At 67.3% G+C, this 52,870-nt stretch carries 50 protein-coding genes, 2 tRNA genes, 1 other RNA gene and 1 pseudogene; 14 read left to right on the plus strand and 40 right to left on the minus strand.

The genetic code is table 11. From position 1 onward, the window contains the following. Nucleotides 1-119: 119 nt before the first annotated feature. From H5T77_RS12515 to nth, 4 genes are all read right to left on the minus strand, one after another. Nucleotides 120-1,298 (minus strand): MarP family serine protease, encoded by a 1,179-nt coding sequence (locus tag H5T77_RS12515; RefSeq protein WP_292649706.1) that lies wholly within the window; start codon nucleotides 1,296-1,298, stop codon nucleotides 120-122. Next, on the minus strand, nucleotides 1,295-1,993 hold the full coding sequence (locus tag H5T77_RS12520; protein WP_292649708.1) for an NUDIX hydrolase: 699 nt from the start codon (nucleotides 1,991-1,993) through the stop codon (nucleotides 1,295-1,297). The genes H5T77_RS12515 and H5T77_RS12520 overlap by 4 nt, the downstream gene beginning before the upstream one ends. A gap of 79 nt (nucleotides 1,994-2,072) precedes the next feature. After that, nucleotides 2,073-2,690, minus strand: a complete 618-nt coding sequence (locus H5T77_RS12525) for a TlpA family protein disulfide reductase (RefSeq protein WP_292649710.1) — start codon at nucleotides 2,688-2,690, stop codon at nucleotides 2,073-2,075. 38 nt (nucleotides 2,691-2,728) lie between these two features. Next, nucleotides 2,729-3,445, minus strand: a complete 717-nt coding sequence (gene nth / locus H5T77_RS12530) for an endonuclease III (RefSeq protein WP_292649712.1) — start codon at nucleotides 3,443-3,445, stop codon at nucleotides 2,729-2,731. A 187-nt stretch (nucleotides 3,446-3,632) separates the two neighbouring features. Here nth and H5T77_RS12535 point away from each other — a divergent pair, with 187 nt between their 5' ends. Continuing rightward, nucleotides 3,633-4,310 (plus strand): Crp/Fnr family transcriptional regulator, encoded by a 678-nt coding sequence (locus tag H5T77_RS12535; RefSeq protein WP_008356269.1) that lies wholly within the window; start codon nucleotides 3,633-3,635, stop codon nucleotides 4,308-4,310. 5 nt (nucleotides 4,311-4,315) lie between these two features. On the opposite strand, the gene H5T77_RS12540 is transcribed toward H5T77_RS12535, so the two are convergent. The 5 genes from H5T77_RS12540 to H5T77_RS12560 all read right to left on the minus strand — a co-directional run bounded on the left by H5T77_RS12540 (nucleotide 4,316) and on the right by H5T77_RS12560 (nucleotide 7,272). Beyond that, nucleotides 4,316-4,915 (minus strand): YdeI/OmpD-associated family protein, encoded by a 600-nt coding sequence (locus H5T77_RS12540; protein WP_292649717.1) that lies wholly within the window; start codon nucleotides 4,913-4,915, stop codon nucleotides 4,316-4,318. Nucleotides 4,916-4,932: 17 nt separating this feature from the next. Further along, complete coding sequence (locus tag H5T77_RS12545) at nucleotides 4,933-5,727, minus strand: MBL fold metallo-hydrolase (protein WP_292649718.1); 795 nt, start codon at nucleotides 5,725-5,727, stop codon at nucleotides 4,933-4,935. Beyond that, nucleotides 5,724-6,599, minus strand: a complete 876-nt coding sequence (locus tag H5T77_RS12550; protein WP_292649719.1) for an NUDIX hydrolase — start codon at nucleotides 6,597-6,599, stop codon at nucleotides 5,724-5,726. Before H5T77_RS12550 ends, H5T77_RS12545 begins: the two co-directional genes overlap by 4 nt. A gap of 62 nt (nucleotides 6,600-6,661) precedes the next feature. Next, nucleotides 6,662-7,120, minus strand: coding sequence for a RidA family protein (locus tag H5T77_RS12555; protein WP_292649721.1), 459 nt, complete (start codon nucleotides 7,118-7,120; stop codon nucleotides 6,662-6,664). Then, on the minus strand, nucleotides 7,117-7,272 hold the full coding sequence (locus tag H5T77_RS12560) for a DUF4177 domain-containing protein (protein WP_292649723.1): 156 nt from the start codon (nucleotides 7,270-7,272) through the stop codon (nucleotides 7,117-7,119). Before H5T77_RS12560 ends, H5T77_RS12555 begins: the two co-directional genes overlap by 4 nt. 91 nt (nucleotides 7,273-7,363) lie before the next feature. Between H5T77_RS12560 and H5T77_RS12565 the strand changes: the two genes are divergently transcribed. From H5T77_RS12565 to bagB, 3 genes are read left to right on the plus strand one after another with little or no spacing between them, the layout of a single operon-like run. Then, nucleotides 7,364-8,179, plus strand: coding sequence for a maleylpyruvate isomerase family mycothiol-dependent enzyme (locus H5T77_RS12565; protein ID WP_292649725.1), 816 nt, complete (start codon nucleotides 7,364-7,366; stop codon nucleotides 8,177-8,179). A 27-nt stretch (nucleotides 8,180-8,206) separates the two neighbouring features. Beyond that, complete coding sequence (gene bagA, locus H5T77_RS12570; RefSeq protein WP_292649726.1) at nucleotides 8,207-9,223, plus strand: ATPase BagA; 1,017 nt, start codon at nucleotides 8,207-8,209, stop codon at nucleotides 9,221-9,223. Further along, a complete protein-coding gene (bagB, locus tag H5T77_RS12575; protein WP_292649727.1) occupies nucleotides 9,220-10,386 on the plus strand; it encodes an ArsA family ATPase in 1,167 nt (388 codons plus the stop codon). Before bagA ends, bagB begins: the two co-directional genes overlap by 4 nt. A gap of 78 nt (nucleotides 10,387-10,464) precedes the next feature. Here bagB and H5T77_RS12580 read toward each other — a convergent pair whose 3' ends face one another. Then, entirely contained in the window at nucleotides 10,465-10,740 is a 276-nt protein-coding gene (locus tag H5T77_RS12580; protein WP_179660765.1) for a WhiB family transcriptional regulator, read from the minus strand. Between the two features lie 226 nt (nucleotides 10,741-10,966). Between H5T77_RS12580 and H5T77_RS12585 the strand changes: the two genes are divergently transcribed. Next, nucleotides 10,967-13,357 (plus strand): transglycosylase domain-containing protein, encoded by a 2,391-nt coding sequence (locus H5T77_RS12585; protein WP_292649730.1) that lies wholly within the window; start codon nucleotides 10,967-10,969, stop codon nucleotides 13,355-13,357. Between the two features lie 67 nt (nucleotides 13,358-13,424). On the opposite strand, the gene H5T77_RS12590 is transcribed toward H5T77_RS12585, so the two are convergent. Further along, nucleotides 13,425-13,883, minus strand: coding sequence for a GatB/YqeY domain-containing protein (locus H5T77_RS12590; protein WP_292649732.1), 459 nt, complete (start codon nucleotides 13,881-13,883; stop codon nucleotides 13,425-13,427). A 25-nt stretch (nucleotides 13,884-13,908) separates the two neighbouring features. Here H5T77_RS12590 and H5T77_RS12595 point away from each other — a divergent pair, with 25 nt between their 5' ends. The 4 genes from H5T77_RS12595 (at nucleotide 13,909) to H5T77_RS12610 (ending at nucleotide 16,281) form a co-directional block, all read left to right on the plus strand. Continuing rightward, entirely contained in the window at nucleotides 13,909-14,841 is a 933-nt protein-coding gene (locus H5T77_RS12595; protein ID WP_292649734.1) for a metallophosphoesterase, read from the plus strand. Between the two features lie 72 nt (nucleotides 14,842-14,913). Further along, nucleotides 14,914-14,987 (plus strand) — tRNA-Pro (locus H5T77_RS12600). A gap of 72 nt (nucleotides 14,988-15,059) precedes the next feature. Next, entirely contained in the window at nucleotides 15,060-15,518 is a 459-nt protein-coding gene (locus H5T77_RS12605; RefSeq protein WP_292649736.1) for a nitroreductase/quinone reductase family protein, read from the plus strand. A gap of 52 nt (nucleotides 15,519-15,570) precedes the next feature. Further along, entirely contained in the window at nucleotides 15,571-16,281 is a 711-nt protein-coding gene (locus H5T77_RS12610; RefSeq protein ID WP_292649737.1) for a hypothetical protein, read from the plus strand. Nucleotides 16,282-16,382: 101 nt separating this feature from the next. Here H5T77_RS12610 and H5T77_RS12615 read toward each other — a convergent pair whose 3' ends face one another. From H5T77_RS12615 to ffs, 8 genes and pseudogenes are all read right to left on the minus strand, one after another. Continuing rightward, nucleotides 16,383-17,426: an aspartate-semialdehyde dehydrogenase gene (locus tag H5T77_RS12615; RefSeq protein WP_292649739.1), complete on the minus strand. Its 1,044-nt coding sequence runs from the start codon at nucleotides 17,424-17,426 to the stop codon at nucleotides 16,383-16,385. Beyond that, nucleotides 17,423-17,980 carry an ACT domain-containing protein gene (locus H5T77_RS25755; RefSeq protein ID WP_472850345.1) on the minus strand — a complete coding sequence of 186 codons (558 nt, stop codon included), beginning with the start codon at nucleotides 17,978-17,980 and terminating at the stop codon, nucleotides 17,423-17,425. The genes H5T77_RS12615 and H5T77_RS25755 overlap by 4 nt, the downstream gene beginning before the upstream one ends. After that, nucleotides 17,957-19,261 (minus strand): annotated as a pseudogene (locus H5T77_RS12620) (aspartate kinase); the annotation flags it as partial. The pseudogene H5T77_RS12620 and the gene H5T77_RS25755, both read right to left, overlap by 24 nt. Nucleotides 19,262-19,272: 11 nt before the next feature. Then, on the minus strand, nucleotides 19,273-19,860 hold the full coding sequence (locus H5T77_RS12625) for a DUF5063 domain-containing protein (protein WP_292649743.1): 588 nt from the start codon (nucleotides 19,858-19,860) through the stop codon (nucleotides 19,273-19,275). 97 nt (nucleotides 19,861-19,957) lie between these two features. Continuing rightward, entirely contained in the window at nucleotides 19,958-20,554 is a 597-nt protein-coding gene (gene recR, locus H5T77_RS12630; protein ID WP_292649744.1) for a recombination mediator RecR, read from the minus strand. A 48-nt stretch (nucleotides 20,555-20,602) separates the two neighbouring features. Beyond that, on the minus strand, nucleotides 20,603-20,983 hold the full coding sequence (locus H5T77_RS12635) for a YbaB/EbfC family nucleoid-associated protein (RefSeq protein WP_292649745.1): 381 nt from the start codon (nucleotides 20,981-20,983) through the stop codon (nucleotides 20,603-20,605). A 10-nt stretch (nucleotides 20,984-20,993) separates the two neighbouring features. Further along, nucleotides 20,994-23,147: a DNA polymerase III subunit gamma and tau gene (locus H5T77_RS12640; protein ID WP_292649747.1), complete on the minus strand. Its 2,154-nt coding sequence runs from the start codon at nucleotides 23,145-23,147 to the stop codon at nucleotides 20,994-20,996. A 170-nt stretch (nucleotides 23,148-23,317) separates the two neighbouring features. After that, an RNA gene (ffs, locus tag H5T77_RS12645) (signal recognition particle sRNA small type) lies at nucleotides 23,318-23,408 on the minus strand. A 124-nt stretch (nucleotides 23,409-23,532) separates the two neighbouring features. Here ffs and H5T77_RS12650 point away from each other — a divergent pair. Beyond that, nucleotides 23,533-23,620: transfer RNA gene (locus tag H5T77_RS12650), tRNA-Ser, on the plus strand. Between the two features lie 80 nt (nucleotides 23,621-23,700). Here the strand turns inward: H5T77_RS12650 and H5T77_RS12655 are convergent. Continuing rightward, nucleotides 23,701-24,111 carry a RidA family protein gene (locus H5T77_RS12655; RefSeq protein WP_292649749.1) on the minus strand — a complete coding sequence of 137 codons (411 nt, stop codon included), beginning with the start codon at nucleotides 24,109-24,111 and terminating at the stop codon, nucleotides 23,701-23,703. A 77-nt stretch (nucleotides 24,112-24,188) separates the two neighbouring features. Here H5T77_RS12655 and H5T77_RS12660 point away from each other — a divergent pair, with 77 nt between their 5' ends. Then, entirely contained in the window at nucleotides 24,189-24,554 is a 366-nt protein-coding gene (locus H5T77_RS12660; RefSeq protein ID WP_292649751.1) for a winged helix-turn-helix transcriptional regulator, read from the plus strand. Between the two features lie 4 nt (nucleotides 24,555-24,558). Here H5T77_RS12660 and H5T77_RS12665 read toward each other — a convergent pair whose 3' ends face one another. From H5T77_RS12665 to H5T77_RS12690, 6 genes are all read right to left on the minus strand, one after another. Further along, nucleotides 24,559-25,704 carry a S8/S53 family peptidase gene (locus H5T77_RS12665; RefSeq protein WP_292649753.1) on the minus strand — a complete coding sequence of 382 codons (1,146 nt, stop codon included), beginning with the start codon at nucleotides 25,702-25,704 and terminating at the stop codon, nucleotides 24,559-24,561. Next, nucleotides 25,689-27,101: a type VII secretion protein EccB gene (locus tag H5T77_RS12670; protein ID WP_292649755.1), complete on the minus strand. Its 1,413-nt coding sequence runs from the start codon at nucleotides 27,099-27,101 to the stop codon at nucleotides 25,689-25,691. Before H5T77_RS12670 ends, H5T77_RS12665 begins: the two co-directional genes overlap by 16 nt. Continuing rightward, on the minus strand, nucleotides 27,101-28,471 hold the full coding sequence (gene eccD, locus H5T77_RS12675) for a type VII secretion integral membrane protein EccD (RefSeq protein ID WP_292649757.1): 1,371 nt from the start codon (nucleotides 28,469-28,471) through the stop codon (nucleotides 27,101-27,103). Before eccD ends, H5T77_RS12670 begins: the two co-directional genes overlap by 1 nt. A gap of 181 nt (nucleotides 28,472-28,652) precedes the next feature. Continuing rightward, a complete protein-coding gene (locus H5T77_RS12680) occupies nucleotides 28,653-28,946 on the minus strand; it encodes a WXG100 family type VII secretion target (protein ID WP_292649759.1) in 294 nt (97 codons plus the stop codon). A gap of 48 nt (nucleotides 28,947-28,994) precedes the next feature. Continuing rightward, nucleotides 28,995-29,330, minus strand: coding sequence for a WXG100 family type VII secretion target (locus H5T77_RS12685; RefSeq protein ID WP_292649761.1), 336 nt, complete (start codon nucleotides 29,328-29,330; stop codon nucleotides 28,995-28,997). A 152-nt stretch (nucleotides 29,331-29,482) separates the two neighbouring features. Then, on the minus strand, nucleotides 29,483-30,856 hold the full coding sequence (locus tag H5T77_RS12690; protein WP_292649762.1) for a ubiquitin family protein: 1,374 nt from the start codon (nucleotides 30,854-30,856) through the stop codon (nucleotides 29,483-29,485). A 174-nt stretch (nucleotides 30,857-31,030) separates the two neighbouring features. Between H5T77_RS12690 and eccCa the strand changes: the two genes are divergently transcribed. Beyond that, nucleotides 31,031-35,065: a type VII secretion protein EccCa gene (gene eccCa, locus H5T77_RS12695; protein ID WP_292649764.1), complete on the plus strand. Its 4,035-nt coding sequence runs from the start codon at nucleotides 31,031-31,033 to the stop codon at nucleotides 35,063-35,065. A gap of 84 nt (nucleotides 35,066-35,149) precedes the next feature. Here eccCa and H5T77_RS12700 read toward each other — a convergent pair whose 3' ends face one another. From H5T77_RS12700 to H5T77_RS12730, 7 genes are all read right to left on the minus strand, one after another. Continuing rightward, a complete protein-coding gene (locus tag H5T77_RS12700) occupies nucleotides 35,150-37,501 on the minus strand; it encodes a protein kinase domain-containing protein (protein WP_292649766.1) in 2,352 nt (783 codons plus the stop codon). Then, nucleotides 37,498-39,741: a protein kinase domain-containing protein gene (locus H5T77_RS12705; RefSeq protein ID WP_292649768.1), complete on the minus strand. Its 2,244-nt coding sequence runs from the start codon at nucleotides 39,739-39,741 to the stop codon at nucleotides 37,498-37,500. Before H5T77_RS12705 ends, H5T77_RS12700 begins: the two co-directional genes overlap by 4 nt. Before the next feature lie 21 nt (nucleotides 39,742-39,762). Then, nucleotides 39,763-42,264 carry an ATP-binding cassette domain-containing protein gene (locus H5T77_RS12710; RefSeq protein ID WP_292649769.1) on the minus strand — a complete coding sequence of 834 codons (2,502 nt, stop codon included), beginning with the start codon at nucleotides 42,262-42,264 and terminating at the stop codon, nucleotides 39,763-39,765. A 5-nt stretch (nucleotides 42,265-42,269) separates the two neighbouring features. Continuing rightward, a complete protein-coding gene (locus H5T77_RS12715) occupies nucleotides 42,270-42,605 on the minus strand; it encodes a DUF4333 domain-containing protein (RefSeq protein WP_292649770.1) in 336 nt (111 codons plus the stop codon). A gap of 32 nt (nucleotides 42,606-42,637) precedes the next feature. Continuing rightward, entirely contained in the window at nucleotides 42,638-44,224 is a 1,587-nt protein-coding gene (locus H5T77_RS12720) for an FG-GAP-like repeat-containing protein (RefSeq protein WP_292649771.1), read from the minus strand. 26 nt (nucleotides 44,225-44,250) lie between these two features. Beyond that, nucleotides 44,251-45,837, minus strand: coding sequence for an ABC transporter substrate-binding protein (locus H5T77_RS12725; RefSeq protein WP_292649772.1), 1,587 nt, complete (start codon nucleotides 45,835-45,837; stop codon nucleotides 44,251-44,253). 238 nt (nucleotides 45,838-46,075) lie between these two features. Beyond that, nucleotides 46,076-46,711 carry a transcriptional regulator gene (locus H5T77_RS12730; protein ID WP_292649774.1) on the minus strand — a complete coding sequence of 212 codons (636 nt, stop codon included), beginning with the start codon at nucleotides 46,709-46,711 and terminating at the stop codon, nucleotides 46,076-46,078. 198 nt (nucleotides 46,712-46,909) lie between these two features. Here H5T77_RS12730 and H5T77_RS12735 point away from each other — a divergent pair, with 198 nt between their 5' ends. Then, entirely contained in the window at nucleotides 46,910-47,104 is a 195-nt protein-coding gene (locus H5T77_RS12735) for a hypothetical protein (protein WP_292649776.1), read from the plus strand. A 53-nt stretch (nucleotides 47,105-47,157) separates the two neighbouring features. Further along, complete coding sequence (locus tag H5T77_RS12740; RefSeq protein ID WP_292649777.1) at nucleotides 47,158-47,577, plus strand: DUF3592 domain-containing protein; 420 nt, start codon at nucleotides 47,158-47,160, stop codon at nucleotides 47,575-47,577. 80 nt (nucleotides 47,578-47,657) lie between these two features. On the opposite strand, the gene H5T77_RS12745 is transcribed toward H5T77_RS12740, so the two are convergent. The 7 genes from H5T77_RS12745 to H5T77_RS12775 all read right to left on the minus strand — a co-directional run. Continuing rightward, complete coding sequence (locus H5T77_RS12745) at nucleotides 47,658-48,773, minus strand: hypothetical protein (RefSeq protein WP_292649779.1); 1,116 nt, start codon at nucleotides 48,771-48,773, stop codon at nucleotides 47,658-47,660. A gap of 260 nt (nucleotides 48,774-49,033) precedes the next feature. Beyond that, nucleotides 49,034-49,663 carry a protein TPRXL gene (locus H5T77_RS12750; RefSeq protein WP_292649781.1) on the minus strand — a complete coding sequence of 210 codons (630 nt, stop codon included), beginning with the start codon at nucleotides 49,661-49,663 and terminating at the stop codon, nucleotides 49,034-49,036. Between the two features lie 24 nt (nucleotides 49,664-49,687). Continuing rightward, entirely contained in the window at nucleotides 49,688-50,386 is a 699-nt protein-coding gene (locus tag H5T77_RS12755) for a hypothetical protein (RefSeq protein WP_292649783.1), read from the minus strand. After that, nucleotides 50,379-51,017 carry a hypothetical protein gene (locus tag H5T77_RS12760; RefSeq protein WP_292649785.1) on the minus strand — a complete coding sequence of 213 codons (639 nt, stop codon included), beginning with the start codon at nucleotides 51,015-51,017 and terminating at the stop codon, nucleotides 50,379-50,381. The genes H5T77_RS12755 and H5T77_RS12760 overlap by 8 nt, the downstream gene beginning before the upstream one ends. A gap of 52 nt (nucleotides 51,018-51,069) precedes the next feature. After that, nucleotides 51,070-52,173 (minus strand): hypothetical protein, encoded by a 1,104-nt coding sequence (locus H5T77_RS12765; protein WP_292649787.1) that lies wholly within the window; start codon nucleotides 52,171-52,173, stop codon nucleotides 51,070-51,072. A gap of 46 nt (nucleotides 52,174-52,219) precedes the next feature. Further along, nucleotides 52,220-52,576 carry a flagellar protein FlgN gene (locus H5T77_RS12770; RefSeq protein ID WP_292649789.1) on the minus strand — a complete coding sequence of 119 codons (357 nt, stop codon included), beginning with the start codon at nucleotides 52,574-52,576 and terminating at the stop codon, nucleotides 52,220-52,222. Nucleotides 52,577-52,672: 96 nt separating this feature from the next. Continuing rightward, nucleotides 52,673-52,870, minus strand: a 198-nt coding sequence (locus H5T77_RS12775) for a WXG100 family type VII secretion target (protein ID WP_292649790.1), incomplete at its 5' end; no start/stop codon positions are given.

Consider the following 52,870-nt stretch of genomic DNA (forward strand, 5'->3'; position numbering starts at 1 on the left):
GCCGAGACGTCACCAGCGCACGTCGAAGCGTCACTCCCGTTGTCCGAGTGGGCAACGTATCGCCCACTCGGACGACGGGAGTGACGTCTCGGGCGACGGGAGTGACGTCTCGGCGGGGGTCAGCCGGCGCAGGCTCCGGTGTCGACAGCGGCGGTCTGAGAGCGAGCCTCGCGGGCGATCTCGATGACCTGGTCGGTGGTGAGGGCGTAGCCGGTCTCGGAGTCGGTGACCGAGGCGGCGAAAACGACGCCCACGACGTCGCCCTCGGAGTCGACGATGGGGCCGCCGGAGTTGCCGGGACGGATGAGGCTGCGTACGGAGTAGACGTCTCGGATGACGGTGCCGACGCCGTAGATGTCGGGCGAGCGGAGGCGCTGCTCGGCGCGGATACGACCGGGCTGTACGTCGAAGGGGCCGTCCTGCGGGTAGCCCAGGACCGCGATCGGATCCTCGGCGGCGGCAGTGTTGTCGAACTCGAGACGCTTGAGGTTGCCGCCGCCCTTGAACTTCAGGACCGCGATGTCGATCTCGGGGTCGTAGTGGACGACCTTGGCGTCGTTTGCGCCGTCACCCACGATGACGTTGGGGTCGTCGACGCCCGCCACGACGTGGGCGTTGGTCATCAGATAGCCGCGACCGATCACGAACCCGGTGCCCTCGACACCCTTGCCGCACTCGTTGGCACCGCGGATCTTGAGGACCGACTCCCCCGCACGCACCACATCGGGGTCGGTGAGCATGCGGCGCGGACCCGGTCCGACCTCGACGATCCGCTCACGGGCGAACGGCTCGAGGTAGCGCGGGAAGAACGAGGTGCCGACGACGTCGTTGAACGCGCTCAGTGCCCGGTCGGCCGGCGACGGCATGATCGAGTCGACCTTGGCCAGGATCGCCGACCCGCGCACCGCGGGGGTCAGCCCGTTGATCTGGGCCCCAGAGACCGCGACACCGAGCGCCCAGGCGACGACGAGCACCGCGGCCGCGCTGAGCAGCGCCCCACCGAGCGCATCGACGATCCGGGCGGGTTGCCAGGTGATCTCGTCCCGCACACGTACGCCGCCGTACTGCAGCACCGCCTGGCCGATCGACGCGCACGCGATCACGACGAACAGGGCGCCGAGCGAGACCCACAACGACGGAGTTGCGCTGCCGAGCACCTTCGGCGCCAGCCAGATGCCGATGAAGCCACCGAGCAGCAGTCCGCCGGTCGCGAAGGCGCCGGTGATGAAGCCCTGCCAGTAGCCCGAGAGCGCGTAGGCCGCGACGAGAATGATCAGGATCCAGTCAAGAAAATTCACGGCCGATTCCGTTCGCGTCCCTGAAACATGTATTCGGGCAACTCCTTGATCGGGGCGTCCGGAATCTCCGTGATCCACCCGAGATAGGTGAAGAAGCGGCTGATGATTCCGCCGGTGAAGCCCCAGAGGATGACATCCTTCTCCGGTCCGATCAAGAACGCGGGCATCAGCCACCCGCTGCGCCCTGGCGCGCCCACCTGGATCTGGTGCGCCGGGTCCATGAGATCCGACAGCGGCACCCGATACACGGCGTGCACCTCCTCGAGCGAACGCGCTGTGACCGGCGAAGGCTCTCGCCACCACGCGACGATCGGCACCACCGCGTGGTTGGAGAACGGGATCCACAGCGCCGGGAGCCTGCCGACCACGTCGACACCGGTCGGGTCGAGCCCGGTCTCCTCCCAGGCCTCCCGGAGCGCGGCCTCCTCGGCGGTCTCGCCGGGGTCGAGCCGGCCACCGGGGAAGGAGACCTGTCCGGGATGGGAACGCATCGTGTGCGACCGCTCGGTCAGCAACAGGTCGGGCCCCTCGGGGCCCTCGCCGAAGAGCATCAGCACCGCCGACTCGCGCGCACTGCCATCCTCCGGCGGCAGGAACTGGGAGATGTCCTCGCCCTGGATCTGCTGCGCCGCCTCGACGATCTCGTCGAACCACTCCGGTCGCGAGTTGTTCAGAAGGTCCGCTCGCTCACTCACGCGACCACCTCCGTAGCGCAAGCGCCAGAATACGGACGCGGTCGCGTGATGCATGGACGGTTCGCTCGCTGACGCTCGCTCACAGCGTGATCCCCAGCTTCTGCTCGACGAGCTCCTTGACCTGGTCCTCGCTGGTCATGCCGCCCATCTGCAGCAGCTTCACCTCACCGGAGGAGGACAAGACGTACGTCGTCGGCACCGCTCGCGCGGTGAGCGACCCGCCCTGCAGCTCGCCGCCGGGATCGGCGTACATCGGGAAGGTCACCCCTCGCGAGATCGCCTCCTCGAGCGCGACCCCGGGCACGGTGTCCATGACGTCGATGCCGATCACCGGCACCTCGTCGCCGTAGGTCTCGTGGAAGCTCTGCAGGGCAGGCATCTCCTCCTTGCAGGGCGCACAGAATCCCTGGAAGAGGTTGATCACCATCGGACCCTCGAAGGAGGCCAGATCGACCGAGTCGCCACCGCCGAGACACGGCAGCTCGATCGACGGCAGGCCGCCGTCGCTCGCCGACCCGGCGCGGCACTCCTCCACCTTCGAGGCCTTCTTGGCCGCGACCATCTTCGCGGTGGCGACGTCGACATCAGAGGAGGACGTCGCGTCGCCGAGCGGCGCGCCCGCCTGCCCACCGCCGGCCGGCGACTCGGCTCCGCAGCCGGTCAGCACGACAACCACGGCCGCGAGCAGAGCGCTCACCGTCGCGGCCCGGCCTCTACCCCCGAGGACACGAACCATCAGTTGCGGCCCTCCGTGCGGACCAGCTTCGCCGCGGCGACCGGGTCGGTCGGGCCCTCCCCGTACGCCGGGCACAGCTGTGCCACCGGGCAGGCGCCGCACGCCGGCTTCTGGGCGTGACAGATCCGCCGCCCGTGCCAGATCACGTGGTGGGAGAGCATCGTCCAGTCCCGCTTCTCGAACAGCTCACCGACCGCGTGCTCGACCTTGACCGGATCCTTCTCGGTCGTCCATCCGAAGCGTCGCGAGAGCCGCCCGAAGTGCGTGTCGACGGTGATCCCCGGCTTGCCGAAGGCATTGCCGAGCACCACGTTGGCGGTCTTGCGCCCGACGCCGGGCAGCTTCACCAGCTGCTCGAGACGTGAGGGCACCTCCCCGTCGTACTCCTCAACCAGGACCGCGCTCAGCTTCAGCAGGGCCTCGGTCTTGGCACGGAAGAAGCCGAGCGGCCCGACGAGCTGCTCCAGGTGCTCCCGGGGCGCGGCGGCCATCTCCTTCGCGGACGGATAGGCCGCGAAGAGGGCCGGCGAGGCCAGGTTGACCCGCTTGTCCGTGGTCTGCGCGCTCAGCACGGTCACGACCAGACACTCGAACGGGTTGGTGAAGTCGAGCTCGGCCTTCGCATCCGGGTAGGTCTCACCGAGAATGCGGTCGATCCGACGGGCACGACGCACCAGACCCAGGCGCGTCTCAGTCGCAAACTTCTGGGCAGGCACGCAGCAAGGCTACGCGGCCACACCGACAATCCCGATCCGGCCCACGAGACGGTTAGCACGGATACCGCCCTATACATGCTCTTTCTGCCCTTATCGGTGGGTGATGTGCACTTGTGAGACGTTCCACAGATAGGATTCCCGATGTAATACCCGCGGATGTGGGGAAAATCCAGGAGGAATGGCCGCAATGGACAACGACGTACTCCGTCAGGCACCGCTCTTCAGCGCACTCGACGACGAGTCGATGACGGCCCTGCACGCCTCGATGGCAGAGTCCAAGCTCCGCCGCGGAGAGGTGCTCTTTCACGAGGGCGACTCCGGCGACAAGCTGTACGTCGTGATCGACGGCAAGGTGAAGCTCGGCCGCACCTCGTCCGACGGCCGCGAGAACCTGCTCGCCATCATGGGCCCGGGCCAGATGTTCGGCGAGCTCTCCCTCTTCGACCCCGGCCCCCGCTCGGCCACCGTCACCGCGGTCACCGACTCCGCCTTCGCGAGCCTGTCCCACGAGGACCTCCTCAAGTGGCTCGAGGGCCGCCCGGTCGTCGCCCGCGGCCTGCTCGCCCAGCTGGCCGGCCGACTCCGCAAGGCCAACGACGTCGTCGCCGACCTCGTCTTCTCCGACGTGCCCGGCCGCGTGGCGAAGGCCCTGCTCGACCTCGCCGACCGCTTCGGCCGCACCGCCGACGACGGCGTCCACGTCCACCACGACCTCACCCAGGAGGAGCTGGCCCAGCTCGTCGGCGCCTCCCGCGAGACCGTCAACAAGGCCCTGGCCGACTTCGCCAGCCGCGGCTGGCTCCGCCTCGAGCCCCGCTCGGTCGTGATCATGGACATCGAGCGCATGGCCCGCCGCGCCCGCTGATCTGGTCAGCGCTCAGGCTGCCGCTTCTGTGGGTGGATCGTCTCGTGACGGGCGAGCATGGCGACGTACTCCTCGATCTTGCGCGTCCGCGCGGCCTCGGTCTTCAGGGAGGTGATGCGGTGATAGAGCGCGAACCGGTTCTGGGAGGTGAGGACGTCGTACATCGCCTGCGCCGCGGGCACCGCGACGATCGCGGCGAGGAGGTCGGGCGGGGTCTCGGCGGTGGCCGGACCGGCGTACGCCGCCTCCCACCGCCCGTCCGCCTTCGCCGCCTCCACGGCGGCCCGCCCGGCGGCGGTCATCCGGCCCTCACGCTCGAGACGGTCGATGTGCTCGACGTTCCTCTGTGACCAACGGCTCTTCGGCCCACGCGGCGTGAACCGCTGGAACGACGACTGCTCGTCGCGCCGCCGGGCCTGACCGTCGATCCAGCCGAAGCAGAGCGCTTCGTCGAGCGCGGTCTGCCAGGTCAACGAGGTCAACGTGCCGCCCTTCTTGGTCAGCACGAGCCAGACCGCGGGAGTGTCGGCATGGTGCTCCTCCAGCCAGGCCCGCCACGCGGGTGGGTCGGGAAGAAGGAGCTCGGCACCGGACAGGATCGCCATGACCCGAACAGTAGGCCTCAGCGCTCAGCGAGGTAAGCCAATTGTGCTCGTACGGAGAGCTCGGCGGCACCCCAGAGGACCTGGTCCACGTCGGCGTACACGACCTCGACGATCGTCCGCGGGTCGGCCGCAGCTGGCGTGGTCTCCAGCCTCGAGAGGGCTTCCTCGACCTGGCCGAGGCGCTCGCGACGGTGGGCGATGTAGTAGTCGAGGGCGCGCAGCGCGTCGCCGATGACCGGGCCGTGACCAGGCCATACGTTGCCGATCCCGTGCTCGGAGGCCAGCGCGTGCAGGCGGTCCAACGAGTCCAGGTAGGCGCCGAGCTCACCGTCGGGATGGGCCACCACGGTCGTGCCTCGCCCGAGGACGGTGTCCCCGGTCAGCACCGCACCGTCGGCCGGCAGCCAGAAGGAGAGCGAGTCCGCGGTGTGCCCGGGGGTCCCGACGACGCGGATCTCCAGGCCGTCGACCTCGATGACGTCACCGTCGCCGAGCCCCTCGCTCCCGAGCCGGTATTCAGGATCAAGAGCGCGTACGCCGGCCCCGACCCGTTCGGCGAAGGCCCGCGCCGCCTCGGAATGGTCGTAGTGATGATGGGTCAGCAGCACGGTGGCCACCTCCCCGGCCGCCTCCGCGACGGCATCGAGATGACCCTCGTCGAGAGGTCCGGGGTCGATCACGACCGACCGGCGCGCACCCGGCTCGCGCAGCACCCAGGTGTTGGTGCCGTCGAGCGACATGATCCCGGGGTTGGGCGCGAGGATGCACTGCCCGCGCTCGCCGAAGACCCCGCCTGACCAGGAGTCGCTCATGAGCGTCCCCGTCCGGACATCAGCTTCTCGTGCATCGGCATCATCGACAGGATGTGGCCGCCGTCGATCGCGGTGACGGCCGGGGTGAACATCGTCAGGGTCCGTCCGGCGGCGTCGGCGAGCACCTCGTCCTCCGATCCGATCGAGGCGACCTCGAGGCAGTTGAGGTAGGTCGGCGGCATCATGGCCAGCTCGCCGGCCTCGACCTGGGCAGCGGCCTCGTCGACCCCCAGCCAGAGCACCGAGGAGGACTCCGTGGACACGTCGCGGGTGACCTGCCCTTCGGGCAGCCGTGCGACGAAGAACCAGGTCGCGAAGCGTTTCGGCTCGAAGATGGGCGTCGTCCAGGCGGCCCACGGCGCCAGCAGATCCGTACGCAGCACCAGCCCGCGCCGGGTCAGCAGCTCGGTCAACGACAACGCGCGTGACTCCAGGGCGGCTCGATCAGCCTCCCACTCGTCACCCGAGACGTCGTCGACGACGGCGTCGCCCGACGCCCCCGCGAGCAGCACCCCGCACTCCTCGAACGTCTCCCGCACCGCCGCGGCGACCAGCTCACGGGCGCGGGACTCCTCGACCCCGAGCCGGCGCGCCCACTCAGCCGCCGAAGGCCCGGCCCAGCAGGAGTCGGGCAGCTCGACGTCGCGTACGTCCACGCCGCCGCCGGGGAAGACCGCCATCCCGGCGGCGAACCCCATCGACAGCTGCCGACGGAGGAGGTAGACCTCGGGAGTGCCTTTCGGACCCGGCCGCAGCAGCATCACCGTCGCCGCGTCGCGCGGCTCGACCGGGGTGCGTACGCCCTCGGCGTACTCCCCGGCCAGCGCCACGACGTCGTCACCAAGCCGGACTGGGGGGATCGGGATGCGCACGCTCGTCACTGTAGCGACGCGGACGTCCGCGTCCCACCCCCGTCTGAGCCTCGGAGCAAGGCTCAGATCTCGACGATGATCTCCACCTCGACGGGAGCGTCGAGCGGCAGGACCGACACACCGACGGCGGAGCGGGTGTGGCGCCCGGCGTCACCGAAGACCTTGCCGAGCAGCTCGGAGGCACCGTTGGCGATGCCCGGCTGAGCGGTGAAGTCAGGGGTCGAGGCGACGAAGCACGTCACCTTGACGACCCGCTTGACCAGCGACAGGTCACCGATCTCGGCCTTCACCGCCGCGAGGGCGTTGAGCGCACACTGCTGCGCAGCGGCGATGCCCTCCTCGGGCGAGACCTCGCCACCGAGCTTGCCGGTCGAAAGCAGGGCGCCGTCCTTCATCGGAAGCTGCCCGGAGGTGAAGACGTGATTGCCGGTGCGGAGAGACGGGATGTAGGCCGCCACCGGCGGTACCACCTCCGGAACACTCAGGCCGAGCTCGGCGAGGACCTCCTCGGGCGCGCTCACGCCGAGCCCTCCCGCTTGAAGAAGCCGACGTAGTTGCCGGTGCCGTTGTCGATGATGGAGACGAGCTCCCAGCCATCGGCACCGAAGTTGTTGAGGATCTGCGCCGCCGCGTGGTTGAGGATCGGCGCTACCTGGTACTCCCACTTGGTCATGTCGGCACCCTACTTCCCGGGCCAGCAGACCGGCTTCCCGGCGACATGGTTTGACCTTCCAACCGACGGCCCGGCCCACTAGGGTCGACCCGTGACTTCGACAGAGCAGCTGAAGACGTACGTCGACACCTGGTGGTCCTCGGTCCAGGATCTCCTCACGCTCCTGGAGGAGCTCGCCGAGCCTGATTGGGACCTGGCCACCGACCTGCCCGGCTGGGACGTACGCGCCGTCGCCTCCCACGTCGCGCACCTCGAGGGCCTCACCGGCGGCGCACCCCGCGAGGATGCCGAGGTCCCCGAGTCCGAGCACATCAGGACGCCGATGGGCCAGTTCACCGAGATCGGCGTGCTCACCCGGCGCGACGCCTCACCGGCGAGCATCATCGACGAGATCCGCCGCTACGCCTCCGTACGCCACGACCAGCTGCTCGCCTCCCCGCCCGAGGACCCCGCAGCGCCGGCGTCCGGCGTCTTCGGCGCGATCGGTTGGACCACCGGAAAGCTGCTCCGCAACCGTCCGCTCGACCTCTGGTTGCACGAGCAGGACATCCGCCGCGCGACCGGCCGGCCGGGCGGCCTGGACACCGTCGGCGCCCTCCACACCACCGACTACCTGCTCGAAGGCGTCGGCTTCGTGCTCGCCAAGAAGGCCGGCGGCGCCCCCGGCTCGTCGGTGGTCGTCGAGGTCGAGGGCCACGCTCCGTACGCCTTCACGGTCACCAAGGACGGCAAGGGCGTCCCGCTGGCCACCCCGGTGGCCGACCCCACGGTCACGCTCTCCACCGACCGCGAGACGTACGTCCTCCTGGCCGGTGGCCGCGCCTCCGCCGACCCCTCGAGGGTGACGATCATCGGCGACACCACTCTCGGCACCAAGATCGTCGAGAACCTCAACATCACCCCCTGATAGCCGGTCCCCGTTAAAGTCGCTCCCATGAGTTCCGACTGGCCACACGTGCAGCTGCATGTGGTGACTGGCAAGGGCGGCACGGGCAAGTCCACGGTGGCTGCAGCCCTGGCGCTCGGGCTGGCCTCCCATGGCAAGAACGTCCTGCTCTGCGAGGTCGAGGGCCGCCAGGGGGTGGCTCGGATGTTCGACGTCGACCCGCTGCCCTATGCGGAGACCCGGATCGCGACCGGGCTGCGGCTGCGGTCGCGATCGGGCGCCGACGCCGAGCCGGGCAACGTCTACGCCCTGCACATCGCCCCTGAAGAGGCTCTCCTCGAGTACCTCAAGATGTACTACAAGCTCGGTCCTGCCGGCCGCGCCCTCGACCGCTTCGGCGTCGTCGAGTTCGCCACCACGATCGCGCCCGGCGTGCGGGACGTCCTGCTCACCGGCAAGCTCTTCGAGGCCGTCCAGCGCAACAGCCGCAACAAGGGCGCGCGGACCTACGACGCCATCGTGCTCGACGCTCCCCCGACCGGCCGGATCACCAGCTTCCTCAACGTCTCCGAGTCCGTCGCGGGCCTGGCCAAGGTCGGTCCGATCAAGAACCAGGCCGACACGATGATGACCCTGTTCCGCTCCCGCCGCACCGCGGTCCATCTGGTCACGCTGCTCGAGGAGATGCCGGTCCAGGAGACCGCCGACGGCATCAGCGAGCTGCGAGCCGCCGGGCTCCCGGTCGGCGGCGTCATCATCAACCAGGTGCGCCCCCGCGACCTCCCCGACGACTCTCTCGCCCCCGCCCTCGCCGGCTCCCTCGACGGCGACGCCATCGCCGAAGACCTCAAGCGCGCCGGCGTCGAACCCGAGCCCGCCCTGATCTCCGCCCTCACCGACGAGGCGAAGGAGTACGCCGAGCGCCGAGCTCTCGAAGACGCCCAGCGTGACCTCGTCGCCGGTCTCGGTGTCCCCACCTACGAGCTCAACCGGCTCGCCGGCGGGATCGACATCGGTGGGCTCTACGAGCTCGCGGCGGAGCTCAAGGATCAGGGGCTGGCATGACGTCACATCCACGCGTCGGCCCGCTGGCCGCCCACGGCGACCACACCCAGGCTCTCGAGGTCGACCGGCTCCTCGACGACCTCGACACCCACATCATCGTCTGCTGCGGCAGCGGTGGCGTGGGCAAGACGACCACGTCGGCCGCCCTCGCCCTCCGAGCGGCCGAGCGCGGTCGCAAGGTGGTGGTGCTGACGATCGATCCTGCTCGGCGCCTCGCCCAGTCGATGGGCATCGCCCAGCTAGACAACACGCCTCGGCCCGTTCCTGGGGTCGGCCCGGGTCGGCTCGACGCGATGATGCTCGACATGAAACGCACCTTCGACGAGGTGGTCGAGTCCCAGGCCAGTCCGGAGAAGGCGCAGCAGATCCTCAACAACCAGTTCTACATCGCGCTGAGCTCGAGCTTCGCCGGCACGCAGGAATACATGGCGATGGAGAAGCTCGGCCAGCTCTACCGCGACTCCTTCGCCCACAACGGCGGCAGCGGCGACTACGACCTGATCGTCGTCGACACGCCCCCGAGCAGGAGCGCTCTCGACTTCCTCGACGCTCCCGAGCGTCTCTCGAGCTTCCTTGACGGCCGCTTCCTACGCCTGATGCTGGCCCCCACGAAGGGCCCGGTCCGGCTCATGTCGGCCGGGATCAACCTCGTCACCAACGCGCTCAAGAAGGTCCTCGGCGGGCAGATGCTCACCGACCTGCAGACCTTCGTGACCGCGCTCGACACGGTCTTCGGTGGCTTCCGGCAGCGGGCCCAGGAGACGTACGCGCTGCTTCAGGCCGACGAGACCGCCTTCCTCGTCATCGCGGCGCCCGAGCCCGATGCGCTCCGGGAGGCCGCCTACTTCGTCGAGCGTCTCTCCGGCGACCGGATGCCCCTTCAGGGACTGGTCGTCAACCGAGCGACCCTGCCCGACGACGCCTCGCTCACCGCCGCCGCGGCCGGGGCGGCAGCGGAGCGGCTCCCTGACGCGCCCCTCACCGCCGGGCTGCTGAGGCTCCACGCCGACCGCGCCCGCTTGGTCGAACGCCAGGATCAGCTGCGCGAGCGCTTCGCCGTGGCCCATCCGCAGGTCCCGACCGCCGTCGTGCCGGCGCTGCCCGGCGACGTACACGATCTCGACGGGCTCCGCGAGATCGCCCGACTGCTGGCCCAGGAATGAGCCGAGCCAGGACGTACGCAGATACGTCCTGGCTCAAACCTTGATCTTCAGCGATCCACTCGAGTAGGGGACGAGTGCTCACTCCACGATGGCACGGGTGCGCGCGGCCTCGAGCACCGCACGCCACGAAGCGTTCGGGCTGCGACGGAGCAGAGCACGACGCTCACGCTCGGTCATGCCGCCCCAGACACCCCACTCGATCTGGTTGTCGAGCGCCTCGGCCAGGCACTCGGTGCGGACGACGCAGCCGGAGCAGACCATCTTGGCCTTGTTCTGCTCGGCTCCCCGGACGAAGAGCTCGTCGGGCTCGTTCTCACGACATGCAGCCTGCAGCGACCATTCATCAATCCACATTGTGTGCCATCCCTTCGTCGGAGCGCTTCGCCCTCCCCAAATGACGGCGTGAGCGCCCGTGCGGACTAAAGGTTAAAGACCGCAACCTCTCTAGTGACACACCCTTCTGGCCCAAAGTATGTAGCCCGAAATGACTAGGAGGGTCCCAGGGCCCCCCTTTGACCCACCTGTGCGGGGCCAACTGCGAATCATGTGCTATTAGCCGCGATCGCCTACGATGACCAGCATGTCCTCGCCGTCGCTGCGCCCGCAGACCGTGCTCAAGCACCTCGCCGTCATGTGCGGTGTGGCAGCCGTCCTCGGAGTCGTCGCCGCAGGTCTGGCCATCCCCTTCGCCGGCGTGGCCGGGATCGCGGCCAAAGAGACCGCCGAGAAGATGGACTCGCTGCCGCAGGCCTTCGAGATCGACGAGATGTCCCAGACGACCAAGATCGTCGACCGCAAGGGCAAGCTGATCACGACGCTCTACGACCAGAACCGCGTCTACCGCCCGCTCGACCAGATCTCGTCCAACATGACGAAGGCTCTCCTGGCGATCGAGGACTACCGCTTCTACCAGCACGGCGCGATGGACCTCAAGGGCACTCTGCGCGCGCTGATCACCAACCAGGCCAGCGACTCGGTGCAGGGTGGCTCCTCGATCACCCAGCAGCTGGTGAAGACGACGCTGGTCTACTCCGCGAAGACGGAGGAGGAGCGTAAGGCCGCGATCGAGAAGTCGACCGCCCGCAAGATCCGCGAGCTGCGCTACGCAATCGCGCTGGAGGAGAAGCACTCCAAGGACTGGATCCTCGAGCGCTACCTCAACGCGGCCTACTTCGGCGACGGCGCCTACGGCGTCCAGGCCGCCGCCAAGCACTACTTCAACGTCAACGCCTCCGAGCTCAACTGGCAGCAGTCGGCGATGCTGGCCGGGATGGTGAAGAACCCCACCGGTTACGACCCGACCAACTACCCCGACGCCACCATCGCCCGCCGCAACGTCGTCCTCGACCGGATGGCCGGGCTCAACGTCATCTCCCGCCCCGAGGCGGAGAAGATGAAGGACGCCGACCTCGGCCTCAACGTCCAGAAGCAGCGCAACGGCTGCCTCGGCTCGTCCGCGGAGTTCTTCTGCGACTACGTGATCAACTGGCTGGTCAAGGACCCCGCATTCGGCGAGACCGAGGCCGATCGGCTGGCCCTGCTCAAGTCGGGCGGCCTGACGATCAAGACGACCCTCGACCAGCGCTTCCAGGATGCCGCCCAGGAATCGGTCGAGGACCACGTCTACGCGACCGACGACGCGATCGGCGCCCTGGCGATGGTCGAGCCCGGCACCGGCCGGGTGCGCGGGCTCGCCCAGTCTCGCCCGATGGGTGACAAGCGGAAGAAGGGTCAGTCCTACCTGAACTACATGGTGCCGACGCAGTACGGCGACTCCGCCGGGTTCCAGGCCGGGTCGACGTTCAAGCCGTTCGTGCTCACCGCGGCGATCGAGCAGGGCTTTCCGCTCAAGCAGAAGATCAACTCGCCGGAGAACATCGTCCTCCAGGAGTCGTCGTTCGCCGGCTGCCCCGGAGACGGCAACCGCGTCGGCACGTGGCCGGTCGGAAACTCGACGACGAGTGGGGCGAAGGACGCGTACACCGGCACACGCGAGTCGGTGAACACTTTCTACGCCCAACTGGAGCAGATCACCGGCCTCTGTGCCCCCTACAAGATGGCCCAGAAGATGGGCATCCAGCTGACCGACCCCAAGGACGAGCGAGTGCCGTCCTTCACCCTCGGCGTCACCAGTGTGAGCCCGCTGGAGATGGCCGAGGCGTACGCCACGTTCGGTGCCCGCGGCAAGCACTGTGACTCGATCCCCGTGAACGAGATCCTCGACGCGAACGACAAGGTGATCAAGAAGTACGAGCCCAAGTGCCAGCAGGTGATGGCCAAGGGCACCGCCGATGCGGTCAACGACATCCTTCGCGGACTGCTCGAAGGCGGATTCGCGAGCAATGAGGCACTCTCCGTCCCTGCTGCAGGCAAGACGGGAACCATCAACGGCAACCGGGCTGTCTGGTTCATGGGATACACCCCGAAGCTCGCCACCGCCGCCATGATCGCCGGAGCGAACTACGACGGCACCTGGAAGTCCCTCAACGGACAGGTCGTCGGGGGCTCCTACATCGGCTCGGCCTCTGGTTCCGGACAGGCCGCCCCGATGTGGGGCGATGCGATGCAGGTGATCGACCAGTACCTCAAGGCGCAGGACTTCCACGAGGTCGACCCGCAGGTGATCGCGGGCAACACGGTAGACGTCCCCTGGGTCGGCGGCATGACGGTCTCGAAGGCGACGAAGGTGCTGCGGAACGCCGGCTTCCAGGTCCAGGTCGGCCCCGAGGCGTACTCCGACTACGACCGTGGTCTGGTCGCCTTCACCACCCCGTCCGGCGACGCCGCCGAGGGTTCGCCGATCACGATCTACACCTCGCTCGGACCGGAGCCGAAACCCGACCCCAAGCCTGACAAGAAGCCCGACAAGAAGAAGCCCGAGGACGAGGGCGGCGACGAAAAGCCCGGCAACGGGAAGCCGGCAGCGGCCCGGCAAGAGCCTGATTTCGGCTGGGAGTGGCCGAGCGACTGACGCCACGCCCAGCCAACGACTGTGGCCCCACCGATCCGGTGGGGCCACAGTCGTTCTCCGGCCCCGCTCAGCCGAGCTGCTTGCGCACCTCTGCGGCGACGGCGCCACCGTCGGCACGGCCCTTGGTCTGCGGGGTCAGGATGCCCATCACCTTGCCCATGGCGCGCATCCCGTCCTCGGCGGCACCGGTCTGGGCGACGGCCTTGCTGACCAGGTCGGAGATCTCCTCGGCGCTCAGCTGAGCGGGAAGGTACTCGGTGATCACCGCGGCCTCCGCGGTCTCCTTCTCGGCCTGCTCGGTGCGGCCACCCTCGGCGAAGGCAGTGGCCGCCTCGCGACGCTTCTTGGCCTCGCGGGTGAGGATCGTGGTGATCTCGTCGTCGGTGAGCTCCTTGGCCTCCTTGCCGGCGACCTCGGCCTCGGTGATCGAGGCCATGACCATGCGCAGCGTCCCGGCGCGGTCCTTGTCGCGGGCCTTCATCGCAGAGGTCAGATCGGTGCGGAGTCGGTCCTTCAAAGAGCTCATGGAACCATTGTGGCAGGGTTGAGCCATGCGGCTCGCCTCAGTGATCGGCCCAGTAGTCGGCACAGCACTCGGCACCGGGCTCGCCACCGGCGCGGCCATGACGACGTACGCCCTGTGGGAGGCCCGTCAGTACACCCTGCGCCGCGTGAGACTGCCGGTGCTCCCGGAGGGCGCGGACCCGCTCCGCGTGCTGCACCTCTCCGACATGCACGTGGTCCCGTCGCAGCACAAGAAGCTCGACTGGATCGCCTCGCTGGCCGCGCTGAAGCCGGACCTGGTCGTCGACACCGGTGACAACCTCGCCGACCGACGGGCGGTGCCGGCGGTCGTCAACGCCCTCGGCACGCTGCTCGACGTGCCCGGCGTCTTCGTGCACGGCTCCAACGACTACTACGAGCCGCGGATGCGCAACCCGATCGGCTACCTGCTGCCGGACCGCGGCAAGCGGCGTACGAATGTTCCCGAGCTCCCCTGGCGTGATCTGACCGCCTCTTTCACCAAGTCCGGCTGGCTGGATCTCACCAACACGCGCTCGTCGTTGACCGTCAAGGGCATCGAGTTCGCTTTCGCCGGGGTCGACGACCCCCACCTCCGCCTCGACGACCTGCCGGCGGTCGCGGGCCCCGCCGACCCATCCGCGGACGTACGCCTCGGGGTTGCGCACGCGCCGTACCTGCGGGTCCTGGACCAGTTCACCGCGGATGGCTACGACGCGATCCTGGCGGGGCACACCCATGGCGGCCAGATCTGCCTGCCCGGCGGGCGGGCGCTCGCGACCAACTGCGATCTCGACCCCGCCCGGGTGCGCGGGCTGCACACGCACACCCACGGTGGGCGGCAGGCTTGGATGCACGTATCGGCCGGACTCGGCACCTCCCCGTACACCCGGATCCGGATCGCCTGCCGCCCCGAGGCCACCCTCCTGACGCTGACTCCGCGTGGCGCTTCTCGCGGATAGGGCTCGATTACGGGTGAGGGGAGTCTCTGGGCTATGCTCAACTCTCGTTGGACCGTTGATCGGTGCAGCATTCGGGTTGTAGCGCAGCTTGGTAGCGCACCTCGTTCGGGACGAGGGGGCCGCAGGTTCAAATCCTGTCAACCCGACAGCGAGTTCAGGCTCGGAGATCACCAGATCTCCGGGCCTGAACCTGTTTCTGGCCGAGTAGTGTCGACGACATGAGCTTCGACACTCGCAACGGCACCCGCGGCGCCAGGCAGCCCACCGCCAACCCCCTCCTGAAGCTGGGCAACAGGCTGATGATGCTCCGGGCCCGCAAGAGCACCGGCACCACCGCCGGGATGCGACTGCTCGTGCTCACCACTATCGGCAAGAAGAGCGGCGAGCCCCGCTCGTCGCCGCTCGCCTGGTTCCCCGGCGAGGACGGCACCTGGCTGGTGGTCGCCTCGGCAGGCGGCGCGGTGAAGAACCCGGCTTGGTACTACAACCTCGCCGCTCACCCGGACCGCGTCACCATCGAGCTCGGCGGTGAGACGATCCCCGTGGCCGCCGAGCAGCTCCACGGCGAGGAGCGCGCACGAGTCTGGGCCGAGATCGTCGACTCGGCCGCCAACTTCGGGAGCTATGAGGAGAAGACCGACCGCGAGATCCCGGTCATCCGCCTGACCCGCGCCTGAGTTCGATCCTCCTGGGTTCAATTGTGGCGTACGGCATGCGAAACTGCCCCTCATGACCAACGACCCCGCCGACAAGCTCGCCGCGCCGTCGTTCGGCTTCAAGAAGAAGCGTGGGGGTACGAAGCCGACCGACGCCAAGCCCGAGAAGTCTTCGGCTCAGCAGGGTTCTGCGGAGAAGACCCAGGTGCTGGAGAAGACGGCCCCGCCCGTCGTCGCGCCCGAGCCGCCGGCGAAGAAGACCGACGAGAAGCCCGCGCAGAAGCAGAAGGCTTCAAAATCTCAGAAGCCTCCGAAGCCGGCGCGGGAGCCGAAGGCCAAGGCCCCTCGAGCCCCCAAGGCGACCAAGGAGCCGAAAGCGCCCAAGGCCCCGAGCCAGCGGCGGCTGAAGCTCACCACCCCGACCGGCATGTCGGCGGCGGTCATGATCGGCGCCATCGTCGGCGCGTTCATGACCCTGGCCATCTGGTTCAGCGGCACCGTGAGCCAGTGGACGCGCGGCACCTCGTCGCTCGGCGACAAGGGCGCGATCGTCCTCATCGCCGTCTTCGTCCTCGCGGTCGTCGTCGGCGGCTACCTCTTCCGCCTGGCCGGCGCCCGCTCCCCCTTCACGATCAGCTTCCTCGGCTCAGCGCTCGTCGCCGTGGTCTCGATGCTCTTCCTCACCGAGGTCTTCAACAACCCCTGGGGCGTGATCATCGCCGTGATCCTCACCGCCGCCGCGTACGCCCTCTCCTACTGGGTCACCACGACCTATATCGACTGACAACCCCCACGCCGAGGCGTCACCCGCGTCGGCCGAGGTGTCACTCCCGTCGGCCGAGCCGGCACCGTGATGCCATCTCGGCCGACGTACGCGACGTCTCGTCAGAGGCCGGCGGCTACGAGCTCGGCGATCTGGACGGTGTTGAGCGCGGCACCCTTGCGGAGGTTGTCGTTGGAGATGAACAGGGCGAGGCCACGGTTGTCCGGGACACCCTCGTCCTTGCGGATGCGGCCGACGTAGGAGGGGTCCTTGCCGGCGGCGTGCAGAGGCGTCGGTACGTCGCGGAGCTCGACACCGGGGGCGTTCGACAGGATCTCGGTGGCGCGCTCGGGGGTCAGCGGGGAGGAGAACTCGGCGTTGACCGCGAGCGAGTGGCCGGTGACGACCGGGACGCGGACACAGATCCCCGAGACCCGCAGGTCGGGCAGGGCGAGGATCTTGCGGGACTCGTTGCGGAGCTTCTGCTCCTCGTCGGTCTCGTTGAGACCGTCCTCCACCAGCGAGCCGGCGTAAGGAAGGACGTTGTAGGCGATCGTCTCGACGTACTTGTCCGGCTCCGGGAATGCGATGGCGGACCCGTCGTAGGCGAGCTCACGGGCCTTGTCGCCGGCGGCCGTGATGCCGTTGACGAGCTCCTCGACACCGGCGACGCCGGAGCCGGAGACGGCCTGGTAGGTCGACACGATGAGGCGCTCGAGCCCGGCTTCGTCGTGGAGCGCCTTGAGCGCCGGCATCGCCGCCATCGTGGTGCAGTTGGGGTTGGCGATGATGCCTTGGCGGGCCTCGATGACCCCGGCCATGGCCGACGGGTTGACCTCGGAGACGACCAGCGGGATCGACGGGTCCTTGCGCCAGGCCGAGGAGTTGTCGATGACGATCACTCCGGCGTCGGCGAACTTCGGCGCCAGCGCCTTCGAGGTGGCGCCGCCGGCGGAGAAGATCGCGATGTCGAGCCCCGACGGGTCGGCGGTGGCAGCGTCCTCGACGACGACCGAGCGGTCACCAAACTCGATGGTCTTGCCGGCCGAGCGCGCCGAGGCGAAGAGCCGAACCTCGCCGAGCGGGAAATTCCGCTCGAGCAGGATCTGACGCACGGCGACGCCCACCTGCCCGGTGGCTCCCACGATTCCAAGATTGACACTCATCGGCCGGTCCCTCCGTAGACGATGGCCTCTACGTCGCTGTCGAGGCCGAATGCTCTGTGTGTGGCGCGCACTGCGCGGTCGAGGTCGTCGGCGTTGACGAGCACCGAGACGCGGATCTCCGAGGTCGACACCATCCTGATGAAGACTCCCTCGGCGGCGAGCGCGGCGAAGAACCGCGACGTGATCCCCGGATGCGTACGCATTCCCTCCCCGACGATGGAGAGCTTGCCGATCTGCTCGTCGGTGATCGGGTCGGCGAAGCCGACCTTGCCCTGGATGTCGCTCAGCGCCGCCCGGGCCAGCTTGACGTCCGTGCGCGGGAGCGTGAACGAGATGTCCGTACGCCGCGTCTCCTCGGCCGACACGTTCTGCACGATCATGTCGATGTTGATGCCGGCTTCGGCGAGGGTGTCGAAGACGCGGGCCGCCTCGCCCGGCTCGTCGGTGACCCCCACCAGGGTGATCTTGGCTTCGCTGCGGTCGTGGGCGATGCCGACGATGTCCGGGACGTCGGCACCGGCCTCGGCCCCGTAGGAGACCTTCTCGACGTCCACGTCGCTGAACTTCTCCGCCGCGGCCTGCACCGCCCGGTCGACCTCGTCGTCGGCGACGACGACCGAGACCCGCACCTCGGAGGTGGAGATCATCTGGATGTTGACCCCGGCCTGGGCGATCGCGGAGAAGAAGTCGGCGATCTTCTTCGGCTGGGTGCGCAGCCCGGCGCCGATCAACGAGACCTTGCCCATCCTCGGCTCCGTGCTGACCCGCACGAAGCCGACCTCGGCCTGCGCCAGCTCCAGCGCCTTCACGGCACGCTCGACGTCGTCTCGGGGCAGGGTGAAGGTGATGTCGGTGCGCTCAGTGCCGGCCGCCGAGGCGTCCTGGACGACCATGTCGACGTTGATCCCGACCCCGGCGATGATGTCGAAGACCTTCGCGGCGGCGCCGACTTGGTCGGGCGCGTCGACGACGGTGATCTTCGCCTGGCTGCGGTCGTAGGCGATGGCCGCGACGATCGGAGCCTCCATGCCGGCATCCTCGAGAGCCTGCGGGTCGCCATGGGGCGAGACCGCGTCGATGCTGCCCTTGACCACCGTGCCGTTGAGGGTGGAGAAGGAGGAGCGTACGTGGATCGGCAGGCTGTGACGCCGGGCGAACTCCACGGACCGCAGGTGGAGCACCTTGGCTCCGGAGGCGGCCAGCTCGAGCATCTCCTCGAAGGCGACCACGCTCAGCTTGCGTGCCGTCGGGACGATCCGCGGGTCGGCGGTGAAGACGCCGTCGACGTCGGTGTAGATCTCGCAGACGTCGGCGTTCAGCGCCACCGCCAGCGCGACAGCGGTGGTGTCGGTGCCGCCCCGGCCCAGCGTGGTGATGTCCTTGGTGTCCCTGGAGACGCCCTGGAAGCCGGCCACGATCGCGATCGCACCGTCGTCGATCGCCGCCTGGATCCGCTCCGGGGTGATGCTGAGGATCTTGGCGCGCCCGTGCTGCGCGTCGGTGATCAGGCCGGCCTGCGACCCGGTGAACGACCGGGCCTCGTACGCCAGCCCGCGCTCGTTCGCGACGTCGTTGATCGCCATCGCGAGCAGGGCCATCGACTGCCGCTCGCCGGAGGTGAGCAGCATGTCGAACTCACGCGCGTGCACGGTTGCGTCGGGCGATACCTTGTTGGCCAGATCGATCAGCTCATCGGTGGTATCGCCCATGGCGGAGACGGCCACGACAACGTCGTGGCCCTGCTCTTTGGTTGCGACCACCCGTTGAGCCACGCGCTTTATGCCCGCAGCATCTGCGACCGAACTGCCACCGTACTTCTGAACGACGATTCCCACGCCGGGAGAGTCTACGTTGCCGGTGCTGACGTCTTCTCCAGCATCTCATCTGCGGCAGCCAGGTCCTCGTCCTCACCGGTGAACGGCTCGGAGTCGAGGCGGTCGTGGGCGACCACGGTGAGCAGCGCGTTGAGCACCGCCCCGGCCAGGTTTCCCCAGTTGTTGACGTAGCTGAACTGCCACCACCAAAGCGCCTCGTCGACGTCACCGAGCCGGTAGTGGCGCAGGCCGTACTCCAGATCGGTCACCAGGCTGGCGACGTCGTCGGAGATCTGGCTGTCGACCACGTCGGGGCTGTAGGGGTCGAAGACGAAGCTGTAGGTGTCGATGTCCCCGAACATCCCGGCCAGCCCCATCCGGAGCTCGTCGACATCTGCTTCCATGCCCACGTCGGGCTGGAACTCCTCACGAGGCTCGAAGTCCTGCTGGGCGCCCAGCCGCGCGCCCGCCAGCAGGATCTGGCTCACCTCCAGCAGCAACATCGAGACAGCGCTGCCACCGTCGCCGTCGGCAGCGATCGCGCGCACCGAGAGCAGAAAGCTCTCCACCGAGTCGGCGATGCTGGTGGCGAAGTCCTTGTCGGTCAAGTCGTTCGTCATGACGGCCCCTTTCCGGAGGTCCAATGAATCGTCAGGCTACCTCCGAAGTCGCGGCCTGACGAGGGTAAAGAGTCGGCTCTTATCAGGGCTTAAGGGTCTACTCGGCGGCTCTGCGTCCGGCGAACGCCCGCCCGAGAGTGACCTCGTCGGCGTACTCCAGATCGCCGCCGACAGGAAGACCGCTGGCCAGACGGGTGACCTTCAGGCCGAGCGGGCTCAGCTGACGGGTGAGGTACGTCGCCGTCGCCTCGCCCTCGAGGTTGGGATCCGTGGCGAGGATCACCTCGGTGATCCCCGGATCGTTCAGTCGCTGGACCAGCTCGCGGATGCGCAACTGGTCGGGACCGATCCCGTCGATCGGACTGATCGCACCGCCGAGCACGTGGTAGCGCCCGCGGAACTCACGGGTGCGCTCGATCGCGACGACGTCCTTGTATTCCTCGACCACGCACAGCACGGACTGCTCGCGACGCGGGTCACGACAGATCCGGCAGGTCTCCTCCTCGGAGACGTTGAAGCAGACCGAGCAGAACTTCACCTTCGCCTTGACCTCGTTGAGGATCGCGGCCAGCCGATGTACGTCGGCAGGATCAGCCTGGAGCAGATGGAAAGCGATCCGCTGGGCGCTCTTCGGGCCTACGCCCGGCAACCGTCCCAGCTCGTCGATGAGGTCTTGGACCACACCCTCGTACAACTTGGTTATCGCCTGTCTCTAGCTGTGCTGGTCTCGACTGTGTCTGTTTCAGAAGCCGAGCTTGAACGGCGGCTCGCCACCGGCGCCGCCGCCGAGGCCGCCCGCGAGCGGCCCCATCGCCTCACCGGCGAGATCGTCGGCCTTGCTCTTCGCGTCGCGGTAGGCGGCGACGATCACTGCACCGAGGTCCTCGAGGTCATCGGGGCTGCTGCCGTCGAACTCGCCCTGCTTGATCTCCACGCCGACCAGCTCGCCGGTGCCGGTGAGCTTGACGGTCACCGCGCCGCCGGCGACGGTGCCGTCGACGATCGTCTCGGCGAGCTTCTCCTGGGCGTCGACGATCTGGCTCTGCAGGGCTTGGGCCTGCTGCATGATCGCGTTGAGGTCGAAGCCGCCTTCGCCGCCGAGGCCTTCGAGTGGGTTTGTCATCTGTGCCGTCCTAGTTGTGTGGGATCTCTTCGATCATCGTTGCACCCAGCTCCTGAGCGAGCAGCGCCTCCGCGCCCATCGCGGCCGGGCCGTCGTAGGCCTGGTCGTTGGGGTTCACCGCAGCGTCGGCCTCCGCGAGGCGAGCCGCGGTGTCGTCGACAGGAGGCTCGTAGTCGGCCGTACGCGTCGGCCGGATGGCCTCTCGAGCCAGCGCGATCGCTCCCGGGTCGGCCGGCTGCGCCGCGGACTGCTCCGGCGGTGCCGGCGGCTGGTCCGGTGGCGGCGGCTCGGCGGCCCAGTCGGGCGGTGGCGCCTGCTCGTTCCAGGACGCCGCCTGGGGCTGCGGCTGGGCGGGCTCACGGGGCTGGCTCGGCTGCGGCGGCGGGGCCTGGCGCTGCGGAGCGCTCTGGCCGCCTCCGGCGACGATCGCCTCGATCTTCGGCTGGATGCCGATCACGTTGACCAGCGCCTGCCCGAGAACCGGCTCGTGGCCGCCTGTCGCGAACCGGTCACGCAGACCCGGCGACGCGAACCCGAGAGTGAGCACGCCGTCGCGGAAGTCGACGACCTGGGCGTTCTGACCCACGAGCGACCAGGTCGCTCGACGCAGATCCTTGGTCTGGGCGATCACGTCGTCCCACAGGCGCCGGATGTCGACATTGCCCATGCCACCCGGCTGGCCTCCGCTGGTCGAGCCGGACTCGCGAGGAACGAGCGGGTCCGTGTCGAGACCAACACGGTCGCTCGCGGAAGGGGGCTGTGTTGGTCTCGACACGCCTCCGCCTTGCGGCTCCGGCGGCTCGACCGACGCAGGAGCGGACGCAGGGGTTGGCTCGGGGGCCGGCTCAGGAACCGAGGCGTACATCGGGGCGGGCTCGGGCTGCGAGGGCGCTGGAGTAACCGGCTCGTGCCCCGGCGCACCGACGGACGGCTTGAGCACCGGCCGGTCCTGGGCTGGCGCGGCCGCTGCCGGAGGCGCGGTCACCGTCGGCGTACCGCTGATCTCGATCCGCCTCTCCAGGCGGTCCAGCCGAGCGGCGAGGCCGTCGGCACCGTCGGCCGCGGGGAGCAGCACCCGGGCGCAGATCAGCTCGAGCAGAAGTCGGGGCGCGGTGGCGCCGCGCATCTCGGTGAGGCCGGTCGCGACCGCGTCGGCCGCCCGCGACAGGTCGTGCGGCCCGAAGCGACCGGCCTGGGCGACCAGCCGCTCGCCGCCGTCCTCGGAGACGTCGATGAGGCCGGTCGCGGGCGCGTCCGGGACCGCCTTGACGATGACCAGGTCGCGCAGTCGTCGCAGCAGGTCCTCGGTGAACCGCCGCGGGTCCTGACCGGTCTCGATGATCTTGTCGATCACACCGAAAACGGCAGCGCCGTCGTGGGCAGCGAAGGCGTCGACGACCTCGTCCAGCAGCGCGTCGGGGGTGTAGCCGAGCAGCCCGGCGGCCAGCTCGTACGTCACTCCCTCGGGCCCCGAGCCACCGAGCAGCTGGTCCATGACCGAGAGGCTGTCTCGCATCGACCCTGCGCCCGCGCGCGCGACCAGTGGCAGCGCCGCCGACTCGACGGCGATCCCCTCCATCTCGCACAACGTCGCGATGTAGTCGGCGACCAGCTTGGGCGGGAAGAGGCGGAACGGGTAGTGATGGGTGCGGGACCGGATCGTCGGGATGACCTTCTCCGGCTCGGTCGTCGCGAAGATGAACCGGAGATGCTCCGGCGGCTCCTCGACGAGCTTGAGCAGCGCGTTGAAGCCCTGCGTCGAGACCATGTGGGCCTCGTCGATGATGTAGACCTTGTAGCGGCTCTTGACCGGGGCGAAGAACGCCTTCTCCCGCAGGTCACGGGCATCGTCGACGCCGCCGTGCGAAGCCGCGTCGATCTCGATCACGTCGATGCTTCCGGGCCCACCGCGCGCCAGGTCTCGGCATGAGTCGCACTCCCCGCACGGGTCCGCGATCGGCGCCTTCTCACAGTTCAGCGCTCGGGCGAGGATCCGCGCCGAGGTCGTCTTGCCGCAGCCTCGTGGACCGGAGAAGAGGTACGCATGGTTGACCCGGTTGCCTGCCAGCGCATTGCGCAGCGGACCGGTGACGTGATCTTGGCCGATGACCTCGGCGAACGTCTCCGGCCGGTAGCGGCGATAGAGAGCAAGGGGTGCGTCCACCCCATGAACCCTAACGACCGTCACCGACAGTCGGTAGCCGCCGGGCGGCCGCGCAGCGGACGAAGCCCGCGAAGTGGACACTTTGGGCCCTCGGTCCTGCGCCTACCGGGCCCATATCGACCACTTCCCGTCGGGTGCGAAAGAGCCCGCCGAAAGGGAAGAGGGCATGAAAAGGCCCCCCACGTACCCGACAGAGCTCGCTTATCCTTGCTGCCTTCCGGCCCTGGGGAGATTCGACAAGATGTCGCCACATGGGGGGTTGTCGAAGAGTCTAGACGAGTCGCTGCGCGGATCCCAAAGCGGTGTACCGAGCTTGTCGAGGTGGCGGCCCTCCCATCATCCGCCGATTTCCCCCAGGCTCCCAGAGCCGCGTAAGATCCCTCACGGATCTGTCGCCTAGTGGCCTATGGCGCACGGCTGGAATCCGTGTTGGGTGCAAGCCCTCGGGGGTTCGAATCCCCCCAGATCCGCCAGCAGGAAACCTAGGTTGACCTGCAAGAACGCCGGCCGGAAGCGCAAGCTCCCGACCGGCGTTCTTCAATTTCCGAGCCGCTCAGTCCAGGATGGCGTACGCCTCGACCTCGACGAGAACGTCGGGCTCGAAGAGGTAGTCCACGCCGATGGCCGACAGTGGCGGCAGCGGTTGCGGGATGCCGAGCTCGTCGACGACGCTCTCTAGGCCGGCGACGAACGCCTCGTACTTGTCCGGGGTCCAGTTCGTGACGAAGAACCTGAGGCGTACGACGTCGGCGAAGGTGGCGCCGGCCCCGGCGAGTCCGCGGGCGGTGTTGCGGAGGGCGTGGGCGAGCTGGCCGGCGAGGTCGCCAGGGGCAACACCACGCCCGAGCTCATCCCGGGCGATCTGACCGGCGACATGGATGTGGCGGGAGCCGGTCGCCACGGAGACGTGGTGATAGGGCACGGGTTGGAACATGCCATCTGGGGTGAGCAGTTCAACGGGCACGATGAGATTCCTTTCGAGGGATCGGGTATCTCATATGTACTTGGTATCCAGAGGACACTTCAACGAGACTAGGTGTCATGCCCGATACCGCCCCCGGTCCGCTGCGCCTGACCCAGGAGCATCGCGAGCTCCTCGACCAGCTCCTCGACAAGTGGTCGCTCCAGGTCCTCGACACGCTGTGCGAGCGGACGCGCCGTTTCAACGAGCTGCGCCAGGCGATCCCGGCGGTGACTCAGAAGTCGCTGACCACAGCTCTGCGCCGCCTGGAGCGCAACGGCATGGTGGAGCGCGTCGTGCTGAGCACTCGCCCGGTCGCGGTGGAGTACCGCATCACCCCGCTGGGCAGCACGCTGCAGGATCTCATCGACGGCCTCTACCACTGGTCGGCCACGACACTCCCGGAGGTCGAGGCAGCTCGCGAAGCCTTCGACAGCGAGCCGTGACCGGCTACATCGAGCCTTTGCGCCGCGAGAACAGCGGTCGCAGAACCAAACCGAGACCGAGCGCCCCGCCGCCTGCAATCCCCCACCAGATCGCGTTCTCGCGGACGGCGGCGAGCGGGTCGACCTCCTCCCTAGCCATCGGCGCCTGCTCGATCTCCGGCGCCGTGGCGGCTTCCTCGACGGGCGGACTGGTGAGCGCGGCGTAGGCGTTCACCACACCGGCGCCCCAGTAGCGCCCGCCCTGGCCCTCACGGCCCGACGTGGTGCTGTAGAGCCGGTCGATGACCTGGTCCGCGCTCCAGCCCGGGTTGGTCGACCAGATCAGCGCCAGAACGGCCGAGACCTCGGCGGCGGCGAAGGACGTCGTGATCGAGTCGACCCAGCACGGTTGGCCGAAGAGCGTCGTCGATGGGGCACCGTAGGTCGGAGCAGTGACATCCGTCCGGGAGTTCGGCAGCACCTTGAAGTCCGGGTCGGAGGCCCAGGTGCCGGAGGCGCTGACCGTCACGATGGAGTCGTTGGCGTTGGGGAACGCCTTGGACGCGACGTCCAGAGGGTCCGAGTCGGTGACGACCTCGGACCAGTCCGCGGCCATCACCACGATGGCCCCCTTCTTGATGAGCGCGTCGACGGCGGCGTCGAGACCAGGCGCCTGCTGTGTCGCGGGCAGACCGATGTCGACGATCAGCCCCTTCGCGTTGCCCTTGGCCAGCGAGCCGAGCTCGGCCACCATCTTCTTGGCCTCGATCGTCGACTTCTCCTGCCCGACCTTGAGGACCGGGTGGTCGCTGAGCGTCGCCTTGGGGGCGATCTGGGAGATCAGGCCCGCCGCCACGGTGCCGTGGTATTCCGGCGCGTTGCGGCCGAAGCCGGAGTCGACCACCGCGACCCGGATCCCCTGGCCCTGCTTGCTCACCTTCTGGGCCTCGGCGATCCGCATGATCGCGAACGGGGCCACCTGCTCCGGCACCGGCGCGGTCCGCGTCTCCGCCTTCTGCGGGGTGCCACCGCCGGTGTTCTTCGCATAGGCCGAGCATTCCGCCCGCTCCTCCGCAGCGTACGCAGGCCCTGGGCTGCCCAGCAGCGTCAACCCGCCGGCGACGGCGGCCAGGGCGACCCCGCGACGTACGAGCGTCACTGGGTCACGCACTGGTCCGCCTCGACGTCATCGCTGTTGGGCGGGCACAGCGCCAATTCGGTGGAGAGCGCAGCGCCACTGGGGAGCAGCTGCAGCCACGTGCCGGGGACGATCGGACCGGAGTCGAAGCTCAGTCCGAGCCGTGCGACCGTGATCGGACCGTCCAACGTGTTGACTGTGCCGCGGGCATCGATCAGATAGGGCGTCCCGCTCTTCTTGTCGAGCTTCTCTCCGTTGGCGGCGTAGACGAACGCGCCCTTGCCGGGATCTACCCGAGCCGAGGTGAGATCGTCGGCAGCAGGGGGCTCCGACGTCCGCCAAGCGTCCTCCCCCGGCTCGATGCCGAGCCGTACGGTCGTACCGTCGGTGGTGTCCAGCACTGCACAGGCGCTCGAGACGCCCGGCTGGAGCTTGGTCTCGGGCCAGAAGGTCTCCGGGCGGTCGCCGTCGATCTGGGGTCCGCTGTCCAGCGACGTCGTGCTGACCGACTTGCCAGCAGCCTGGAGCGCGGTGTCGTACACCTGCGCCGTGAACTCGTTGATCGGGATCCAGCCGGTCTCGGTGAGCAGATAGCTCCTGCTGTCGAAGATGCCCTTCGTGCCGATGGGGTGGTCCTCGCCCTCCATGGCCTGGCCGAACTTCGTATAGGCGCTCCCGAACGCCTCGGCCTCCAGGGGAGCGCCCGCGGGGAACAGGTTGACCCAGGCCTGCGGGACGTTGAGGGTCGGCGGAGAGGATTCGAAGACTCGATCGGCGTACGTCTCCTGGTCACCCTCGACCTTGTACCTGTAGGCCTGTTCGAAGCCTTCGGGCGTCGCGTGTTCGGCGATGAGGTAGGTGCCGTCCTCGGTCTGCACCATGAAACCGGTGTCCGTGGCCGACTTGACGTCCGGTTTCGCGGAGATGTTCAGGAAGGTGCCCGCTTCGTCGGCGGTGCACGCCGTCCAGCCGGTGTTGATGAAGTCGGACGTCAGCGGCAGCTCCTCCGGAACGTTGGGCCCGCCGAGGCCGATCGTCCCCTTGGGGAACTCCTTGTCGATCTCCTCCTGATCGATGACCTTGGACTTGTCCTCCAGGTCGAGACCGAGGATGAGCTGCGCGCTGGCCAGATTGACGACCGGGTGCAGCTCCTTGTCCTGGTCAGGGCCGGTGACAACGTAACGCGCGCCGCCCTTGGTGACGATCAGCCCATCGGTGTCGGCCCAGCCGGTGGCAGGCCTGGGTGAGAGGAAGTGGGCGACGGCACCGCCGGCGATGAGCAGCACCGCGAGGATGACGCCACCGAAGACCGAGCGACCCGGCCGGGCCGGCTCGACCTCGCGCCCACCGGGGGCGCCGGAGAGGAACGCGGAGACCAGCCGGCGGCGGCTGAAGGCGTGCGCCTCTACGAGATCCTTCTTGCTGGCCATCAGAAACCAGCCACCGCGGCGCCGAAGAGGCCCGAGGCGAGCACCATCAGCGGCAACATCGCAAGCAGGCAGATCGTCTCGGCGAGATCGGCCAGCCGGCCACGCCGGATGGACCCGACGTCAGGAACCAGCGTCAGCACCAGGAGTACGCCGCCCGCTGCCGCCAGCACGACGGCGGTCGTCGGCCGCCACTCCTCGTGGTAGACGAGCAGCGCGGCGCCGATCACGAGCAGTCCGGCGATCCCCGAGGAAAGCCCCACCAGCACCTCAGAGCCCGTCCGGTACTGCCGAGTGCGCAGCATCAGCACCACGCACGCGGCCAGCGCCACCAGCGTGCCGGCGAGCCCGAGCTGCACCACGAACGGTGTGGTCAGCACGACCAGGACGCCGACGGAGAGCGCGATCGCGACCAGGATCTCGTGGGCGACCTTGGCGTCGACCCGGACCTGGTCCTTTCGGATCTCGTCGGGGTCGAGGTTGATGTCCTCGTCGGAGTAGAGCTGAGGGACGTCGGTCTTGGTCGTGCTCAGCGCGAGCCACGGGAAGAAGCTGCCGGCCAGCACCACGACGACCAGGACGATCCCGAGCACGACGCCGGCGCTCCATCCGGTCGCGCTCAGCAGCAGACCGGCCACCAGGAAGACGCCACCGACGAGCGCGCCCGGCATCGCCAGGATCCGGGACTCGCCGAGGCCGAGGAAGCCGATCGCGGAGGCGAGCATCGCGCCCGCTCCGCCGATGGCAAGCGGCACCCCGACGCCGTCGCCCGGGCCGAAGGCGGCCGAGCCGATCAGGAAGCCGGCGACCGCGCCGTAGATCTCACCGATCCAAACAGCAGCGATCGCGGCGTCGTTCTCGGCCTCGAGCCGGGAGAGCACGATCGCGCCGCCGGCGAGGACGATGCCGATCACGGCGGCCGCGACGCCGGCGAGCATCGACGGCGACTGGGTCCACAGCGCCCCGGCACCGAGGAGCAGCAGCAGCGCGGCAGCCAGCAGCGACGTACGCCTGCCTGCTTCCGGCTTCCAGGGAGCCATCTCACTCTCGACGACGTCGGTCATCGCCTCGACCACGTCGTCGTAGACCCGCGGCGGCTTGTCGTCGATCCCGGCGCTCACGGTGAGGACGCCACCGTCCTCGACACCCTGCGGGATCAGACCGAGGTCACCGGTCAGCTTGCGACCGTCGGCCAGCACGACGCGGTAACCGGCGTACGCCGTCTGCGGGTCGAGCAACCCGACGCTTCGCGCGAGCTCGGGGACGAGCTCAGCGACCGGCACCGAGCCCGGCAGCACCAGATCCATCCGACGGGTGCCGGAGGCGACAGTGACCCGTACCAACCCCGTGGGCGCCACCTGCGCCTGCGTCATTTCACGAACTCCTCGCGTCATGCCTGTGCCCGAGACGAACCGACCGAATGTCCCGAGAGCTAGGGCTACATCGCGCCCGCTGAGTCAGACAGCGAGCATCAGCGCTGACTTTGCCATAAAACCAGCGACGAGGGGACCGGTGCCCTGCACCGATCCCCCCGTGTTGCGTGTGTTGACGGACTCAGCCGCCGAAGCCAGCCGCGCCACGGCGGTCGGCGTCGTGCATGTCCTGCTGCGACTGGCCGACGAACGCCGCGCTCTGGGCGAGCGACTGCTGGATCTCGGCAACCGCACGGTCCCACTTCGCCTGAGCCTCGGCGTAGGCGTTGGCCGCCTCACCGGTGAACTCGGCCTTGAGCTTGTTGATGCGGTTCTCGAGGCCGGAGAGCTCGCCATCCATCCTCTTCACGCCGTTGCTGAGCGTGTCGATGATGTTGGCCATGTCTCCATGATTGACCTTGATCTCTTCACCCATGTCAGTTTCCTCTCAGAGTCTTGTGGAATGCGGGACCTGACCGGGTGGTCAGCCACCCATCTTGAACGAGATGCTGTCCATGCTCGAGCTGACCGACTGGGTCGCGCCGGCAACATCCTCGTCAGCCCGGGTACCAGCCTTGCGCGCCTCGGTGAGCCCGTTCGTGAGCTCGTCGAGAGCGTTCGTGATGTCCCGCGACTTCCGCTCCCAGGTCTCGATGAGCTTGCCGAACGCGTTACCGCCCGCACCGTGCCAACCCTTGTCCTTGCCCGCCCTGGCCTCGCTCGCAACCGACGCACTGATGCTCTGCAGCTTGCCCTTGGTCTCAGCGATGTCGTTGACGGCGACGTTGATCGCCTGGCCTTGCTTCATCTCACTGCTCATGGTGCTGTCCTTCCACCGGCGGAACCGGTTTCCTAGGTTGATACCTTGTGGAGCCCGGCTCCCGATGGGCTCCCCCGAGGTCCGGACACTGTGTTCATACCCCGTCTCCGGAGTTCTAAACAGAAAACTCTGAACTTTTTCAGCGATGCTGCCTAGCCATTGAAACCCGACTCCCACAAGTGGCGGAAGAACCCTGAGGAAACTACGAACGAAGCGATGACAGCCGCACCGCACAGCGACTCCGACCAGTCGGCCCGAGCCGCCCACTTCGCCGAGCGCCAGCCCCGGCCGGTAGCGATGGCCGCGACGATCACCGCAAGACCGATGAGCACGACGCCCAGACCGAGCCAGGAGACCAGCTCCGGGTCGGCCCAGCCTACGAAGGCATGGACTCCGACCGCCAGCGCAATAACGCCAGCGATCCGCAGTACGCCACGAGGCAGCCAGTAGCGATAGCTGCGAGCCGAGAGCAGGATCACGAAGGCGCCCGCCATCATGATCAGCCAGCCGCCGACCCGGTCCAGCTCGGCGGTGGCGGTCGCGACCAGCCCCGGCCCGCTCACCGCCACTACAGCGAGGATCGCCCACGAAGCCGCTGCCAGCGTCCGAGCGCCGCGCTCGGCCACTTGGGTGACCTCGCCGAACGGGACGGTGGCCGTGCTCGAGGTCGTCTTGGCGCGCGCGGACCAGGCGGTCACCGACAGCTTGGAGACGTCGAGGAGATAGGAGTCGGGCACGTCCACGGCGTACGAGGGCACGATCCGCGCCGCGAGCGCCGCCGCGGCGAACAGGATCGACCACGGCACCTGCGGGGAGGTGCCGAGCAGTGCGCACAACGCGGTCACCACGAAGACCGCGGCGCCGGCCAGGGTCCAGACCTTGAGCGCAGCATCGACGTCGCTCACGAGCGACCGCGAGATCGTCGCGACGATCGCGGCGCTCAGCCCGGCCACGCCGACGGCCATCGGCAGCGTCTCGGGCGCGGGGTCGATGGTGATGACGAAGGCAGCACCGGCAGCGAAGGCGGGCGCGACGATCGCCCGGCGCGCTGCGTACGGCCCGGCGGGGAGGATGCCGACCAGTGCGCCGAGCCCGAGCAGGGCGGCGATGGCTGTCTGCTGCCAGCCGTCGGCCAGGGCGCCGAACCCGGCGGCGGCGACGGCCAGCAGGGTGGCCAGACCGACCCAGTAGAACGAGAAGCTGCCCGCATGCCGCGGGGCGACCGTCTCCACGACCTCGGGCCGCGAGTAGGACTGCGTGGGCGGGGAGTCGGCGGCCAGCAAGGCGCCAGAGGTGACGCCGCGCGAGGCGAGGGAGGCGTCGGGCACGAGCACGTCTCCACGGCGGTCGCGCAGCACCGGCGGCGCGGGAAGACCGACCGCGGTGGCGTACTCCCGGGCCAGGTCCGAGGCGTGCGCGTCAGAGGGCACGACGATGTCGACCACACCGGCGGTGCCGTGGACCGTGACCGCCAGCCCGCCTGCTGCGAGCGCCGGCTCAACGGCATCGGCCGTCTGAGTGGGCATGACACCTCCCGGATACGTGAAGACCCTGTGACAGAGTTCCACATCGGAAGCTCCACCGCCCGTTTTACCCGACCGGCACGGTTAAAGGTAGTGGCCGGGGTGTGGGCACTCTAAGATCCAGACCACCTGCGGCATCCGGGCCCGCGGGCCGCTGAACCACTCCCAGGGGGACATGTGACTATCGCTGCGACAGCCGGCGGTACCCGCACCGAAGAGCCAGAGGTCCCCGAGGGGGAGATCACGCTCAACCCTCCGCCGGCTATCGAAGAGGGCGAGGGCGTCGGCGGCATCCTGATGAACGCCATCCCCATGCTCGGTGGGCTCGGGTCGATCGTGCTCATCGCGACCATGCAGTCCGGCGCGGGCGGCTCCCCGCCGATCCAGCGTTACATCGCCGCCGGCATGTTCCTGTTCGCGACCCTCGGCTTCATCTTCGTGCAGATCGACCGTCAGCGGAAGCAGAAGCAGAAGCAGGTCGGCGGGCAGCGTACGGACTACCTGCGCTATCTCGCCGGGGTCCGGCAGTCGGCGCGCAAAGCCGGCGAGCAGCAGCGCAAGGCGCTGACCTGGCACTACCCCGCGCCGTCCTCGTTGCCCGCGATCGCCGAGGAGCGCAGCCGGCTGTGGGAGCGGTCGAACACCCACAAGCGCTATCTCGACGTCCGCTACGGCGTCGCGCACCAGCCCCTGGCCCTGACCCTGGTGCCGCCCCAGCAGACCCCGATCGACCAGGTCGACCCGGCCTCGGCGAGCGCGCTGCACCGGCTGCTGACGGTCCACCGGGTCCAGCCGGACCTGCCCGCGGCGACCAACCTGCGCGGGTTCGACAAGATGGAGATCTGCGGCAACGAGGACCAGGCCCGGGCGCTGGCCCGTGCCCTGATCTGCGGGATGACGGCCTTCCACTCACCGGAGCAGCTGATCGTCGCCGTGCTCACCTCCGAGCGCAATCTCGCCGAGTGGGACTGGGTCAAGTGGCTCCCGCACGCGCAGAGCGGCCGTGAGGTCGACGCCGTCGGGCCGCGCCGCATGGTGGTCACCAACATCAACGATCTCGGCGCCCTCCTCCCGACCGAGGTCGGCGAGCGCGCCCGCTGGGGCACCGACGACCGGATCCCTGTTCCGCAGGTCGTGGTCATCGTCGACGGCGGCTCGGTCCCGCCCGGCAACCACGTGCTCCCCGACGACGGCGTCCAGGGCGTCACCGTCATCGACCTACCGACCCACTGGGACGAGCTCTTCGACTCCAGCCGGGTGCGGTTCCTGATCGATGACGAGGAGCCCGACGAGAACAGCACCGTCCCCGGCTACCAGGTGCGCGTACGCATGGACCCGGTCCGGCTGCGCGTGGACCAGATGACCATGGCCGATGCCGAGGCCTACGCCCGTCGTCTCACCGCGCTCTACACCGTGGCTCCGGAGGGATCCGACGCCGCCGCGGAGACTCCGCAGGACACCGAGATCGCGGCGCCGAAGGACTACATGGCGCTGCTCGGTCTGGGGGACGTACGCTCCTTCGACCCCGACGTCGCCTGGCGCCCCCGCGCCAACCGCGACCGCCTGCGCGTGCCGGTCGGTGTCGGTGACGCCGGCCAGCAGATCCACATGGACATCAAGGAGTCGGCCCAGCAGGGTATGGGGCCGCACGGCCTCGTCATCGGTGCGACCGGTTCCGGTAAGTCGGAGTTCCTCCGCACCCTCGTCCTCGGTCTGGTGCTCACCCACCCGCCCGAGGTGCTCAACCTGGTGCTGGTCGACTTCAAGGGTGGTGCGACGTTCGCCGGCATGGCGGGCATGCCGCACGTCTCCGCGGTGATCACCAACCTCGAGGGCGAGCTCACCCTGGTCGACCGTATGCAGGACGCGCTCTCCGGCGAGATGACCCGCCGTCAGGAGCTGCTGCGCGAGGCCGGCAACTTCTCCTCGTTGAAGGACTACGAGAAGGCCCGTACGCAGGATCCCTCGATGGACCCGCTGCCGTCGCTGTTCATCGTGGTCGACGAGTTCTCCGAGATGCTCTCGGCCAAGCCCGAGTTCATCGACCTGTTCGTCGCGATCGGTCGACTGGGCCGCTCCCTCGGCATCCACCTGCTGCTCGCCTCGCAGCGCCTCGAGGAGGGCCGCCTGCGCGGCCTCGACTCGCACCTCTCCTACCGCGTCGGTCTGCGTACGTTCTCCGCACAGGAGTCGCGGACCGTGCTCGGTGTTCCGGACGCCTACGAGCTCCCGGCCATCCCCGGGCTCGGCTACCTGAAGCCTGATCCGACCAACATGCAGCGGTTCCGGGCGGCGTACGTCTCCGGGCCGCCGGCTGCGGGCTCGCGGGTCCGCCGCGACGAGGGCGGCAAGCTGCAGGGCATCTACCCCTTCTCGATCGCCGAGGTGAAACAGCTGGCGATCCCGGCCGAGGATGAGGACGAGCGCCCGTCTGCACCGGTCGTCGGCGCAGACGGCGTTGAGAAGTCCATGCTCGACATCGCTGTCGACCGGATGACCGGACACGGCACCCCGGCCCACCAGGTCTGGCTGCCGCCGCTCGACATCCCCGACACGCTCGACACGTTGATGCCCGACCTGACCACCTCGCCCGAGCTCGGGCTGCACTCGCCGGCCTGGAAGCGGCTCGGCGGTCTGGTCGTGCCTCTCGGCATCGTCGACAAGCCGCGTGAGCAGCTGCGGGACACGCTCACCCTCGACCTGCGCGGGGCCGCCGGTCACGTCGCGGTCATCGGTGCGCCGCGCACCGGCAAGTCCACGACGCTCCGCACCATCGTCACCTCGATGTCGTTGACCATGACGCCCCAAGAGGTGCAGTTCTTCGTGCTCGACTTCGGTGGTGGCACGTTCGCGCCGCTGGCCAAGCTCCCGCACGTCTCCGGTGTCGGCACCCGTTCCGAGCCTGACGTCGTACGTCGGGTCCTGGCCGAGGTCTCCGGCATCATCGACCGACGTGAGGCCTACTTCCGGGCGCAGGGCATCGACTCGATCGAGACCTATCGCATCCGTCGTGCTCGCGGCCAGGCCGACGACGGCTGGGGCGACGTGTTCCTCGTCATCGACGGGTGGGGCACCCTGCGCGCCGACTTCGACGACCTCGAGTACGCCATCCAGGAGATCGCTCCGCGTGGCCTGACCTTCGGTGTCCACATCGTCGCGGCGGCCGGTCGCTGGGCCGAGTTCCGCTCGTCGATGCGCGACATCTTCGGCACCAAGCTCGAGCTGCGTCTGGGTGACCCGATGGATTCCGAGCTCGACCGCAAGATCGCCGCTCTGGTGCCGACCGGGCGTCCGGGTCGAGGCATCGTGAAGGAGAAGCTCCACTTCCTCAGCGCGCTGCCCCGGATGGATGGTGACGGCTCTCCGACGACGTTGGGCGACGGTGTCGACGATCTGATCTCCCGGGTCTCCGCCGCCTGGCAGGGACCTGCCGGACCCAAGCTGCGGCTGCTGCCGGAGCGGATCACGATCGAGCAGATCCGCGAGCAGGCCGGGGTCACCGAGGAGAAGCCCGGCAAGCGACTGCTGCTGGGCATCAACGAGAAGGAGCTGGCACCGGTCGGCCTCAACCCCGCCACCGAGCCCCATCTGCTCGTCTTCGGCGACGGCCAGTCCGGCAAGTCCTCGATGCTGCGCAGCATCGCCCGCGAGATCATGCGGACGCACACACCCAAGGAGGCGCAGATCGCGGTCGTCGACTACCGGCGGTCGTTGCTCGGCGAGATCCCCGAGGACTACCTGGTCGGCTACCTCACCTCGGCGACGCAGGCGAACCCGACGCTGAACGACCTGGCGGCGTACCTGACGAAGCGGATCCCGGGTCCTGACGTCACCCCCGAGGAGCTGCGCAACCGGTCGTGGTGGTCGGGCGCGGAGCTGTTCGTGCTCGTCGACGACTACGACCTCGTCTCGACGCAGCAGGGCTCGCCCCTGGCTCCGTTGCAGCCACTGATGGCTCAAGCCGGCGACGTTGGCCTGCACGTCATCCTCGCCCGCCGCTCGGGTGGCGCTTCGCGCTCCCTCTACGAGTCGGTCATCCAGTCCATGCGCGACCTGGCGATGCCCGGTCTGCTGCTCTCCGGCAACCCGGACGAGGGTCCGCTCGTCGGCAACCTGAAGCCGGTCCCGACCCTCCCGGGCCGTGGGCGCCTCGTCACCCGGGAGCGCGGCGTCGAGGTCATTCAGCTGGCGTGGAGCGAGTCCTCGATCTGATCTGTTTCGGCGAACGCCCGTACTCCGTCGGCTTGAAGAACGGCCCGCGACCCTCGCCGGGTCGCGGGCCGTTCTTCGTTGGCGTCACTCATTTGCTCCTGAGGTGGCCAAGCTGTTGACGCCGTTCTTCAATGGCTTCAGCGCAGTGCTCTTGACTCCTTCAAGACCCGGCATCTTCCACTTCTGAACAGAGAACCCGTCCTTCCCTCCCATGAGCACCAAAGCCGTACCCTGAAAGGTGATCGGGTGAAAGGAGCCGTTCGAGCCGGGCAGGCTCTCGGTCTCTGAACTCTCGTGAAGCAGGCCCCATACCAGGTCCTCGTAGCCATCGCCGTTGACATCGCTGACCATCGGACGAGGACCCGCCCAGACGTCGCTGTTCAGCGAGTGGTGATCGATGGGATCGGACATCGTCCAGGAAGGCGCCTGGACAAAGGTCTCCGACGACGGTTCGTAGTCGTAGACGGCAATGGCGTCCCCCTTGTCCTCACCCTGGTGCTCGATCAGCTCGTCGCGGCCATCGCCATCCACGTCAGCGAAGAGGGCGGAGTGGGCTCCGGTGTGCTCCGCAAAGGACTTCATCGTCTCAGCCGGCATCTCGACCCTGTCGAACGACTTCCCGTCGGAGATCAGCATCTGGCCCACGACGACGCCAGGATCGTCGGGGCCGCTACCGAAGGAGATGTCGGCCTTCCCATCCCCGTTGACGTCACCCGCGGCGAAGTAGACGCCGTCGAAGGACCCATTCCAGCTTCCGGTCAACCAGTCCTTGGCCCGCGCCCACGTACCGTCTTCCTGACTGAGAGACACCGTGAAGTGGTAGGTGAGGTCAGTGAGTTTCTCGACCTCCTCCGGCTCGTCAGGAAGCTTCTTCCCGTTGCCCACGGAGACAACGGCGATGTCAGCGCGCTTGTCACCGTTGAAGTCATCGCAGAGGATCGCGAAGCGCCGTCCTGAAACCGGCACTTGTACGGATCCGTTCTTGTGAGCCTCGTTGTTCGACTCAACGGTGATGTTGGACCCCCGACCAGAAACCGTCACGGCATCCTCGATGCCATCACCGTCGATGTCGCCCATCAACATCCCGAACTGGCCCTTCAACTCCTTGGCCGCGCGAAAGCTCTTACCTGAGGAGGAGAATTGAACGATCGGCTCGAAAGCCAACCTTCCATTAAGGCCGCCGAACTGACTCCCGAAAACTAGGTCACCGTTGCCGTCACCGTCGAAATCGCCGGTGACCAGAGCCCTGGGCTTCACGGGCGTGTCCTCGGTGAGCTTCAGCGTGACGCCAGTGGCCACACCACCCGCGACGAGCACCACCGCTGCTGCGGCTGCAGCGAACCACCACCGGCGACCGGCACGTTTGAGGGTCACCGTAGCGCCCGAGGAGAACCCCATCTGGCGCCCGGCCATGGCAGCGAACCGGTCCCTGACCCTCACTGCGTCGGCGGTTCGTCGGGCAGGATCCTTCGTCAGCAGACCGCCCTCGCCAGAGAGCAGATCGTTGGCCTGAAGCGTGAAGTCATCCCGTCCGGGCAGGGTCGGGATCGGCTGGGAGCCATGTGCCATCGCGGTCTCGACGTCGTTCGCCCCGGCAAAGGGAACCGTCCCGGTGACCAGTTCGTAGAACAGGCAGCCCAACGAATACAGGTCGCCCGCTGGGGTGGCCGGTGCACCCATCGTGCGCTCAGGGGAGAGGTAGTCCCATGCGCCGGAGTGTATTCCGGGCCTGGCCGTCGCAGAGTCTTCGGTAAGGGTGGCCGCAAAGCCCGAGAGATAGGCGTACGGCGGGGTGTTGTCGTCGCGAAGGAGGACGTTCGAGGGTCGTACGTCGCCGTGCACGATTCCGATGTCCGGCGAGTGGATCGCTGCGAGGCCGTCGGCGATCTGCGCGCAGATGTCGGCCGCCATCGAGCCGGGCAGGCGTCCGCGGGCTTTCAGCAGCGATCCGACATCTCCGCCATCGGCAAACTGTGAAACCAGGAACGGGGCACCATCGTTGGTGCGCCCGTTGGTGTAGACCCCCATGATGTGGGGTGAGTCGAGCTTGGCCATCAGGGTGGCCTGCTTGTCGAACCGGGTCACGAACTCGGGGTCACGGGCGTTCTGTCCGAGAAGTACCTTGATCGCGACCGCACGGTTGAGGCGAGTGTCCATCGCCTTGTAGACAACGGCGTTCTCGCTGGACGCCACCTGCTGCTCGAGCCGATAGGGCCCGATCATCCCCGGGACGTTCGCCGGTGGCGAAGGAGGCGGCGGGGGCGGCGGGCTGCTGGGCCGAGCGACCCGGGGCCGGATCGTGGTCTTGTCGGAGTCGTCGACGGTCGGACGCTCGAACGACGGCGGCCGCTGCGACGGGGCGTCGGTGCCGCCGACATCAGTCCTGTCCGGATCCGGACTCTGTCTGTCGGGCGGGTTGTTGGCGGGATCGGTCATCCGAGAGTACCTCCCATGAGGTTGCGCTTATCGACTTCGTCCGGTGATTCTTTCCACGTCGCGAAGGTGCGCACCGTGAAGTTTCCGTCTTCCCCCGCAATCGCTCCGTAGAACTTGTACGGTTCGCTGGACTTATCGCGGGTGACCCCGACGACGTCGATCAGGCCGTCCCCATTCAGATCAGCCAGAGTTGCATCGAACGATGTCGGATGGTCGAACAGGTCGCTGGGGGAAGGGATACGACCCCGTACGGCCTGCTTGAACGACGCCAAGTCTTCGTCCCAGGCGCCGACCACGATATCGCTCCCAGAATTGTCGCCAACGCCTTCTATCACCAACTCATCCCTACCGTCGCCGTTGACGTCCCCAGCCAGGAATGCGTTGGCCTGCCCCGAGCCCGTCTCCACCAGAAAGTGGTTGAACTTTCGGGTAACCGAGAAACCTTTCGCCATCGGCACCCCGGTCGCCCCGTTTCCGACATAGATCCTCAACGTCGAGGTGATCTCACGCTCCCGTGATGTCTCCGCCCGCAGCCCGTTTCGGTTCATCAGGACCATGTCGGCCTTGTGGTCGCCATTGAAGTCCCCGACGGCAGCTCGCTGCCTGTCGTCGTTGGAGTACTTGGCAAACAGCTCCGGCGCCTCAAACCCCGAGCCGCTGTTTCGGTAGTAGTAGATCCGGCCCTCGCCAGCCAAGAAACCCAGGTCGCTGCGTTGAGGACTCGGATGTCCGTAGTCGACCGACATGTACAAGTCGTCGGATCCATCACCATCGAAGTCTTCGACGCCCATGTCGTAATAGAAGTCCGAATCCTTCATCTTGGCGTTCAGATCCTTCAAGGACGGGGCGTCCACGTGCCCCTCGAACGCGCCGCTGACCTTCATGCCATCGGCGTCCCGGACAAGGGTCAACATCGAGTTCTTGTCGTTCCCCTGGAAGTCACCGACGAGCGGGAAGACATCCAGGGCCGGCGCTTCTTGAGTCAGCTGCGGACTGTCCACATTCACCGGCTTTGACGGAGTCAGGCTTCTGCCATCCGACTTCCAGGTGATGACGTCGACGCCGTTGCCGTCCTCGTTGGGGATGTCAGTGACCACGTCTCCGAACTTGTCGCCGTTCACATCCGCGTACGCAGCACCCTTGACGGTCGGCACGATGGGCTCAGGCCCGTCCTCGACCCAGGGCTGGGTGATGGCCAAGGCACCACCGACCCCGAGGGCGGCCACGCCGAGCATCGCTGCGCCGACTCGGAGCGGAGTGATCTTGGAGGGACGCGCCTGCTCCTCGATCAGGATGGCTTCGGCCTCCGTGGGCGGCCGGATGGCCGAGACGAGGATGGGCATCGGGTTCGGGTCGGTCATCGACGGAGCCGGCTGGAGCTGCGGAGGTGAGGTGATCTCGCGGAGCTTCAGCAGGTCGTCCTTGAAGACCGCCGCGCTCTGGTAGCGACCCTTCGGGTCCTTCGCCATCGACAGCTGCAGGATCCGGTTCGCCGTCCGGGTCCACTCGTCGTTGCCGACGAACTGCGGGATCGGCGCGTTCTGGTGGGCCATCGCGACCTGCACGGCGGCCCCGGAGTAGGGGATCTTGCCGGTCAGCGTGAACCAGAGCATGCAGCCGGCGGCGTAGATGTCTCGCGAGGGTGCCGGCTGGATCGGTCGGCCTTGGGCGTCGCGCTCGTCGCGGACGTACTCGGGCGCCAGGTAGTTCCAGGTGCCGGTGATCCCGCCGGCAGTCGAGTCGGAGGACGAGGTCGCGATCCCGAAGTCACACAGGAAGGCGAACGGGTCGAGAGGGCTCGCCGGGTTGCGTACGAGCACGTTGGACGGCTTCACGTCCTGGTGGATGATCCCCGCCTGGTGGGCGTCGTGAAGGGCCCCGGCCACCTGGGCGTTCACCAAGCACGCCAGGTGTGGCGCCAACGGCCCCTTGGAACGTACGAGGTCGGAGACGTCGCCGCCCTTGATGAACTGGGTGACGATGAACGGGCTGCCGTTCTGCTCGCCGATGTCGTAGATCGCGATGATGTGGGGTGACCTGATCTGCGCGAGGGTCTGACCCTCGCGGACGAACATGTCGATGAACTGCCGGTCGGCGAGGTGGGCGTGCACCATCTTCAGCGCGACCTGGCGTTCCAGCTTGGTGTCGAAGGCGTCATAGACGACGCCCATGCCACCTTCACCAAGAATGCGATCCAGGCGGTAGTGGCCGAACAGTGCCCCGGGATGGAGCGTCGTCATACGTGAACCTTTCGGTAGTCGTTACCGCATGACTTCTGGCTCATGCTTGCGGAGCGAGAGCGAGACAGCAACGAGAAGAACGATGGACATGGCCGTCATGATGGCCAGCGCGAGGAACCAATGGCTGGGTAGGTGATACCAGATCGGGTCGACGCGGTCAGGCTCATTTCGATCCCGGGACAGCATGTTCATGGTCAGGGCGGTGCCGATCCCACCGAGTCCCCACCGCGCCGGCATGAACCAGGAGAACCAGTTGGCGGGTGACCCTAGCAGCGAGAAGAGAGTGCCCCCGAACACGATCTGGAAGATCGCGTACACGACCAGCATCGACATCGTCTGCTCCGACGTCCTGACCGCGGCGGAGATCAGCAGGCCCACGATCATCGAGGTGACTCCGAGGAAGATCACCGGAATCGCCAGCTCGAGGATGGTCAGCGGGCCGAGCACTAGGCCCTCGTCGGGCAGGCCACGGATGGAGCAGGCGATGAGGGTCATCACCAGGCACTGGACCGCCGTGATGGCACCGAGAACGAGGACCTTGGAGGCGAGGTACGCCGACCGGGACAGCCCGACCGCACGTTCTCGCTCGTAGATGGATCGTTCCTTGATGAGCTCGCGCATCGAGTTGGCGCAGCCGGTCAGACAAGCGCCGACGGCGAGGATCATCGCGATCACGCTCGCGGTCGTGTTGGGGATGATGTTGCCGAGCTCGTCCGGTTTCAGCGGGAGCAGGTCCTCGTCGGGCTGGATGATGAGCGACACCAGTCCGAGCACGATCGGCAGGGCAGCCATCTGGAGGACCAAGCCGCGGTCGGCGGTGATCACCGTGAGGTAGCGGCGTACCAGCGTGGTGACCTGCTGGAGCCAGGACTGGCCCTTCTGACGCCTGGCCGCGGCGGCCACCTCGGCGTGCGCCGGCGGAACCGCATCGACATCGGCGACGTACCGCTGATACTCGGCCGACCTGTGCCACTTGCCGCCCCAGTCGGCGTCACGATGGTTCTCGAAGTCGGCGAAGACGTCGGCCCACTCGTCGCGTCCGAAGAACGGCAGCGCACCATCCGGGGGGCCGTAGTAGCCCATCGCCCCACCGGGAGCCATGACCAGCACGCGGTCGCACAGGTGCAGCTGGGCGACGGAGTGCGTGACGACCAGGACCGTACGCCCGTCGTCGGCGAGGCCACGGAGCAGCCGCATCACGTCTCGGTCCATGCCCGGGTCGAGACCGGACGTCGGTTCGTCGAGAAGGATCAGAGACGGCTTGGTGAGGAGCTCGACCGCGACCGAGACCCGCTTGCGCTGGCCGCCCGACAACGAGGTGATCTTCTTGTCGGCATGGACGTCCAGCTTGAGCTCACGCAGGACCTCGCTGATCCGCTGCCGCTGCTCATCGTCGGAGACCTCCGCAGGAAACCGCAGCTTGGCGGCATAGTGCAGACCCTCGTTGATCGTGAGGTCCTGGTGGAGGATGTCGTCCTGCGGCACCAGGCCGATCCGCTGGCGTAGCTCGTCGAACTCGGCGTAGAGGTTGCGGTCGTCGTACTCCACGACTCCCTCGGACGCCGGCTGGTAGCCGGTGAGGGCCTTGAGCAGGGTGGACTTCCCCGATCCCGACGGGCCGATGACGCCGACGAGAGACTTCTGAGGAGCCCGGAAGGATACGTCGCGCAGGATCTGCTTGCGCTTCTCGCCCTTGCCGACGACCACCGAGAGGTGACGGGCGAGGAAGTCGACCTCGCCGGTGTCCTGATGGGCGATCAACATGCCCTGATGGAGGCGGAGAGTGGTGTGGCCGACGCCGAGGATCGATCCCGGCTGCAACGGCGCGGTGTAGCCCTTCGGCATCCGGGCACCGTTGATGAAGGTGCCGTTCCCGGCACCGAGATCGCGCGCCATCACGGTGGCGTCAGGGTTGGTGATGATCTCGACGTGGTGCCGGGAGACGAGAAGATCCCCCGCGATCACCAGGTCGTTGTCAGCGGCGCGACCGACCCGGATCGCCTGTCCCGGGACGAGCGGGCGGGGTGGGATCGGGACAGTTCCCTGGTGGGCTCGGCGGGCGGCCTCGGCTGCCTCGAGGACCTCGACGTCCCCGTCCCCCGCCATCATGGTGACCATGTCGTTGCTGCCCGCTGACGGCGGCGGTGGAGGAGGAGTTGGAGCTGACAGTGCGACCGCAGGCGGCGGGGGCGGCGCGGGCGCGGCGACCGGAGCCGAGAGCACGTCCAACCGAACCCCTGGTTCGGCAGCGTCCTCCGCTCCGCCGAACCAGACGACCATCCCAGGGACGAGGCGAACCCGCTCCCTGGCCGGAACCCGGTCTCCGTCGACGTAGGTGCCGTTGGTGCTGCCGACGTCGGTCAGGACCCACCCGTCCGAGGCGTACGCCAACTCCCCGTGCCGCCACGACACCAGGCCGTCCTGCAGCGTCAGGCCCGCCTCAGGGTCGCGACCGACCGTATGGCTGCCACTGGCGAGGCGCCGCTCCCGACCCTGCACCTTCACCACGAGCTCCGTCGTCATCGGGTCTATTTCTCCAGCAGCTTCGCCAGGTCGACGTCGTACTCGAACTCAGGTTTCACACCGTCGACGGAGGCGATCCGGACCGTCAGGCCGATCTCGCGGTCGGCAACCACGACCAGGGTGCAGTTGGCCTCCCCGCCCACCTCGAGTGGCATCCCACCTGGGCAGTCGACCTCCTTCGGACGCAGGCCGATCTTGTCGGCGATCCCGTCGGAGACCGCCTCCTCGACGGTCTTCTCCGAGACGCTCGGACCGCCGCATGCGGTCAGCACGTACGCAGCCGTCGACACGACGGCGAGCGCGGCCACGCCACGTGGGCGGAACGCTTGCGAGATGGACATGGTCATCGTGGACCCACCTTCCGAGATCGGACTCAACAGTAGAGCCCGCTCGGCTCGAGGGTGATCAGACACGAGAAGCTGACGTAGTCGTCCTTGAACAAAGGCGTGACCACCTTGCCCGGCTGGAGGCCCTTCGGGCTTCCTGCGAAGACGGCGGGATACCCGTTGAGGGAGACCGCCACGACGTCAGCGAAGTGGTCGCCGTTGACGTCGGAGGTGATGACCGAGGCCCAGGCGAAGGAGTTGACCGGCGACGCATTCCGCTGCACGGCCTTCCACTTCTTGCCGGTCAGGCTGTAGACGTCGAACCAGCCGTACTTGCCGAGGTGGACCCACTCGTCAACCCCGTCGCCGTTCACGTCTGCGGCGATGCCGCCCAAGGCGTCGTTGTCGCCGTTCGCCGTCTGCCGGTCCTGATAGTTGATGTCGGCGGCGTCGATCCCGAGGGCCGCGCCCTCCTCGAAACGTTCCCCGTCGGACAGCAGCGCCGTCCCCGAGTACGTCCCGGCCTTGGAGGGCACGTCCAGCCCGTAGAGCAGGTCGGTCTTCCCGTCACCGTTGAAGTCACCGACATGGAAGGCGTACTGCGGGATCGCGTCCCGGTCGGCAGGGACCTGCGTCTCGTAGGCGATGGTCGGGGTCGCCCATCGCCCGTCCTCCTCCTGGAGAGCCATGCTGATCTGGACGCTCGTCTCGTCCTCGGAGCGTACTGCGAAGGCGACATCGTTGCGGCCGTCACCGTCGAAGTCGCCGCAGTAGGCGCCGTCGATGCGCTCCGAGTCGAGCTCGATCTGTTGGGACTTTCCCGTCTGAAGATGAAGTCCATAGGTCTGCGGCCCGTCGAACGAATACTCGTTCGGGGCTCCGATGTCCGCCTTCTCATCGCCGTCGACGTCGCACATGATGCGGCCGCCGCTCGCAAACCTGTAGCCCCACGATGCCCAGGCCCCGGGCTTCTGCGGCACGAACTTCTTCCCTCCGTCCGAGACGTAGAACCGCCGTTCCTCCCCGCTCATGGCGACGACGAGATCGCCGTTCCCGTCGCCGTTCACATCGCCCACGATCGGGCCCTCGACGGGGATCTTCTTCGGCTTGGGCGGGGTCTCTGCCTTCGGCGCACCGTCGTCGAAGACGACCATGGTCAGCACGAGGACCACCGCGACGACGATCGCGGCGGCCGCACCGGCGACGCCGAGGACCTGACCGCCGCGGTTCCGCTTCGTCGCGCGGATCTGCTGCCAGGACGCCACCTGTTGCGTCACCACCTGCGGCCCCGTCGGGGGCGCCTCCTGGGGCACCGTCGGCGGCGGCGACCACTCCGCTGCCGCGGCCCCGGCGACGTCGATCCGAACGCCGTCGTCGACGCCCCCGATCATCACGGACACGCCGGGAGTCAAGGTGACCGACGGGACCCGCTTCCCGCCGACGTACGTCCCATTCGTGCTGTTCAGATCTGTGAGCACCCAGGTGCCGTCGACGGAGGCGATGGAGGCGTGCCTGGAGGAGACCAGCTCGCTGCTCACCAACAGGTCGACGCCTTGCTTGCGCCCGAGCGTGTAGGCGCGCCCCCGCTCGAGGCGCCATTCCCGACCTTGCGCCTTCAATACCAGATCAGTCATGGCCCCCCGGCTTTCGACGTGTCAGTTCACTTCTTGGTCGGCGACCACTCGACGATGGTCGAGACGAGCGGCGCGACCTGACCGGACCGAGGACGTACGCTGTCGACCTTCTTGTCGCTCACCGTCACCGTCGGGTTCATCACGATCGGCACCACGATCGAGTCCCTGACCAGCGTCTTCTCGATCTCGACGCGAACGTCGCGGGCCTCGTAGGGGTCGGCGGTGCGGGCCAGCTCGCTGATCAACCGGTCGCGGTCGCGGTCCCCGCCACCGGTCGCGTTCCGGCCGCCCTTGCTCCCCCACTGAGCCTCGATCTCCTCGGGGGTCTGCGGGATCGGGATGCGGAGGAGGACGGCGTCCCACTTGTTGCCAGAGAGCAGCTTGTCGGCCGAGGACACACCGCAGTCGGTGGTGGACCAGCCCTCGTCGTCGATGACGTTCGCGATGGTGTCGTAGGCACCCGAGGCGAACGGGCTCGACTTGTCGTAGGCGACACACACCCGGGCACCGCCGGGGGCCTTCGCGTCTGCGGAGGCCCCGAACTTCGTGGCGAACCCGGAGTCCTCGGTGGCGATCTGATAGCTCTCGCCACCAGGCGGGAAGAGCACGACGTCGGTGGCTTCGTACGCCTCGGCCCAATCGCCCGCACCGCCCTCAGCGATGTCGCCGCGCGGCACCGCGCGCAGGAAGGCCGTACGGGTGTTCTTGCGCTTGAACAGACCACGGTCGGTGCGGAGGATCAGCGCCCACATGGTGCCGTCGTTGGCGTTCGCGACGCCGTAGTCGCGGCGCTCGAGGTCGCGCACCTGCTTGCGGTTGGCCTTGGTCGGGGTGACCTGGACGACGTCGACCTTATCGCCGAGGCTGCCCAGGGCATCGGAGCTCGCCGGGGTGAGGCGTACCTGCTCGTACGTCGGCCTGGCCTCACCCGCGTACTCCGGGTTGGCCTCCAGGTCGACCTCCTGCCCGCTCTCGCCGGCAGCGATCTTCGAGACCCGGTAGGGCCCGCTGGAGACCAGCGCCTCCTCGGACGCCTTGCCGTCCTCGGCGACCGTGAACGCGCTGTTCCAAGCCTCCGCGATCTTGGTCAGCTTCGCGGTGTCGGACTCCTCGATCGCGGTCTCGACGACCTCCTTGGCCTCGATCGGGTCCTCGATCTTCAGCGCCTTCTGCCCGACGACGTGCGCCGGGACGGCGACGTCGAGAGCCGTACGCCAGTCGACCACCGGGACCACGAGCGGAACCTCGATGGCGCGCGCGCCCTCGTCGACCTCGGGGATGTAGGCGCTCTTGGTCAGCCCGGTCGGCACCGCGCCGAAGTCGACCCCGCCGTCCGGGCTTCCCTCCTTCGGAGTGCGGAAGTAGCCCGAGGTCGCCGCCCAGGCGAGCATGAGGTCGGCCGTGTCGATCGGCACTTCGTCCGACCAGGTGGGCTCGGCCAAGTCGTAGCGCACCCGGGCCTGCTCGCCGCCCTCCATCGTGACCTTGCCGAAGGTCTCGTCCATCTCGACGGTGTCGGTGACCAGGGTGCTGAAAGCTCCGCGGGTCAGCGAGGCGATGTCGAGATTCCCCTCGGTCGCGTTCGCCTTGCTCGCCGGGTTTGTGCTCGTCAAGGACTCGGTCCACGCGACGGTGACCTCTGTGCCCTCCTCCACCGATGCCGGGAGGTCACCCGAGCAGGCGGTTGCAACGAGCGCCAGACTGGCGACGAAAACGAGCCCCGCTCGACGACGTGCCTCAGAATGCACCTTGAAGTCCCCTCTCCGAGACAACGAACGCCCAGATCCTAACGAGCGCCAGCGGAGACCGGCTACCTACGTGCCGGTCTCCGCTGAACAGGTTGTCGTGACCTCAGCCTGCGGGGATCTCCACCTGCTCCTTGAACTCGGCGATGGTCTTGTCCGAGCCGATCACCTTGGCGCCGGGACGCTCGTACTCGATGAGGTAGGTGTCACCCTTCTCGTCGACCGTGTAGGCGATCCACCCGGTCGTCTCGCCGCCCTCCATCCGCCGCACGCTGTCGAGCGGCGTACGGTTCGCGGCCGTCAACTCCTCCTCCAGCTGGGAATCGGCGGAGTCGAAGTCGGAGCCGCCGTCCGCGGAGATGTCGAAGTTCGAGTACGAGACGCTGCCACCGTACTCCTTGCCTGGCTTGACCTTCACCTGGAGCAGCACGACCTCGCCGCCGTCCGCGATGAGGTCGGCCTCCTCCGTCGACGGGAAGTCACGAACCGCGGAGATGACCTCGACCGTGTCCCCCATGTCGGGGTCCTTGAACGTCTTCCCGATCTTCACCTCCACCTCGTCACCTGCGGGCGCTGCCGCCGAGGAGGACGCGGACTCGGACGCCGGCGCACTCGTCTCGGTCTCGACCGCAGCGTCGTCCTTGCTGTCATCGGAGCCGCAGGCGGTCAACGTGAGCGCCAGGCCGAGGCTGAGGCCGCCGGCGGCCAGTCGGGCGGTCCGGACGGTGGTGCGAGTGCGCATGAAGAGTCCCTTCAACAGTGAATGTTCCCGAGATCGAGAGGTATGCGTCACCTTGGCAAGCCCGCCCCGTACCGGTCGATCTTTACTTCGGCGTGTCGCATGGTGATGTCCGCGACACCGCCGTTCGCGGCGTTCCGGCGCCTCCGGGCGTCGCTGGCTAGGGTGTAGCACTCGACCCTCGGGCTAGTGGAGCAGGACATGGAAACCGGCGCTGTCGTCACGCTGCTGGGTGACGTCCTCGAGGTCATGTACGCCCCTGACGACCCGAGCTCGAGCGACACCGTCTACGGCGGCTCGGTCGCCGGACGCATCGTCAACTACAGCGCCGTCATCCTCCTCGGCGGAGGCGGCATCTTTCTGATCCTCGCCTCCCTCGACCTGATCTCGCTCTAGCGATCAGAACGGATGTAACGCAGTTGAAAGATCTTCTCGGACCACTCGCCGTAGTGTTGATAGGCATCCTGATCGGTGTTTCGGGCTACCTGAACTTCCGTGGCGCCAAGAAGCGGGCGAGAGGCAGTCGCCGCTGGGCTCGGACCAGCGCTCACGTCACCAAGGCGTGGCGACAGGACGTCAGCGGTGCGCCGGGCGACATGACCTACCACGTCAACTACTCCTTCACCGCACCTGAGACCGGCGGCAACTATTACGGCCACAGTGAGCACGGACCCCAGGGCGTCGAGACCGGCGACGACATCGAAGTGATGTACGACCCCAAGGCTCCCTACAACAACGAGCTCCCCATGGCGCGCGTCGCCCTGTCCTTCTACCCGATCGCCTTCGGCACCCTCACCGTCTTCGGTGCGATCCTGGCCCTCGGAGGTCTGGCCGCGGCGGTGGTGATCATCATCGACCTGATCCGTTAGCCCACCCGCTGGGGCCACACCCACCGCAGCCGACGCCCGAACTACTGCACATCACCCCCGCGCCGATGCGAGCGACGCGGTCACTCGCCGTTCTCGGACAACCACTCCGGATTGATCGCCAGCGCGGTGATCTGGACGTCCTTGGTCGGGAAGTCGATGTCCTTCAGGTCCACCTCGAGCGCCACCGAAGACTTCCACGTTGCCAGGTCCGTACGCACCAGGCTCAGCTCCGTCAGCTCGGTCCAGACACGGTCGCGATGTCTGGACTTGGACCACTTACGCTCATGGAGCTCACTGTCCTCGGCGACCGTGTAGACAGCACTCGACGCGTACGTCAGCGCCTCGGCATCCAGCCCGACGTAACCCTCCAGGTAGCCGACCTCGCGAGCACGAATCGGCTCAGCCGCCCTGGTCGGCAGCGTCGCGCTCCACATCGTGTTGTCGACGACCCAGAGGAGCCGATCGTCCGAGACCGTCATCCGTATCGGTCCCCCGATGCGCGACGAGTCGTCCTCCGGATAGACGATCTCGTGGTCAACAGCAGTCTTCGCGGCGGGCGTTCCCATCGCGGTGTTCCAGACACGTACGAAGTGCTGGTCGTCGTCATTCTCCCACCCTTCGTAGACGATGCCATCGACACAGGGCGACGTGGTGCCCGGAAAGGACGAGGGCTCCAAGGTGCTCAGGATGTCCGTGCCGTCGTGTGGATAGGCCGACGTCAATGCGGCGAGGTCCAGCTGGCTCTCCGGGATCGACCCGCTGTCGTCCTCGTAGGCCTTGGTGCTGGTGCCCCTTCCGGATGAGAACACGCGCTCCCCACACACGGCGGCGGTCGATGTCTTTCCGTACGGCGACACCCGCGTCGTCACCTTGCCACTGTCTCCGTCGATGTAGGTCACGAACGGATCCTCGGACCCGTCCTCGGGGCTGAAACCAACCAACGTCCCCGCCCCTACCGGCACCCGGTACCACTCGTGTTGCGTCTCGAGCTCGTTCCCACCACTCGTACGTTCGTTCGCGGTCAGTCCGCTCTCATCGATCACGTAGTCGTGGCTCCGATCCGACGTGGTGATCCCGTTCTCCGTCCACGAGATCCCAGCCCCCTCGACCCGGTCCAACTCGACCGCACGCGTCTCCCCGTTCGGGGAGACCAGCACGAGATAGCTGGAGTCCTCCCCGCCCTCGTGGACCCGCATCGCCAGAACTGATTCCCCGATCGCGAAATCCTTCGGCGGCGGACCAACACTGCACCCAGAAACCAAGGCCGCCGTCGCCACTGTCATCGCCGCGATTCTCCGAGTCACCGCTCACATCCCGCCATCACTAGGCACGTAAAAAAAGACGCTGTAAGGCTAGCTACGACCCCGCCGCGCCACGTCCTCGTCATTGTCGGACGTCTGGACCGACGCCGAAGTCATGCCCCTGGCTCCTACCACCCGAGCCGACGCGACACGAGCTAGGTGGCGGGCGGCGACCAACGAAGCGTTGATACGCAGAGGTCGAAGGCAGCCTTCCAGGCAACGAACTTCGGATCCGCAGCAGTCATCTCCACTGGGCGCGCGATCGACGCCGTCAACTGCAGACCGCGGCGCCTGTTGGAGCCCGGAATCGGGGTCACGTAGACGATCGACGTCATCACGATCGACCCGCCCTCGAACTGCTTCGTCGATTCGCGTTCGAAACGGATGAAGCGCTTGTCGCCGTACAGGGGCTTGGCGCCGTACTCGCGTATTGCTTGAGTCACGTAGCCGTCAAGGCTCTCACCGTTCGGCGTGCGCCGGATGGTCGCGAACATCGTCCCTGGGATGTACGCCTTGCTCGCCGTCTCACCTGTAGCAGAAAAGTAGGCGATGACGCTCTGTTGCTTCATCAGCGTAAAGGCCTGGTCCATCTGCGCACGGAGCATCCCGTGCAGATCAGGCCTATTGGCGGCCATGAAGCGCTGCTTCAGCTCCGCATCGATCGCGTCACGATCCGCTTGGTCTGGGACATGCCTCTCCCATCCATCCATGAGCTTCAGGTGAAACTCTGGATCCTTATTCGCCCCAAGCAGATCCCGCAACGAACCATCGTCGTTCCCGACCATGTCAGTCGCCTCGCTTCATTCGACTCATAGTGGACTCTTATCCAAGTCGGTAAATTCTCCGTACCCAACGAGCCCCTGCGTACGGAAGATCCTCAACGCCTGCCGGCGGCTAGCGCGCAAGACCTCGATGTCGTCATCAGAAAGGTCTTCCATGGCGACCTCAGGGGGCTTCGCCGTGGTATGCAAGCGATAGTCGGCAACGATTGCAGTGATTGACAACGCCAAGGTGATCCACACCGGGATCACCATCGGAATTCGCGGATAGATTTCCGCACTACTCGTGTAGATCAAGAACAGCAAGATCACCGTGGTGACGGCCACCGCGGCCGACATCGCCACAAGTGTCCCGCTCCACTGACGATGCGAACTCCTGAGCCACGGCAGCAGAAAATAGAGGACAGCGACACTGGCGAGGATGGATCCGATATAAATGCACTGAACCTCAAACCCCGCAGAGAAGTCTTCGGAGAACTTTCGATAGCCGCCACCGCTGACAAAAACCCCAGCCGCAAATAGCGGTCCGCACGTCCCCAACGCGGCGACCCAAAACATCAACGCCGCGCCAACCCGCATCAACGGATTTCCTCGACGCCGACGCGCGGCTTCCAGATCGATATAAGCGTGATCCCGAACAACGCGGTTCAGTTCGCCGAGATCGAAAGGCTTGTGGCGGTCCCTACGATTCGCCCATTCAGCTGGCCTGGGCGCCGCAGCCTTAGGCATCAGACACCTTCTCCCATTCATCCATCGTGTTTCGTGTCATTCCGTCCACATCGCTGGCAACAAAGCGCGCACCTCCAGGGAGATACAACGCCAGGTTCGACAACAGGACTGGCATTCGCGCGAGCGTGAGATCGAAGACTTCGCGAGTCCCCGCCTCTACGGTGACCATCACACCGCCATCCTGAGCCGCAAACACGTACGCAGCGGTCGACAGGTGGACGGCGTTACCGTTGACTACTTCATCGCGTTCCGCGATGCACTTCAAACCGGGACCCAGAGACGAGCCGATCCATTCGTCGACATCAAAGCCCGCGTCTCGCCACGCGGATACCGGGGCGGGCGGACCCGACGCGATCGCTATCCGAATCCGACTGGGTAGCGGAACCGGCAGCGGCCAGTGCGACATTGCGACTAGCATTCCGGGCTCATGAGCAGAGTCGTAGGTGTCCTTCAAGGCTGCTCTATTCGCCCGGTTAGCGGCCTCATCTTGCGCCCATGCGTCGCCCCACCAGGTGCGGAGGCGCATCTCTTCCGACGCAATCCATTGATCCACGTCAGTCTCGAGATCGCACGCAGCGCACGACCATCCTTGTTCCGGATAGACTCCGTCGATCCGCCAGGTCTCGTTCACCGATAGGTTCATTTCGCTTCAATCCACGTATTCAACCGAGTTTGGGCCCACATTAGTTAACGATATCGACGAACGACCCCTCGAACATCCCAGTAACTGTCTGAACGCTACTGTAGACAGAGTTGGTGTACTTGGCCATCGCGCCTTGGACCTCCCCGGCCGCCCCCCACAAGTTGGGGTTACTTCCGATTCGCTCGAAGTCTTTGATATCAAGGCCTGAATGCAGAGCTGTCATCATGTCTGGGAACGTCTTGCGTCCCGCATATGCCATGTCGCCGAAACCGGACCCAGCCTTAAATGCAGCCGAAAACTTCGAAAGCTTTGTCGCACTGGCGCCCAGATCGGTCATCGCGTCCGCCATTGCCCCGAATTTCCCAAACGGCACGATGTCAAGTGCAGCCAAACCAAGTTCCAGAAGAGAGCATTCACCAGCACAGAACTGCACTGCCCGCATGGCGAATACAGCGGCAGAGATCGCGAAAGCAATCGCAGCAAAAGGACCCGTTAGGAAGATACCCAGAACGAGGACGACGAGGGCGACGATTTCCAGCACAGCGATGATGTCGTCGAGGACCTCCCAGAAACCGTCCTCGATCTTGCCGGCCATCTCGTTTCCGATGCCGCTGACGGCCGCGTCGTATGCGTCCTCCCAGGAGTCATAATAACTGTCCCAGGTCTCAGCAGCATCCTCCCATTCTTCACGGGCTTGCACTTTGGCTTCCGCAGCCTGCTGCTCCTGCTGAGCCTCAGGACTACCTTCCTCGGGCTCAGTACCCGGGAGAAGGTGTGCCGGCGCACCGGGCAGACCGTCGTACTTGCCCCAAAGGTCCTTACATGTGTCGACCTGAGACCTGATGAGTGGCTGCCACTGCTGAAGCTCTTCGCCGTAGGTCGCGATGATCGGGCCAACGGGTTCGTACAGTTGCGCCGCTTCGCGGAGGGTCTCCCACGAGTCACCGATCTTCTCTTGAAGCTTATCGACCGCCTTGCCATCCATCTCGCCGTTCGCGAGGTCATGCATGGCGATCATCTGCAACTCTTGGGCACAGTCCTCCATCATGCCGCCCAAGGTCTCCATCCAGTTGCCACGTGAGATGATGGCTGAGGGGTCTCCCTCAACGGTCTTGATTTCTCTGCCCTTTGGGGATGCGTCCATGACCGCTGCGCTCCTTCGTTCGCCTTGCTTCGGGGGATTCGTGCGTTTAAACCGCGACTGACGAGCTCGCGTTCGCACTTCCTGGCGAACCAGGCGCCTGGACCGATGTGTTTGACTCGAACTGGAGCGCCGTCTCGCTGTCCCAGTTTTCGAATCCGTCGACGACGCCCTTGACGTGCTTCTTTAGGTCATCGAGGCTCTCTTTGAGCTCGTCACGCTTGTCGTCCCAGCGTTCCTCGAAGTCCTGCGCCTTCTCACGGAGTTCGCTACGATCGTAGGGGTTAGCGATAGCCGCTTCGAGCGCTTCAGAGTTGCTCGTTGCGTTTTCGAACTCCGTGACGATCGCGTCCAGCTGGGAAACGATACGATCTAGCGTTTCGATCTTGATCTTGACGTCCGGCATAGCCAGGCTCCCTTCATACTGCCGTCAAGGCCGAGTCCAATACCGGCGCGTGGGGCGGGACAGCGCTCCCGCGCCGCCCCGCCCCACGCTCGAGCTTTAGCCGCCGGCGAGCTGCGAGTCCAGGTCCTGGATCGCGGTGGCCATGTCACGCAGAGCCTGCGCCATGTCCTCGACACCAGCAATGGCGTCCTTCAGACCCGTGGTCATCTCGGTGTAGCCGTCCTGGAACTTGCCGGACGCCTTCTCCGTCTTGAACCCGTCCTGAACGAGCTCGTCGACGTAACCCTGGCACTC

This window comes from Nocardioides sp. (genome assembly GCF_014360585.1).
Taxonomy (GTDB): Bacteria; Actinomycetota; Actinomycetes; order Propionibacteriales; family Nocardioidaceae; genus Nocardioides.

Coding starts and splice junctions, on each gene's coding strand:
- eccD (WP_292649757.1), bottom strand. CDS start 28,471: ATGACGCAGGCGCAGGTGGCGCCCACGGGGTTGGTACGGGTCACTGTC.
- H5T77_RS12700 (WP_292649766.1), bottom strand. CDS start 37,501: ATGACCGATCCCGCCAACAACCCGCCCGACAGACAGAGTCCGGATCCG.
- H5T77_RS12625 (WP_292649743.1), bottom strand. CDS start 19,860: ATGACGAACGACTTGACCGACAAGGACTTCGCCACCAGCATCGCCGAC.
- bagB (WP_292649727.1), top strand. CDS start 9,220: ATGACGTCACATCCACGCGTCGGCCCGCTGGCCGCCCACGGCGACCAC.
- bagA (WP_292649726.1), top strand. CDS start 8,207: ATGAGTTCCGACTGGCCACACGTGCAGCTGCATGTGGTGACTGGCAAG.
- H5T77_RS12730 (WP_292649774.1), bottom strand. CDS start 46,711: ATGCGCACTCGCACCACCGTCCGGACCGCCCGACTGGCCGCCGGCGGC.
- H5T77_RS12690 (WP_292649762.1), bottom strand. CDS start 30,856: ATGCCCACTCAGACGGCCGATGCCGTTGAGCCGGCGCTCGCAGCAGGC.
- H5T77_RS12615 (WP_292649739.1), bottom strand. CDS start 17,426: ATGAGTGTCAATCTTGGAATCGTGGGAGCCACCGGGCAGGTGGGCGTC.
- H5T77_RS12705 (WP_292649768.1), bottom strand. CDS start 39,741: ATGACGACGCTCCATCCCGGGGCACTGTTCGGCCACTACCGCCTGGAT.
- H5T77_RS12545 (WP_292649718.1), bottom strand. CDS start 5,727: ATGAGCGACTCCTGGTCAGGCGGGGTCTTCGGCGAGCGCGGGCAGTGC.
- H5T77_RS12535 (WP_008356269.1), top strand. CDS start 3,633: ATGGACAACGACGTACTCCGTCAGGCACCGCTCTTCAGCGCACTCGAC.
- H5T77_RS12540 (WP_292649717.1), bottom strand. CDS start 4,915: ATGGCGATCCTGTCCGGTGCCGAGCTCCTTCTTCCCGACCCACCCGCG.
- H5T77_RS12680 (WP_292649759.1), bottom strand. CDS start 28,946: ATGGGTGAAGAGATCAAGGTCAATCATGGAGACATGGCCAACATCATC.
- H5T77_RS12720 (WP_292649771.1), bottom strand. CDS start 44,224: ATGACTGATCTGGTATTGAAGGCGCAAGGTCGGGAATGGCGCCTCGAG.
- H5T77_RS12745 (WP_292649779.1), bottom strand. CDS start 48,773: ATGCGGGTCCACGAGGGCGGGGAGGACTCCAGCTATCTCGTGCTGGTC.
- H5T77_RS12685 (WP_292649761.1), bottom strand. CDS start 29,330: ATGAGCAGTGAGATGAAGCAAGGCCAGGCGATCAACGTCGCCGTCAAC.
- H5T77_RS12750 (WP_292649781.1), bottom strand. CDS start 49,663: ATGGTCGGGAACGACGATGGTTCGTTGCGGGATCTGCTTGGGGCGAAT.
- H5T77_RS12635 (WP_292649745.1), bottom strand. CDS start 20,983: ATGACAAACCCACTCGAAGGCCTCGGCGGCGAAGGCGGCTTCGACCTC.
- H5T77_RS12605 (WP_292649736.1), top strand. CDS start 15,060: ATGAGCTTCGACACTCGCAACGGCACCCGCGGCGCCAGGCAGCCCACC.
- H5T77_RS12590 (WP_292649732.1), bottom strand. CDS start 13,883: ATGAGCTCTTTGAAGGACCGACTCCGCACCGATCTGACCTCTGCGATG.
- H5T77_RS12560 (WP_292649723.1), bottom strand. CDS start 7,272: ATGACCAAGTGGGAGTACCAGGTAGCGCCGATCCTCAACCACGCGGCG.
- H5T77_RS12595 (WP_292649734.1), top strand. CDS start 13,909: ATGCGGCTCGCCTCAGTGATCGGCCCAGTAGTCGGCACAGCACTCGGC.
- H5T77_RS12715 (WP_292649770.1), bottom strand. CDS start 42,605: ATGTCCATCTCGCAAGCGTTCCGCCCACGTGGCGTGGCCGCGCTCGCC.
- H5T77_RS12710 (WP_292649769.1), bottom strand. CDS start 42,264: ATGACGACGGAGCTCGTGGTGAAGGTGCAGGGTCGGGAGCGGCGCCTC.
- H5T77_RS12660 (WP_292649751.1), top strand. CDS start 24,189: ATGCCCGATACCGCCCCCGGTCCGCTGCGCCTGACCCAGGAGCATCGC.
- H5T77_RS12610 (WP_292649737.1), top strand. CDS start 15,571: ATGACCAACGACCCCGCCGACAAGCTCGCCGCGCCGTCGTTCGGCTTC.
- H5T77_RS12765 (WP_292649787.1), bottom strand. CDS start 52,173: ATGGACGCATCCCCAAAGGGCAGAGAAATCAAGACCGTTGAGGGAGAC.
- H5T77_RS12580 (WP_179660765.1), bottom strand. CDS start 10,740: ATGTGGATTGATGAATGGTCGCTGCAGGCTGCATGTCGTGAGAACGAG.
- H5T77_RS12770 (WP_292649789.1), bottom strand. CDS start 52,576: ATGCCGGACGTCAAGATCAAGATCGAAACGCTAGATCGTATCGTTTCC.
- H5T77_RS12670 (WP_292649755.1), bottom strand. CDS start 27,101: ATGGCCAGCAAGAAGGATCTCGTAGAGGCGCACGCCTTCAGCCGCCGC.
- H5T77_RS12735 (WP_292649776.1), top strand. CDS start 46,910: ATGGAAACCGGCGCTGTCGTCACGCTGCTGGGTGACGTCCTCGAGGTC.
- H5T77_RS12585 (WP_292649730.1), top strand. CDS start 10,967: ATGTCCTCGCCGTCGCTGCGCCCGCAGACCGTGCTCAAGCACCTCGCC.
- H5T77_RS12755 (WP_292649783.1), bottom strand. CDS start 50,386: ATGCCTAAGGCTGCGGCGCCCAGGCCAGCTGAATGGGCGAATCGTAGG.